Consider the following 54,928-nt stretch of genomic DNA (forward strand, 5'->3'; position numbering starts at 1 on the left):
GCGGCATCGGCGCAGCCGCACTCTGCGGCGGCGGCGGACAAGGCGACGCACTCATCGTCCGCGTCCCCAAGGCCTGATTACTTCCTGCTGACCAGACAGGTGGCCGAGCCCTCATCATGCTCGGCGACCTGTCTGTTTCGTGCCGGAGGTTATTGGTGATCGAGCGTCGTCGAGCGGTTACGCAGCAACGTCTCGATCTCCGATCGCCGGTACCTCCGATGCCCGCCAAGGGTTCTCAGAGTGCCGACTTTGCCCTCCCTCGCCCATCTGGACACCGTGGTCCTGTCGACGTGGAACAGTGCTGCAACCTGTTTGGTCGTCAGCCACTCGTCGACAGGTGCTGTGTGCTCTTCTTCTCGGCTCATTGGCAGTCATTCGTAGCTGCCGACTGAATGGATGGGTCCGACGATGAATTGGCAACCCCTGGCGTGCTGTGAAAGACTCGCTGCAAAACTTTACTATTCCTTGGGGAAATAATGTCGAAGTCGGTAACTCTGATCCGTTCCACGTCACTCTCTTCGGTGGCTGAATATGCCTATGCAGCAACGGCTCCCGCCGAGGCCCGACTGATCTTCCTGGCCGGATCTTGTCCTCTGAACGCGGACGGCTCTACTGCCGCCATCGGCGACTACGCAGGACAGGCAGCCAAGGCCGTCGACAACCTGAGAACAGCTCTCTCGGACGCGGGCGCGTCCATCACCGACGTGATCAACACCCGCGTTCTGGTGGCGTCGAGCAATCAAGCCGACCTGGTTGCGGCGTGGGAGGTAGTCCGCGACGCGTTCGGTGATCACGACGCCCCGAGCACTCTGATGGGTGTGACCGTTCTCGGTTACGACGATCAACTGGTCGAGATCGAGGCAATCGCGGCCGTCGTCGACTGAACTCGAACCGAACCGGGCGTTCCTACCGAGGATCTTCATGAGCAAGGGCCCGGTAGCCCTTTGCCCCCGCACGATCCACTGCGGCTCGCACAACAGCGAAGATGGCTCCCTGCAGGGCTGCGGCGATCAGGACTTCCTTGCTCGACCTGCTCAAGTCTTTGGGCTCGGGCGCATTCTTGTCGTCACCGATGCGCTTCCACACCTGCTGGAAGACAGCGCCGGCCAAGATGCCGCCCAGGACGCTGGTCGCCAGTGAGAGTGGCTTGTACATCGCTTTCGATACTGCGCTCATTGCGCGGATCCTCCGTGGTTCGATACGTACCGCCTGAGCGGCTGACCGACTCTCACTACCCAGCAGGCGAGGTATCGAAACATTGCACCGGCGAGGCACGAAGACGACTGTCGCACGTTGTGTTCCACGGGTTTGCCACTTCTCGAGCCGGGTAGGATCGTCTTAGCGAAAGAAGGTTGTGTAAGTCATGGAAAACTACAGAATCGAACTACCGGACGGTACAACGGTGATGGAAGATTTCGTCTCGGATCGCGCCGCAATCGCATACGCGGTCGATCTGAATCACGGTTGTAGCGAGAAAGTCTCGGTATTCCGTATCACCGCCGAGGGAGAAACCATCCCGACTCGGATGTGCCCCAAGCCGAATCCTGGTTCTCGGCGTCGCGCGCGAAGCGTCCGATAGAAGCCGGTCAAGAAGCGTCGAGGCGCGGGAAGAGCGTCTCCCTTGCAAGCAGCAGCAAGGCCGCAGCGACCGGAATCGCCAGCAACGCACCGACAATACCGAGCAACGCTCCGCCCAACAGGACCGCGACCACAGTCACCAACGCCGGGACCGCTACCGTCTTCCCGATGATCTTCGGAACGAGCAGGTAGTCCTCGAGCAGACGTAACGCGATGAAGAATGCAACTGTCGCCAATGCCGTTGGGACAGAGACTGTCAAGGAGACCAGGGCGACGACAACCCCTGCGATCGTGGAACCGACTATCGGGATCAGATCGAGCAGAGCGACCAGCAGCGCCAGGATCAACGGATACGGCACGTCGAAGATCAACAACCACGCGAAGGTGCACACTGCGGTGATCACGGAGATCAGAACATTGCCGAGGACGTATCCACCCACACCTGCCAGTATCTGATCACCGATGGCGATTGCTCGTGGCCGCCGCGAATGTGGCACCAGCCGATACAGATTCGTGCGGATTCGTGGGTAGTCGATCAAGAAGTACGTCGTCAGTACAGCAACGATTCCAGCGTCGGCGACTGCGCTGAACACCGCCCGCCCCGCTCCGAGCAAACCCGTCGCGAGCGCAGACCCCGAACCGTCCAGTTGGGTGGTGAGGTGCTCCTCGAGGTGATACTTCTCGTCGAGGTCGCTGACGATCGGATACCGGTCACGAATGTGTGTCAGAAGTTCGGGAGCGTGTGATGCGAACTGACGTCCCTGCTCGACCAGCGGAGTGATCGCAGCAACGAGAAACAGCGCGAGCATCACCGCAATTCCGAGGAGTACCACGGTGACCGCGATCCAGCGCCGGAAATGTCTCCGCTCCAGCCAGACGATCATCGGTTCGATGCCCACCGCGAGAAACAATGCGACCACGATCAGGATCAACATGCCCCGCGCCGCAAGCAGCACCTCGATCACCGCGTACGTCACGGCAACTCCGGCCGCGGCGCTCAGTCCGATGAAGAACGGTGAACGACGATCGAATCTCGGTCCGGGTTCGCCCAGCGGCCGGACGGGCGTCGCCAATGCTGCGGCTTCACGTTCGGCTTCCGCCATCGGATCTATCGGTTGAACTTCGCTTTCGGAATCCGGTGATGTGTCCGCGGAACTGGGATCCATCCAAGCCACCTCACGATCCGCGCGACTTCCCGGCTCGAGGGTGAGTACCCGTGCCGCAGTCGGATCAACCTCGAGGCTTCTCCGCTCCGCTCCGTGTCAGCGCGAGCCCGGTTCCCACAACACCGATGATCGACACGGCGATGGCGATGCTCGGCCAACCGTCGCTCTGCCAGTAGACGTCGTCGAGAGTGATCAGTAGTGCGGCTTCGTCGACAATGAGTCCGAGCGCAATACCCAAGGCGATGCCCATCCAGGTTCTTGCGCGAGGACTTCGGTCGACGAGTCCGAAGATCGCTACTCCCGCCAACAGGAGAATTCCCCACAGGTAGTGATGCAGATGAGTGCCACCGGCGCTGATGTCGCCGACATCCCTGGTATCGATCTGGATCAACCAGGTCACCAGACGTGCTCCGCCGAACGTCAACGTGAAGGCCACCCACGCCAACACCAAACCGCGGCGCGATTCGTCAACCTGATTCCATCTGCGAGGGAATCTGAATCGCTCGGCAGATTTCTCTTCGTCATGGTCTCGAGAAAGCATCCTTCATGTTTACCCGATGCCGCTCAGATCGATAATTTGGGGTAGAGAGACCGAAAACCAGTTGGAGCACAAAAAGCGGTACCCGATCTCCGAAGAGATCGGGTACCGCCTTCTCAGCTACTCGCGCAGTATTGATCAATACCAGACTTTTCGTCCGCCCACTGCGCGCCCGGTAGCACCGAGGATGGACAAAACTGCACCTACGACGACCAAGATGATGCCGACGGTGGTCAGAATGCTCAACCCCGTGAAAAAGCCGATCAACGCCAGAATAATGCCGAGAACAATCATGTGAGAACCTCATCCGGTATGCGTATCAAAATGATCTACTCAACTGACGCTACTACAGAAACTTCACAATCGATAAATCCGATAAATACATTCATAAATGCGAAACTCGTATTACTACCCAATAGTGTCACCGTTAAAACATCAGCCTTTCTCTTATCTCTACGTCATAGTTCCACGTCCTCGATCTTCGCCTCGACCGCCGGCGTGATGTGGCTCAACACGCAGCACCAACGACCGTCTCGCCGCGCGAACACGTCGGTGGTCCACTCGTCGGCGTCGTATTGTCTGCCGCCGTAGTGCGCGGTATTGACGATCCGCGTGGTGAACAGTGCGACGTCACCGAAGAAACGCACGCGAGCGCTCCCGACGCGGTCCATCGTCGAATGAGTCAGGTCGCCCGAGGCCACGAAACCCAGGAACTCCGCTTTGGTCGACACTCCGGATTCCGAGACGATCACCCAGTCGTCTGCCATGAAATCGCCGATCCGTTCGGCGTCGTTCGAGCACATCGCGACGTTCCACTCGTCTGCGACAGCGACCAATGCCGCACTCTCCTGATCCGACATGTCTTCTCCCTCTACCGTCGTCACCCTCGGCGGGTGATGCCCCGACGGCAGGGTTCCCGCAGGGTGGACTTCGAACCGACGTGCACGACGAGAGGGCAGAGATGACAGACACCAGTCGCACCGAGCTTGCAGCTCAGGCGTATATCTACGGATTTCCCCTCGTTTTCAATCTCGACCAGGTCCATCGGTATGTTCACAACGGTGTCGGAGCGAACCCCGCCGCACCTTTCAACACCTTCAGCCACGCCCGAACACTGGCCGGGCCGGCAGACACTTTCGTCACGATCAACAACGACACCGTGTATTCCATGGCGCAGATCGATCTCTCTGTCGGCCCCGTTGCGCTGCACGTCCCCGATACCGATGGCCGTTACTACGTCCTCCAGTTCGTGGACGCCTGGACAAACAATTTCGCTTACGTCGGGCATCGGGCCACCGGCACGAAGAGCGGAGACTTCCTTCTCGTCCCACCCACCTGGACGGGAACCCCGGCGGACCAGACCACGGTGATCAGATTTCCCACGAACATTGCGTCGATCGTGGGCCGGTGGGCATGCGGTGGCGACGACGACCTCCCTGCGGTGCACGCCTTGCAGGACGCCACCACGCTGACCGTCGTCGACTCCACCGGAAACTCGGCGGGTCTCCCAGTGCCCGAACCCGGGGTAAGCCAGGACCTCCTGTTCCTCGAGAAACTCCGCATCTGGTCACAGGCGTTTCCGCCGGCCCCGCGAGATCGAGAACTCCAGGATTCCTTCTCCCTGATCGGAATCACCGAGCACGGGGCCTCTCCCTACGTATCGCTGTCTGCCGACGAGGCAGCCGCGTTGGCTGACGGATTGACGATCGGTGAGAAGAACCTGCTCGAGGCCCTCACGAAAGGCTCCAGCCCCGAAGTCAACGGATGGAAGCTCACATTCCACGCCTTCGACTACAACCTCGACTACTTCGAGGTCGGCACAATCGACGATTCACAATTCAAGATCGCCGATCCCAAGTTGCGCATCGTCGAACGCGCCGCGGCTGCCAAGGGCGGGCTGTGGGGCAACCACCCTTACGAAGCGGCGTACATCATGACCTACGTCGACGATCAGGGCGAGCAGTTGAACGGAACCCACACCTACACAATAAGACTCGACCCCACTCCGCCGGTGAGCGCCTTCTGGTCGCTGACGATGTACTCGGTGCCGGACTTCTTCCTCGTGGCGAACCCCGTCGACCGATACTCGATCGGCGACCGCACTCCAGGAATCGTCCACGACGCCGACGGTGCGTTGACGATCACGATCAGCCACGAGGAGCCGAAAGATCCCACGGCGAAGGCAAACTGGCTGCCCGCACCGCGCGGGGATTTCCGACCGGTACTGAGAATGTACGAACCTTCGCCCGCCGTGCTCGATCAGTCCTACGTCGTCCCCGCCATCACTCGCTCGCAAGAATGACGGCTCGCGTCTGACGGCCTGCCTGTGCGGGCCGTCAGACGGACTCAGAATCAGGCGTGTGTGCCGCCGTCGACACGGATCTCCGTGCCCGTGATGAAGGCACCATCGTCGGATGCCAACATCGCGATAACTCCCGCAACACTTTCCGGCCCGGCCATGGGGGCACCACCGGACTCCAGATCAGTGCTCAGAATCGGTGACAACTTGCCGAAGAGCGACCAGTCGGTGTCTTCCGGCAAGTACGACGCCGTAGTGTCGGTGATCCCGCTCTTCACACTGCCCGGAGCCACCGCGACGGCACGCAGACCCTGCTTGCCGTATTCGAGAGCCAGTGCGTGAGTGAAGGACTGGATTCCTCCCTTACTTGCGGCGTACGCGGCCATGTACGGGTGCGCGAAGGCCGCGGAGGTGGAACTGAAATTCACCACGACTGCGTTGGCGGTGGCGAGGAGAGCCGGCAGTGCCTGGCGGGTGACGAGGAAAGTGCCCGTCAAATTCACGGAGAGCACCTGATTCCACAGGTCCAGCGAGGTCTCGTGGGTGTGCCCACCACGCAGTATCCCGGCGGCGTTGACCAGTACGTCCAATCCCCCGAGAGTCGAAATCGCCTGACCCACAACCTTGATGACGGAACTCTCGTCACCGATATCGACGACGACGGTGTCGAGGCGATCCTCCGTCGAAGCATGTTCTGCCGATTTCCGGGTGTTCGCCAAACCCTGCTCGGAGATGTCGGCAGCGACCACGCGGCCACCTTCGGCGAGCAACCGCAGCGCGGTGGCCTGCCCGATTCCAGATCCTGCGCCGGTGACGAGAATACGACGACCTTCGAAACGATTCATTGCTGTGTACCTTTCACGAAAACGAGTTGGCTGGCATTCCAGGCTCGGTGGCGCCGACACTCACAACTCACCCGCGAGAAACTTCAGGTACGGGAAATGCGCAGCACTGCAACAGGTGTGGCACTGCGAAATCTCGGCGAGGCAATGCTCGCCGAAGTGGCGAATGTCAGACGGATCCGGCCGGTGCGGCCAAGGCTCTTTCGATCCAGACAAGACCGGACGGGCGGCGGTCGATCGCCTTACGCCCACGTCGGAAAGTCGCTACGCCGAATCGGGCCGTGCGCAGTGCACGGCCGGAAGCGAGAGAACAGCGGCGTATGGACATCACAGGCACGGTAGCAGCGCCGGCACCACTCGCTCAACCGCGTCGTTTCGAGACCCGAATCATTCAGGTAATCAGATGTCACTTCTGGACAACTCGCTCGACTTAGGCAGCACTAACCTGGCGGCATCCCGAAAACCCGATCCAGGAGCACAGTCGATGACACATGCAGACGCCTCGCGCACAACAACTCCCCCGACGACCGTCCTAAGGACCGCTGACCACAATCGCGGACTCAACGACGTTCTCGCGATCGTCGAAGCGATGGAGCGACCGAGCGATCACCTGCTGCGGATCACGGCTCGTTTGACGGAGTCGACCGACGATCCGACCTGGTCACGCCCGAATGTGACCGTACGCATGAATCTCGGGCCGGCCTTCGACGACGCTTCGCGCGTGTACACGGTGCGTTCCTACGATTCAGCGAGCGGATCGATCGTCGTCGATGTGGTCCTGCACGGACAGACCAGTCCGATGATGAGGTGGGCAGCAACGTTGGCCGTCGGTGACACCTTCGGCCTCACCGGTCCGCGGCCACACTTCTTGATCCCTGATGTTCCTGGTCGACGTATCGCACTTTTTCTGGACGGCACCGCAATACCCGCATTGCACTCGATCATCGAGCAGTTACCTACCGACGTCGTCGGAATCGGCTGGGTCACAACAGATGACGAGGTCGCCTTCGCCGAACTGCCCGCCCTCCCCGGCCTGGAGCTTCACCGCGTGAGCGCAGATCCGGCCGAGCCCGACGGCCCACTGGCGGTACGAGCACGCGAGCTCGCCAATCCCGCGAGCTACGTCGTGTGGGGCGCCGGTGAACGCAACGAGATGCGCGCAATCCGGAAGCACTTTCGATCGACCGTCGGACTCGACAAAAACGACGTCGCGATATTCGGATATTGGAAGGAGGGCGTCAGCAACACCGAAATCGACCTCCGTCGACGCGAGAACTACGAGCGCATCCTCGCCGACGGCGGAACCCTCACCGACATCGACGACCTGGCCATCGAGATCTGATTGCCTCACACCAGCCGACCTGACCGGCGGTGCACTGCGGTGATAAGTTCCTCTGTGCCAGCGGACCTCCACACAGGGGGTCAGGGAATCCGGTGTGAATCCGGAACTGACGCGCAGCGGTGAGGGTGACCGCCCGGGCTTACGCCACTGGATGAGAATCTGGGAAGGCGCTCGGGTGGGGCGATCTCGAGTCCGAATACCGGCTGGCAGCAGGGGTCAACAGGCGCCTGTTCACACGGTAACGGGCTCCGCGAACGAGCCCCTGCGAGAACGAGATTCCATGCGTCTGTCCAGACTTCGCCTACCCGCCGCCGCCGTCGCTGCCCTGTTGAGCGCGTCGTTGGTTGCCTGCTCCTCCGACGACAGTGCTGCCCGACAATCCAACTCTTCCGAACAATCGCGCGTGACAGTCCAGAACTGTGGCCGAGACGTCACGGTGGAGCGACCGATCGAACGGGCAATCGCGGTAAATCAACCTGCAGCAGAGATGCTGTTCGCACTGGGAGTGCAGGACCGGATGGCCGGGTACGCCATGAGCGATGACGATGTCCTCCCAGAACTGCGCGAGGCGCGTGGTCAGGTCCAGGCGTTCGACACCGAGTTCCCGTCATTCGAAAGTGTCCTCGAACGCGAACCGGACATGGTCTACACGACGTTCAACTACACGTTCACCTCGGAGGGCATCGCCGACCGGATCAAGTTCACCGACCTCGGTGTCGCGACATATCAGTCACCCAGCGAGTGCACCGGTCAGGATGCCGAGCAGAGCAAGGCCCTCACGCTCGACGACTTGTACGACGAAATCGACGACGTGGCAACACTGTTCGATGTCAAGGACAAAGGTGTCGACCTCACCGAGAATTTGAAGGATCGCGCGGCCACCGCCACGGCGGCACTGGGAGCTGAGAACGTGACGCTGGCGTGGTGGTACGCAGCCACGAAGACTCCGTACTTCGCCGGGTGCTGCGGTGCACCGGGAATCATGACCGACGCGGTGGGTGCGAAGAACGCCTTCGACGACAACAAGCAGTACTGGCCCGAAATCGGTTGGGAGAGTGTCCTCGATCGAGACCCGACCGTGCTGGTGCTCGCAGATCTCGACCGCGGTGGAGACGGCGACAGTGCCGCAGACAAGATCGCGTTCCTCGAATCGGACCCGGTCGCCAGCAAGCTCACCGCAGTGAAGAACAAGCGTTACATCATCCTCGAAGGAACGACGATGGATCCCTCGATCCGCAATGTCGGTGGCATCGAACAGCTCTCCGACGGGCTGCGCCAGTTGGGTGTGGTCTAGATGTCCGCGGAGATCTGTGAACTGGTGCGTCGGTGGGACGACCAGCAGGCGGCATACATCGCCGACCGTGAGAAGCGCTTCGACGTGATTCTCGACGTCCTCGAATTGCAGCACGCGCACGCCCCGTTCACGGTTGTCGACCTGGCCTGCGGGCCGGGTTCACTGAGCGCCCGGATTCTCGAAAAGTTCGAGCATGCGAGCGTTGTGGGGATCGATTACGACCCGATGCTGCTGGAGCTCGCCCGCCAGTCGTCGACGCGTTTCGGTGACCGACTGCAGCTGATCGACGCAGACCTGGCGGGAGCCGATTGGCCGAATTCGGTGGCTGCGCCGGTTCAGGCGATAGTGTCGACAACCGCGCTGCACTGGTTGCAACCGCAGCAGCTCGTCGAGGTGTATCGGCAGTGCCGCGAACTGCTGAGCCCTGCCGGCGTTCTGCTCAATGGTGATCACTTTCGCTTCGACGGCCGATCCCCCGTCATAAGCCGATGGGCGAACGCTCACGACGAGCAGACGCAACGCTCCGCCTTTGCTGCGGGCGCTCCCGAGTGGGACAGCTGGTGGGACGAGCTGCGGGCCACTCACGGCATCGGACCAATGACCGACGAGCGAGAGCGCAGATTCGCCGGACGTGACGCCACCGCGCCCACAGCCGTCGACTTCCAGTTGGCGGCGCTCGCGCAAGCAGGTTTTCGGGAGTCGGGGACGGTCTGGCAACTGTTCGACGACTACGTGGTCTACGGCGTGAGATGACGACAAGAGTTCGGCTGCGTGACAACCCGACGACCGTCACCCTGCTGTGGGTGATCGGTGTTGTCACGCTGGCCGGATCAGCCGCCGTTGCCATCACGTTGGGGCCGGCCGGTCTGTCGGTCGGTGAGGTGGCTTCGATTGTCGTCGGCCATCTCGGCGGTACCGCGGCGGACGTCACCCCTATCCGTGACGGCATCGTGTGGGACCTCCGTCTGCCGCGCACCCTGCTCGCCGCGCTCTGCGGTGCCGGTCTCGGGCTGTGCGGTGCGATCATGCAATCGCTGCTTCGCAATCCGCTGGCCGATCCGTTTGTCCTCGGTATCTCGTCCGGCGCCTCGACCGGTGCCGTACTGATCGTGATCCTCGGAGTCGGGTCGGGACTGATCGGCCTGTCGAGCGGCGCCTTCATCGGCGCGGTGATCTCCTTCGCCCTTGTGCTGCTGCTCGCCCATGCGGCCGGCGGCACGCCGGACCGGGTGATCCTGGCCGGTGTCGCCGCGACCCAACTGTTCTCCGCGCTCACCTCGTTCATCGTCATCACCTCGGCCGATCCCGAGCAGACCCGCGGCGTGATGTTCTGGCTCCTGGGCTCACTCGGCGGCGCCGACTGGCTCGACGTCGCACTCTGCGCTGCGGTGGTCGCAGTCGGCCTCGTGGTCTGTCTGACTCACTCCCGCGCACTCGACGCCTTTGCCTTCGGCGAGGACGCGGCGTCGTCGCTGGGGGTGAACGTGTGGCGGGTGCGTGTGACCCTGTTGTTGGCAACAGCCTTGATGACCGCGGTGATCGTGAGCGTCGCAGGTGCCATCGGCTTCGTGGGCCTGGTCCTCCCGCACGCGGCGCGGGCTCTCGTCGGTTCGAACCACCGCCGACTCCTGCCCGCGTCCGCACTGATCGGCTCCATCTTCCTTGTCTGGGTCGACGCTGTGGCACGCACAGCCATTGCGCCGCAGGAACTCCCGGCCGGTGTGGTGACCGCGCTGGTCGGTGTGCCTGCGTTTGCCGTCATCCTCTGGAGACGGAAGGCCAGGCCATGACACTCGAAGCTACCGGCGTCAGTTGGCGGGTCGGCGGGGCGCTCATAGTCGACGACCTCGACGTCTCGCCTACAACCGGAAGTACGGTGGGGCTTCTCGGCCCCAACGGTTCGGGGAAATCGACGCTGCTGAAACTGCTTGCCGGGCACAATCGTCCGACATCCGGTGTCGTGACCCTGGACCGAACCCCGTTGTCCGACTGGAAACGCCGCGACATCGCGCGTCGGATCGCGACCGTTGATCAGCACAGCAACACCGAGATCGATCTGACGGTCGCGGAGGTAGTCGAACTCGGACGCACACCGCACCGCGGACTGTGGGGTGGGCAGTCGGATTCCGATCGCGACGCCGTCCGGGCAGCGATCGAACACACCGATCTCGCCGGCATGCTGGACCGGTCGTGGCACACCCTGTCCGGCGGGGAGCGCCAACGCGTCCAGATCGCGCGCGCCCTCGCTCAGGAACCTCACGAGTTGCTACTCGACGAGCCGACCAATCACCTGGACATCAACCATCAACTCGAATTGCTCGCGCTCGTGCGACGCCTCCCCACCACCACGATCATGGCATTGCACGATCTGAATCTGGCCGCCATGTTCTGCGATTCGATAGTGATGCTGAACCGGGGATCCATCGTTGCCCACGGAAGCCCGACCGAGGTCCTCACCGCTGACCTGATAGCCGAGGTCTACCAGGTCGACGCCGAGGTTCGCCTGGACGGTCCCGGCGGAGTACCTACCGTGCGATACCTTCCGCCCGGCTCGCACTAGACGCACTCGGAACTGTCATTCACGCGAGAGCATCGCCACTGCTTCGCGTTCGAGGTCGACGTACGGTTCACCACTGACGTCGATGGCCACCCGGTTGAGCGTTCCACCCGTGAACGCCCACGGTGACGTACCCGGGTAGTCGTCGGTTACGGGCTCCCCGCTGTCACGGCCTGCGTTGAGCCCTTCGCCGCCACCGATGCTGAACTTGCCTGGCTGAGTGCGGATTCTGCCCTCACCGACTTTCCGATCGCCGTAGTAGAGGCCGAGCACCCCGTGCGCAGTGCCCGGCGGATCCTCGCCTTCCTTCTCGAAAGTTGCTGCCAAGATTATATTTTCGCCGATCGGAAGGTCTTCGGTGGCATCGATCTTCTGCTGTTCACTGCCGAGGAAGTTGTACACGTAATGCAGGCGGTTGTCCTTGACGTACAGCGAATGACCACCGAACCTGCCGCCATGCGAGAAAAGCACACCGGTCGCACCTGGCTCGGCCAAATCGACAACTGCCCCGATCGAGAATGAACGATTACGAAGGTTGACAGCGACGGCTTCCGGTACCTCGGCTCCGCCCGGGCGGTAGACATACCGGTTTCGGGGCGGGGCCAACTGGGGGCGAGGCGTGGTGAGGAGTTCGACACCGGACCGATCGTCCAGTGGCAGAGCTTGATTGGCACCGGCCTCGTGGAACCACAACCCCACCAGCTCTGCCAGCCTGCCGGGTTCTTCATCCGCAAGGTTCCGGAGCTCGGCTCGGTCCAACTCTGTGTGGTAGAGCTCCCAGGTGTCTTCCGAGAAATGGCCCCACCCGCTCAGAGTCGGGTGCGTGGTGACGGCCTTCCAGCCGTCATGCCAAATTCCTCGTCCTCCGAGCATCGAATAGAACTGGGTGTGCTTGGCGGTGGGGATGTTGCCGGCATCGAAGCTGTACCGCATGCTCACGCCTTGAATCGGGTGCTGGGTGTACCCCTTCACCGTGTCAGGCAAGTCGACGCCGACGCAGTCGAGCAGAGTCGGGACGACGTCGATGGCGTGATGGTACTGATCTCGAATCTCGCCACGGGCATCGATGCCCTCCGGCCACGAGATGATGCATGGGTCGCAGGTTCCACCGTTGAACGAGTACCGCTTCCACATCTTGAAGGGCGTGTTGAACGCCATCGCCCACCCGTTGGGATAGTGGTTGTACGTCTCGGTGCTGCCCAGCTCGTCCAGCTTCGCCAGGTTCTCGGCTAGGTCGTCGGGTACGCCGTTCGCAATCTTGTTCTCGTTGACAGATCCGTCGGGTCCGCCCTCACCGCTGGCACCGTTGTCGGAGACCACCACGATGATCGTGTTGTCGAGCTGCTCGATTTCTTCGAGGTATCCGAGCAGGCGTCCGATCTGATCGTCACAGTGCGAGAGGAAGCCCGCGTACACCTCCGCCATCCGTGAGAACAGTCGCTGCTCGTCAGCGGAGAGAGTGTCCCAGGGGCGGGTGAAATCCAGCGGCGGGAACGGTTCGCCGTCGGGCCCGGTGCGGGTCTCAGGAGTGCCTATCGGGTTGAGTGAGGGCAGGGTCGTGTCTTTCGGGACAAGTCCCATTTCCTTCTGTCTGGCCAGAATCTCGTCCCGCATGGCTTCGTACCCTGCGTCGAACCTGCCTGCGTAGCGATCGGCCCATTCGCGGGGCGCGTGATGCGGAGCGTGTGCGCACCCGGGTGCGTAGTAGAGAAATACAGGCCGGTCCGGAGCTATCGACTTCACGTCACCGATGTATTCGAGCGCTCTATCGGTGATATCGACGCTGAAGTGATACCCCTCTTCGGGCGTCGACGGCTGTTCGACGGGGTGGTTGTCGTGGACGAGATCGGGATACCACTGATTGGTCTCGGCACCGAGAAAGCCGTAGAACCGCTCGAATCCGCGGCCGACCGGCCAATTCCGTTTCGTGGAAGCAAGATTCATCTCGTCTTCTGCGCACAGGTGCCATTTGCCGACCATCGCGGTGCTGAATCCCTGCTCGACCAGAACCTCGGCGAGCGTGGCACATTCGGGAGGGATGTGACCGTTTCCGCCGGGAAAACCGACCGCGCACTCGCTGATGCAGGCCATGCCGTTGGTCGTGTGGTTTCTCCCGGTGAGCAGACACGATCGCGTCGGGGAGCACAGCGCTGTGGTGTGCCACTGCCCGTACCGCAATCCGTTGCCCGCGATGCGGTCGATGTTGGGCGTCTCGATCGGTCCCCCGTAACAACCCAAGGCGCCGTATCCGACGTCGTCGAGAACGATGTAAAGAATATTCGGTGTGCCGGCGGCGGCCTTCGGCTGCTCGTACGGGCTCCAGTCGGGAATCGAATCGCGAATATCGAGGTTGACGACGCCTTTGAATGCGTTGGCCATGATCTGGCTCCTTGTAGGTCATCTGATTTCCAGCCTCTACGGCCGCATGGTGAATCGCATACCCCGATTGTGGTCACCGAACCGCTGTCGCCCGAAATGGGCGATGCCATTTTCGGCAGGAGATCCGAGTATGAGAGTGCCGGATTTGTCATCGACTCACTGGAAGCCAGGGACCACATGAGCAGTCAATTCGTTGAAGCCTCCACCTCCGACACCTCCGACCCGCTGCCGAGCTGGCAAGACGGCCCGCCGAAGCAGGCCGTCAGGCAATTCGTCGAACGCGCGACGACTGAGGGAAGTCCGGACGAAATCGCACCGGAAGACAGGATCGCAGCCTTCGACAACGACGGAACCCTGTGGTGTGAGAAGCCGATGCCGATCCAACTCGACTTCATCTTGCGCCGCCTCGTCGAGATGACCGCCCAGGATCCGTCTCTTCGCAACCGTCAACCGTGGCAGGCGGCGTTCGAAAAGGACTACGCCTGGTTGAACGAAGTGATCTCGAAGCACTATCGCGGCGACGACAGCGCACTGAAGGTGCTTGCGGCCGGCGTCCTGGCGGCATTCGCCGAAGTCACGGTCGAAGAATTCGAAACCCACGCCGATACCTACCTGCGCACTGCTTCGCATCCCACTCTCGGTCGAGAGTATCTGCACTGCAGCTATGCACCCATGGTGGAGTTGCTCGATTACCTTGCAGCCAAGGGATTCTCGAACTACATAGTCTCCGGCGGCGGACGTGACTTCATGCGTCCCATCAGCCAGGAGGTCTACGGCATCCCCCGAGATCGCGTCATCGGCAGCGGCGTGGCCTTGACGTGGAAGGACGGCGGGCACAGCGGCACAATTCTCCGTCAGCCCCAAACCGATGTCGTCGACGACGGGCCGGCCAAGCCCGTACAGATCTGGAACCGAATCGGCCGACGACCTGTCATCGCGGCCGGAAACAGCAACGGTGACCTACCTATGTTGAAGTTCGCCGAACACCCGAACGTTCCGGCACTTCGCCTTCTGGTGCTCCATGACGATCCGGAACGCGAGTTCGACTACGTGGACGGGGCCGAGCACGCACTCGACGTCTCGCGCGCAAACGGGTGGACGGTGGTGAGCATCAAGAACGACTGGAAGACAGTCTTCGAACGATTCGCCGAATGACAGTATTGATACGTGACCCTCGATGATGTCGCCGACGAACTCTACGGCCTCGACCCCGGCGAGTTCGTAGAGGCGCGTACAAAGCATGTGAAGGCTGCCCGGGACGACAACGACCGCGCACTGGCCGCAGAGATCGGAAAACTTCGGAAGCCGACCACCGTGGGGTGGTTGGTCAATCTCATCTCGCGCGATGCACCAGAGGATCTGGATGCACTTCTCGCGCTTGGCGAATCGCTACGCGACGCTCAACGCCATCTCTCGGGCCCGGACTTGCGACGGCTGACGACACAGAGGCAGCAGGTGGTGCGGAGTCTCGCCCACAAATCCGGTGAGATCGCCGCTTCGCGGGGAAAGAGCGTCGGCGAGGATTCGTTGCGCGATGTCGCGCAGACTCTCAATGCCGCCCTGGCCGATGAGGAGACTGCCGCGCAGGTTCGACTCGGACGGGTCGTGACCGCCGCGAGTTACAGCGGTTTCGGGCCGGCGGGACTTGCTGTAGTGGAGGAGGATTCTGCACAAGACGCCCCTGCGATCCCCACCGAAGAACACGCTCCGGCCAAGTCCACTGCTCCGGATCGCAAGGCCGAACAAGCCAAGGCGAAAGCAGAATTGAAGGAAGCCAGGGCAGGCGTCGAGAAGATCCGACGACGGGTCAAGGCCGAGACCGCCCAGTTCGAGGATGCCAGGTCAAAGCTGTCCGACCTCGACCGTCGCATCGAAGAACTCCGCGCCGATCTCGAACACGCAGAACAAGAACGACAGTTCGCCAAGAACACCGAGAAGGCTGCCCGCGTCGCAGTTCGAGAGTCTGAGGAGGAACTTCGCGAGGCCGAGTGGCGGGTCGACGAAGCAGAAGAGGCCCTCGACGAGATGGAATGAGTTGTACGTTCGGAGATCTTGACCTCTACAGCAGTTCAGGTTCTAGCGTGATTTCATGACATTCACCCGAATCGAACTCGACTACCTGGCCACACAGACTCTCGGTCGCCTCGCGACGGTTCAACGGAACGGAACGCTGCAAGTCAGTCCGGTCGGGTTCCACTACAACCCGGATACAGCCACGATCGACATCAGCGGTTACAACATGACGGGCAGCCGTAAGTTTCACAATGTCGCAGACAACGGTCGGGTCGCGTTCGTCGTGGACGACATCGCATCCGTAGATCCATGGCAGGTCAGGTGCGTCGAAATCCGTTGCCGGGCAGAGGCTTTGGATGCTACAGGTGCCGCTGCACATGGTCTCGACGCACCGATCATCCGTATCCACCCCGAACGCATCATCAGCTTCGGCCTCGACGACAAAGAACTGGACGTCCACCAGTTGGTCGTGAACGGACGTGACGTCGGAAGGCGCGAGTCGAATTGATCAGCCTGCGGCGGCTTCGAGCTCACTCAAGGATTCCTCGAGATGGCCGAGGAGCCGCTGCAAGTGCGGAACATTGCGGCGGCAGCCGACGAGCCCGAACTGCATGGTGTCCGCGTAGCCGATGACGGTGATGTTCATCGCCTGCCCGTCCAACGGAATCGATGCCGGGTAACAGCTCTCGAGTTTCGCGCCATTCCAATAGCGCGTCGTTGTCGGGCCGGGGACGTTGGAAATCACCAGATTGAAGACTGGACGCCCAGTGATCAGTCGGGATGAACCAGGGATCAGCGGCAGCCCGAGACCCGCGACGTTCAATGCACTGAGCGCCGTGATCTGCAGGGGCGTCAGGCCCGACATCAGGGACTTGGCGCTACTCATCGAGTCGTGAACTCTCTGAAGTCGGGCCGCCGGATCTGCCAATTCGGTTGCCAGATCACACAACACCGCACCCACGGCATTGCCGGAAGCCTCACCCTCTTCGCCTTTGCGAAGGGATACCGGCACCATCGCGATCAACGGTTTGTCCGGCAACTCGTCCAGTTCGATCAGGTATCGCCGTAGCGCACCCGCGCACATTGCCAACACCGCATCGTTGAGCGTCACGTCTGCAACGCAGCTGACCTTGCGCAGGCGCTCGATCGGCCACGACTGCGCGGCGACACGCCTCGCTCCGGTGATCGGGACGTTGAAGATCGATTTCGGGGCAGCAAACGGCAACGGTGCGACGTGGTCCTTCACTGCCGAGGCAGCGGCGTTCACTATCGCAGGGCCGACCCCGACCACATCTTGCACGGTCTCGATCACGGAGCCCACCCGCCTCTGCAGGTCCAGCCCGCGACGGGCACGAACCCGCCCCGAAGAAGGTCGTTGCGCCCATGGAGGCATCGAATGTCGATCGTGCGGATCCGACGAGAGGCTGCGGTACCACGCCTGAACAGCAGACACACCATCCATGAGCGCGTGGTGCGTCTTCATGTACACGGCAACTCGGCCGTCGGCGAGACCTTCGATCACGTACGCCTCCCACAGCGGCCGATGCCGATCGAGCAGCGTGCCGTGGAGCATGGAGGTCAGCTCGAGCAACTCGCGGACTCGACCCGGCTTGGGCAGCGCGAGCAACCGGACGTGATACTCGAGATCGACGTCTGCGTCCTCCGTCCAACGCACCGGCGCGAAGTTCGACAAGAACTGCACCGGCTTGCGACGGAAGAGGGGCCGAATCGAGTCGACGTCGGTGAGCGAACGGTAGAGCGATCTGGCGAATTCGCCGTCGTCCCCTTCCGGCGGAACGAAAAGCGACAGGCCACCGACGTGCATGGGATGCTCCCGTGACTCCATCAGAAGGAACATCGAGTCGAGCGGCAGCATCAGCGTCATGGCGATCCGTTCTCTCGGGCAGCTGCCCGGAGTACCGATCAGCCGCTGTTCGACAAAGTTACTCGCCCTGACTTCCCTCATTGGCGACTCCGACAAAACATTGCCCCCTCGATTTCGACAGGAGTCCGATATTCCCGTCGACGAACGCCTTTTCGGGTCGAAGCACCTCACAGCGATTCGTGAGTGAATGACGAGACACAGAGCACTGCAACAAATTTCAATCCTCACAGCCACAAGTAGTAGCGGAGGCGATCGCAGTAATACTTTTGTCGGAATTGTTTCAAATTGTCTGTACATCCAAGTCACACGTGACTACCGTCACTCATCATCACAATCCCGACTGGTCGGTTGTACCCAAAGGAGAAATACATGTCCCGACGTTCGACGTCGCGTGGGCTTTTCGGCGCACTCGCCACCGCAACTGTGTTCGCCACCGCCGCTGCGGTGGGAAGCTTGTCAGCAAGCATTGCCGGAGCCGCCCCGGCAGCGGAGATCCCCTTCGGCGGTTGGGATTCATGTCCGATCGACAATCCCGAGACCAGCACCTGTATGGACGTCACGGTCACCGGCGGAAACATGAAGATCGGCAAGCTTTCCGTCAGCATTCCCGCCGGGGCGATGCGCATCGCAGGCGGAGTTGCATACCGGGAGAATCCAGAGGCTGAATTCGGATTCGACCAAGTATTCATCCCGCCGAACGACAACAGTCGGGGGATCTACGCCAAACCCATCGACATCCCCGGGGGCGCACTCGGAATCGACCTGCCATTCAACAATCTCTTCGGACTGAACAAGGCTTCGGCCACCGTAGAGTCGACGTCTGCACTCCCCACCGTGGATGCATTTCAGCTTGGTGTGAAGCTACCCGTCAAATTGAAGATCGCGAACCCTCTCCTCGGCGGCAAATGCTACCTGGGCTCGGACAACAACCCCGTCCAACTCAACTTGGATGTGACCGAATACGGTGTCCTCGAAGAGGTTCCAGGTTTCCCGGATACTGCCGTCGTTCGAAACACCGGGCACACCGGACAGCCCTTCGCGGTCCCGACAGCTTCCGGGTGTGGCCCGTTCGGCGTTCTGAATCCAATCGTCAACTGGCGCGCCGGGCTTCCCTCGTCCACCACGTCCAACTCCCTCGCCACGACGAGTGACGTCTACAACATCGGTGCCGACAGCCTCAGGCCCCAGCCGGCCGGCTCACCCGAACCCGCTGCCGTCGTTGCCGAACGTAGTGCCAACTAGCAATCCAACCGACTGCCACAGAACCGTCATCGACGACAGATTGCCACCTCGAAACGGAGTTCACTTGTCCATGCGCACAATACGATTCAGAGCCGCGCTCGCCGTCGTCGCAGCGGGAGTCCTCACTCTCGGGGCGGTGTCAACCGCGACGGCGGCCCCGCTGCCCAATGCGCCGTTCGGGGGCTGGGGAAAATGCCCGATAGCCAATCCGGAGACAAGCACCTGTGTCGATGTCGTCGTCAAAGGCGGCGAAATGAACATCAACGGGCTCAAAGTACCGATTCCTTCCGGCTCGTTGAATATCGCCGGCGGTGTCGCCTATCGCGAGAACCCCGACGCTGAATTCGGGTTCGACCAGATCTTCATTCCTCCCACTGACGGCACCAAAGGCGTCTATTCCAGCCCCATCGAGGTACCAGGAGGAATCTTCGGGCTCGGTATACCGTTCCCCGGCGGCTTGACCACCATCAAGGCAACAGTCGAACCGGTCGCGTTGCCAACAGTCGACGCATTCCAACTCGGTGTCACACTTCCGGCAAGATTGAAGATCTCCAACCCCTTGCTGGGCGGCAACTGCTATCTGGGTTCTGCGAGCAACCCGATCATGTTCAAACTCGGAGTTTCCGAAAATGGTGTCCTGGAGGAAGTTCCAGGATTTCCGGATACCGCCGCCGTCAGAAACGTGACGCACGCCGACCAGACGTTCGCGGTACCGGGCGCATCTGGATGTGGACTGTTCGGCGCATTGAATTGGGCAGTCAATCTTCGCGCCAACGTTCCGTCTTCGAGTGGTCACAACTCGTTGACCACCACAAGCGATGTGTTCAACATCGGCGCCGACAGCCTGCGGACGCAGTAGAGCAAGCACCGGCGACTCACGAAGTATCACCGACAACAAGGAGATATCGATGTCCCATGCAGTTCGCCGCACCACCATCGTCACAGCTGCCGCCGCAGCCGCGATTGCGGTCGCAGCCGGCACCGCTCTGGCTTCGACCGTCGTCACTCCAGCGGGTCAAGCCGTGACTGCTTCGAGCAGCAATCTCAGTATCAAGACAGGAACGATCACACTTACCTGCTCCAGTACGACGGGCTCCGGGACCATCCCATCCGCGCCGGGTAATTCCAACACCGGCACCGGCGGAGTCAACGTCAATATCGGCACCCCCAGCCTGACCGGGTGCAAGGCTAACGGCCTACCCGCTGTGGTCACGACCTCCGGCTCCTGGCTATTGAACGTATCGGCAGACACCGGATCGGCTCAGGGATCCCTGGTCATTCCTGCAGGAGGCGCAGTCGTCACGATGCCCGGATCAACATGCACAGTCACCGTCGGGGCCAGCACTGTCGGACCGCTGCCATTCGATATTCCCAACCAGCGCGTCGTGGCAAGCAACACCGGCACCGTGAACTACACACGCACCGGCACCGGACCCGTCTGCCCCGCCGCAGCCACTGGGACGGCAACAATGTCGGGCACACTGCAGTTCGCATCGGCCACACCGATCAACGTGACACCGTGACGATCGACAGCTAGACAATAGGGCTCGTTGGGGGATCGACGCTTCCGTCGCTCCCCCAACGAACGTCCTGTGGACCGGGTCCGCACACGATCGCCTTCGGTTGCGCCACGAAGCGGACCGGCGCATTATCCATCTCCTGCTTCGGTGGCGTCGAGTAACGCGTCAAGGGCGCGGTGGAGCTCGGCGAGTTCCCGCCCTCCGGTTTTCGTCAGCACTTCCGTATTCTTTGCATCCAATTGGCGGACAATGTCTTTAGCGAGCTCTATGACTCGTTTGCCCTCGTCACTGAGATCGAGGCGAACGGCTCGCGCATCGCGTCTATCGCGTTCACTGACAACAAACCCGCTCTTCTCCAACGCTCGCACGAGCTTGGATATGTAGATTCGCTGCAATCCTGTGTGCGCTGAGAGTTCTCGCTGACTCGGCCTCTCCCCCGCACTCACCAGACCATGCAGAGACGCGAGCACTGAATACTGGGCGTGAGTCAACCCCAGGTGCGCGATCGCTCGGTCAACCCCCGCCCGCCAGCGCAAGCCGAGGTGCCACACCAGCGACCCTGTCGTCCATGTTTCTCGATCTTGCATACAAATAGAATACATGGCTACTATCTCAATTAGAGTATATGGAAACTATTTGAGGAGTCGCAATGCCCACAATTCCCGTGCTCGACTCGACCATGGCCTACCGCTCGCGCGGTGAAGGAACACCCTTCGTACTCATCCACGGAAACCCCACATCCTCGCACTTGTGGCGAAACATCCTGCCGCAGATAGGAAATCTGGGCCGCGCACTTGCCCCTGACCTCATCGGAATGGGGCGGTCAGGCAAACCGCCAATCAACTACGGCTTCCTCGACACCGCCCGCTACCTCGACGCCTGGTTCGACCAGATGGAACTCGACGACGTCGTACTCGTCGGACACGACTGGGGCGGGGCACTTGCACTGGACTGGGCTGCCCGCCACCCCGATCGCGTCCGAGGTGTGGCCTTCTTCGAAACGATCCTTCGTCCGATGACCTGGGACGAACACTTCCCGGGAGAGGCACGGGCACGGGTGGAAGCTCTGAGGGACTCCGACACAGGAGAGACAAAGGTACTCGACGAGAACTTCTTTCTCGAAATAGCGCTTCACAGAACGGTTCTCGGTGAAATGACCGAAACCGATGCCGAGGCCTATCGCTCCCCTTACCCGTCACGAGAGAGTCGCCGACCCCTTCTCGAGTGGCCACGATCCTTCCCCATCGAAGGAACTCCCGGTGACGTGAATGCACGTGTGGCGGCGTACAGCGATTGGCTCACAGAAAGCACTGACGTACCCAAACTTCTTCTCACCTTCAGCGGCCCCGCAGAACTTCTCATGATCGGACCTGACGAAGTCACGTGGAGCCGATCGAATATCGCAAATCTCGAGGTGGAACAGTGCGGTCCCGCAGGACATCTCGCCCCCGAGGATCAGCCTGCGGCCATCGCGGCGGCGATCATCGAATGGACACAGCGGCAACACTGTTTCAACCGCGAGTGACGTGGGACCGTCGCCAAGCACTCTGAGCGCCGGTTTCCCCGACCCATGCGGTAGCGATCCAGACGATGCTCCGAAATATGGGACGGACACCACCTCCGCCGGATTTGTCCGATATAACTAACTGGCGAGTACGCCGGTTGGGACGAGGTCGAGAACGAGGGGGCGTGTGTGGTGAACGAGGACGGGTTGGGGCGAACGTCAGGATCGGGGGCTCCACACCGGGTGGGCGGCTTTCTCTATCACCGCAACGGCGACCGGTGGGAGTGGTCGGACGAAGTTGCACGGATTCACGGATACGAACCCGACCAAGTAGCTCCGACGACAGAATTGATGCTCTCGCACAAGCATCCCGACGACCGAAGACACGTTGCTCAGACACTGCACGCCATCCGCACTTCAGGCGGACCGTTCAGCAGCCGCCACCGCATCATCGACACTGCAGGGGATACTCACTCGGTAATCGTCGTCGGCGACAGCGTCGTGGACGAGTCGGGTGCCGTGGTCGGCAGCTCAGGCTTCTACATCGACGTCACCGAAACCCTCGACAGCACGGTGAAAGCGTCTGTCGACGTGCTGGTCAACGAAATCACCGCTTCTCGCGGAGTAATCGAGCAAGCCAAAGGCATGCTCATGGTGATCTACGGCATTTCGGCCGATCGCGCCTTCGACATACTCGTGTGGCGTTCTCAAGAGACCAACGTGAAACTCCGGGATGTTGCCGAGCAGTTGATAGTTCGAACGCTTGACGACTTCCGGGTCCCGACACTACTGCGGACCCGATTCGATCACGTGCTGTTACAGGGTTGAATGACAACAGGGTTGAGGGATCTGCTCAAGGCGGTTCCCGTGGCTGGCTGCTCAACCTCGAGGAACCTCGCCCGCATTGATTCCGGGACGGTCCGATGCGGCCTATCCCCGTTGTTACCCAACGCGGAGTAAAAGGAAACTACTCGTCGTCAGACTTCTCGCCGGAGGTCTCCTCGACCAGTTCAGGCGCCTGTTCTCGCGTTGCCATTCCCCCGTCGCCGCCCTTGTCCACGGGTCCTGGGTGCCCACCCTTGGGCGACTGGTCGTTGTCGTCTTTGTCGGTCATGCGATCGTCCTCATCATCTCGTCGTCTCGGTCCTGGAGCCGGTGCAAAGAGACCGGGACCCAGCTCCATCTCAATCTAACGCGCTCAGGACTTCTCGCAACCCTCACCGATTTTGTTTGCATTTCAGTGCTTTCGGGCAGGTGACTGCGAACAGCATTTCCACGATGAGAGGTCGATCCCAGTGCGCGCAGTGACTTGGCAAGGCAAACGGAAAGTAAGCGTCGATACGGTTCCGGACCCGAAGATCGTCGAACCCACCGACGCAATCATCAAGGTCACCACGACGAATATCTGCGGATCCGATCTGCACCTGTACGAGACTCTGGGTGCGTTCATGAATGCCGGCGACATTCTCGGCCATGAACCGATGGGCATCGTCGAAGAAGTCGGTTCGGAAGTCACGAATCTCGAGATAGGTGACCGCGTCGTGATTCCGTTCCAGATCTCGTGTGGCAACTGTTTCATGTGCGATTCGAGCCTCTACACACAGTGCGAGACGACGCAAGTCCGCGATCAGGGAACGGGCGCAGCATTGTTCGGCTTCTCCGAGCTCTACGGCTCGGTGCCCGGCGGGCAGGCTGAGTACCTCCGAGTACCGCAAGCACATTTCACACACATCAAAGTTCCCGAAGGTCCCGCGGATTCGCGATTCGTCTACCTCTCCGACGTGCTCCCCACCGCTTGGCAGTCGGTCGAATACGCCGACATTCCGCCGGGTGGGTCCGTGACAATCCTCGGCCTCGGACCGATCGGTGACATGGCGGCTCGTATCGCCCACCACAAGGGGTTTCGAGTAATCGGTGTGGACCGTGTACCCGAACGCCTTGCGCGCCTTGCCGAACGCGGTATCGAGACCCTCAACCTGGACGACTACGGCAGCAAGATCGGCGATGCCATCAGAGACGCGACAAACGGCCGCGGAACCGATTCGGTGATCGACGCTGTCGGTATGGAAGCGCACGGGTCTCCGATCGGAAAGCTCGCGCAGCAGTTCGTCGGACTCCTTCCCGACGCTCTTGCCGCGCCTGCGATGCGTAACGCAGGAATCGATCGCCTTGGCGCTGTCTATTCGGCCATCGACATCGTTCGGCGCGGCGGAACCATTTCTTTGATCGGTGTCTACGGCGGAATGGTTGATCCGCTGCCGCTGATGACCATGTTCGACAAGCAGATTCAGCTCAGGATGGGCCAGGCGAACGTCAAGAAGTGGGTAGAGGACATCATGCCCCTGCTCACTGACGACGACCCACTCGGTGTCGACACCTTTTCCACCCATCAGCTGCCGCTCGATCAGGCGCCACACGCCTACGAGATCTTCCAGAAGAAGCAGGAAGGCGCGGTCAAGATCCAACTGAAACCGCACCTGTAGTTCAACGCCGATCAGGTCGACGGTTCATCCGCCACGTCCGCATCTTGTTCGCGAAACCACCGATCGTCATACTCACACCTCACACACGCTCGACAGAAAGAACCTGAAACCGAAATGGCTCGCGAACTTACCGTCTCCGACAGCATCGTCGTCAGCTCCGACGCGCTTTCCCTCTACGAGGTCATCAGCGATCCCACTCGTATGGGTGCCTGGAGTCCCGAAAACATAGGCGCAACCTTGCGGGGAGACCGCGAAAGCGCTTTCCTGGGCATGGAGTTCGACGGGCACAACAAGCGTGGGCGCGCGCAGTGGACCACGCGATGCACAGTCACCGCTGCCGAGGCCGGGAAGCTCTTCGAATTCCGTGTTCACAAGATCGGCCTCGGTACTCCCCGGATCCCCGCCTCTATCGCAACCTGGCAGTACCGATTCTCGCCGGTGCCCGACGGAACCCGAGTTACCGAAACGTGGACCGACGACAGGCGCGGCTGGCCGGACTTCGCCGCCGACATGTTCGACAAAATTGCCACCGGAGGAAAAACCTTCGCCGACTTTCAGCGCGGCAACATCCGCAAGACGCTCCTGAACCTCAAGAACGCAGTTGAGCAGGAGGTTTCCGGAATCGAAGGTAACGTCGGCTGACCGGCCGACACCATTTGTGGCAGTTTCTGCCACTTTTGGTACAGTGCGGATATGGCAACAGCCCGCCGCACTGCACTACTTCTCCGCGTCTCGCAGAGTTGTGCTGCCGCTTTCGTCGAACGCGGCGACACTTCGACGACCATCGCGGAGCTCGCCGAGCGGGCAGAAATCTCCGAGCGAACGTTCTACCGTTGCTTCGCCACCAAAGAGGAGAGCATCTGGCCGATGCTCGACGAGGGAAACCGCAGTCTGGCCACCGCACTCAGCGCGCAAGCCCGCGAATTCGGGCTCGCAGCGGCTGTGAAGAATGCCTTTATCGCATCGGTCGGCGAGTCCTTCGAGCCGATGACCCGATCACTGATGCCCATCATCTTCGGTGATGCGGCACTCCGGAGAGTTTGGGAATCAGCAACTTTCGAGACGATGGAACTGATTCGCCCAGAAGTCGCACGCCTGATCGACCGTCCGGAAACCTCGCTCGACACCACAGCGGCTTCGGGCCAGGTAACACTTGCGGTAGTCGCCGCACTGCGTGAGATGGCAGACCTCCGGACGCCCGCACCCGAGGCCATCACCCGCGCGCTCGGGGCGTTCTCGAAGCCATATCTCGCAACACCAACAGGTAAGGAACAATCATGACTCAGGATCTCTCCGGAAAAGTCGTTCTCGTCACTGGCGGCGCACGCGGCCTGGGCGAGGCGTTTGCCCGCGGCATCGTCGCGGGCAACGGCCGCGTCGTCATCGGCGACCTACTCGACGACGACGGTCGAGCAGTGGCCGAATCTCTCGGCGACGCAGCGCGTTACGTTCACCTCGACGTCACCGATCCAGCGTCTTGGAAGTCCGCCGCCGAGTACGCGGTATCCGAGTTCGGCGCGATCAACGGTTTGGTCAACAACGCCGGAATCTCGGCGTCCGGCCAGACAGTCGCCGAGGAACCACTCGAGACGTTCCAGCGCATCATCCAGATCAACCTGGTGTCCGTGCACACCGGTATCCACACGGTGGTGCCGTTCATGAAGGCAGCCGGCGGCGGATCCATCGTGAACATCTCCTCGGCCGCCGGCCTGATGGGCATGGCTCTGACCAGCGGTTACGGCGCAGCCAAGTGGGGCGTGCGTGGGCTGAGCAAGATCGCCGCCGTCGAACTCGGCCGCGACAAGATCCGGGTCAACTCGGTTCACCCCGGCATGGTCCTGACGCCCATGACTGCACCGACGGGTATCAGCCTCGAAGAGGGCGCATTCCCCAATAATCCGTATCGCCGTGTCGGTCGCCCGGAGGAGTTGGTCGGCGCGGTCACCTACCTGCTTTCCGACGATGCCTCGTACACAACGGGTTCCGAGATCGCCGTCGACGGCGGTTGGACTGCCGGCCCGTCGATCGAATACATCGCCGGCCAGTAAGGCAGGGATCCGTTCCCGCCCGAATCTGCGCATTCCGAACGCCCTCAGGTGAATACCAAACTCTCTCTGATTGCATTCGGAGAAGACAACTTTCGCAGTCGCTGCAGCGCCCGATGCAGGTCGAGCGACACCTCGTCTGTCGTACGGGCAAGCGACGTTGCGGTCGCCTTTGTATCGAGCCCGACGATCAGCCGCAACACCAGGACATCACGTTCGACAATCGGAAGCGTTGTCGGAGGCGGGAGTGATCCACCGCTGAACCCGTCGGATGCCGCCCGAGCAATCGCGATGCTTGTACTCGCGTACAGCACGCGTAGAAAAGGCTGATACGTCTCCGATCCGTCGCACACTGCCGTGAAAACGGCGACGCACGCGGCATCCGCGGCGGAATCGGAAACGGCCTGATCAAGCTCGGCGCGGCACCGCAGCACAACCATCGGACGAAACGCCGCATACAAACTGGCCATGGACTCACGGCTACCGCTCCGCGCCGCGGCGGCCAATACATCCAGCGAGCCTTCCTGCAACATGGGCTCACATCTCTCTTTCTCGACGGGACATTCGTTGTGCGGTCCGAGAGATCAACTGGAACCGAGCGGTCCCGCGAAGTGGTTCCGGCGGATGGTCATGCCACGATCAATCCCCTGCCCGAAGGATTCTCGAGGCTCTCTCTCAGCCCTGAGGCACACCCCAGTGAAGTCCTGCATCCTTGCCGCTCACTGGCACTGACCTGGCAAATTCCTGGCAGGATGCTGATTCAAACCGAACGCCTTGCACTGCAGAATTTTTCGATCCGGTCAGCGTGTATTTGCTGCTCCAAGTCCAACCGTTCCGTTCCAGGCGACGAGGGGTCACACGGGCGTAGGGTCGAGAGAGTTCGGCTCAGTCGTCAAGAGCGGAAGGACACCCAGACAATGCGGAGCGATGGAGATACGTGGGACATCGTCAGTAGCGTCGGACTTACTGCGCTGGCAGTGGCAACGTTCCGAGCACTGGAGAGCACCCGTCCGGACGCGATCATCGAAGACAAGTTCGCATCGTGGTTCGTAGAAGCTGCAGCCGAGCCGCATTTCACAGCTCTTCTGAAAGATCCCACGCTCCTCGAGGACACCCCCTTCGGCGGTTTCATGGGGTTGCGAACCAGGTTCTTCGACGAATTCTTCTCGTCGTCAACCGAATCCGGAGTAAGACAGGCGGTAATCGTTGCAGCAGGGTTGGATTCGCGTGCGTACCGGCTGGATTGGAGCTCAGGATCGACGGTATTCGAAGTGGATCAGCCAAAGGTGCTGGAGTTCAAAGCCGAAGTGCTCGCTGCGCACGACGCCCAGCCGAAGACCGATAGACGCACTGTGCCTACTGATCTGCGAAACGACTGGCCGGCCGCACTCGAGGAGGCTGGTTTCGACCCGAACGAACCCACAGCCTGGTCGGCGGAAGGCCTGCTCGCCTATCTCCCCGGCCCGGCCCACGACGCCCTGTTCGAGCGGATCGACGAACTCTCGGCCACCGGTAGTCGCTTGGCGGTGAACGACTTTCCGGCCGGAACCGACCCGAGCAAGCTTGCGGCCATCAGATCCAAGTACTTCGCCAAGGACCCGTTCGGAGACCTGGACATTTCGCAACTGTTCTACAGCGACAAGCGATCCGATCCGGGCCAGTGGTTGGCTGAACACAATTGGACTGTCCGACGCTTCAGCTCGGTCGAGTTGGCAGAACTGTACGATCGCCGGATCCCCGAACTCCCCGAAGAAATCGCAGCGCTGTCAACGCAACCGTCCTTTTTGGCCGCGACCAAGAACTAGCTCTCGCAGCCATCACGAAAGTTCTTCGAGTGCAGCCTTTCTCCCATTTGTCCAGCGGCAAGGTGCGTGTCACCACTACACGCAGTTGACGGTACTCGAGGATGAACCGATTCAGTACCTCAGGCTGAGTATGTCTACACCTCAGACGGACGCGCGCCGAAGAAGATGCTGATGAAATAAGTCCATGAAACTCGAACACACACGCAGGAAAGGCCGCCCGCTCGCGCTGGTAGCACTTGCCTCCGCAGCGGTATTCGCCCTCGCCGCATGTACTTCCGGGACTGATTCCGCACAAACCTCTGAAAACCGCACAAAGACCTCCCCCACCGCGGCACCCGCTACGGTCACGATCCCTGACAGCTCCGTCGGCAAGCAGATCACCTGGCTTCTCAGTGCGTTCAACACGAGCACGCCGTTGACCCAGGAAGAAATCGCCGAACACTTCGGGCCCACTGCACCCGTAATCCTGACACCTCCGGACTTCGACTCCATCCGAGCCGGACAGCCTTGGACAACAGTGAATTACAAGGGAGGCGACTCCGACGGCACAGTTTCCATCACCAGCACCACCGGCGGTGCGTTCGACGTCAACGTCGTCGTCGACGGCAACGGGCTGATCCTCGGAATGGCGATCACACCGACCAAGGACGTTCATGTGCCGGCCGCATCTTGGCAAGAACTCGAGGCAGCTGTCAAAGCGCTTTCCGCGCCGACCAATCTGACCGTCACCGAGGTCACCGAAGGAAAGAACGCCGAAGTCTTCAGTGTCGGCGACACCTCACCACAGCCCACAGGGTCAACGATCAAGCTGTACGTTCTCGGCGCGGTCGCGACGGCCGTCCAGAACGGGACACTCTCCTGGGATCAGAAGCTCACCATCACCGACGACCTCAAATCGATGCCCGGCGGGACCATGCAGGACCTGCCATCGGGAACTGAAGTCACGGTCCGAGATACCGCCGGCAAGATGATCTCGATCAGCGACAACACCGCCACCGACATGCTGATCGCCGCTGTCGGGCGCGAGCAGGTAGAAGCCGAATTCGCCCCGATGGGCATGGCAAATCCTTCGCTCAACATCCCGCTCAAGCCGACCCGCGCACTGTTCCAACTCGGCTGGGGTGACCAAGGCGCACAACGTATCGCTTGGCGCGACGGAACTCCGGACGAGCGTCGAGCGATACTCGCGGCACTACCTGACGGCCTGGTGGACATCCCGGCGTCTGCATTCACCACCCCCGCATGGCCTTTCGACATCGATTGGTTCGCCTCGCCCGCCGACCTGCGTGCCGCGTTGGTCACGTTGCAAGTGAGGGCGAAGACCGAGAGCGGCGCACCGGTTCGAGACATTCTCGCCGAGGATCCGGCGCTCAGTGACGAGTCCGCGAAATGGTTCACTTACGGCGGATTCAAGGGCGGCAGTTCCATCGGGGTCCTCGCGGGTGCCTATTACGTGGAACACGACGATCGTGCCTGGGTTGTCACCATGCAAACTCATGGTGACAACGCTGCACTGGTTGCCGACCCGGCTCTGTACTTCGATCCGGTCGACGACGCGATGCTCTTGATCCAGAAGGATGCGACCAGCTAAAGCGCACTCCCCAACTCGAGCGCACGTCCCAACTCGCGCAAGATTCACCGAAAGGCCTGTCCCGACAAAGGGATCTGTTGGGGCAGGCCTTTGTGATCGGTCAGGAAAGTACGACGCGCTCGAGCCTGTCGGCGATCGCTTTGCCGACGCCCCAGTCGAGTGCTGCACACCCGACCGACTTGAACACCGTGCGACCGTGACGCTCCACGCCGGATTCCATTACCGCGCCCAGTGATCGGAGGTCGGAGATGGGGAACTCTCGCTCGATTGCCGACCTGACTTCGCCCGATCCCTCCAGACATCCGGCTACGTCGTCGAGGACGGTGACCGTCGAAGCATCGATGAGCCCGGCAGGGAGTTCCGTCATCGACGGACGGAAGGATCCGACTGCATTGACGTGGACGTTTGCCGGCAATGCTTCCAGGTCGAACAACGGTGACGTGGCGCCGGTCGCGCAACACACCACGTCAGCATTTCCGACGCATTCGTTTGCCGATCCTGCTACCGAGAGCCGGAGTCCTGGATGCCTCACTTTTGCTTCGTCGACAAAGCGTTGTGCATGCGCGAGAGTCCGGCTGTATACCGAAATCTCCTCGAATTCCCTTACTGCGCAGCAGGAATCAAGTTGTGTCGCGGCCTGGGCGCCGGAGCCGAGGATCGCCAGACGCCGGACCTTTTCGGGCGCCAGCACGTCCGTTGCCACACCGGAGACCGCACCGGTTCGCAGCGCGGTGAACCGGTGGGCCTCCACGCTGAACCGCGGAAGTCCGGTGGCTCCGTCGTACCAGAGCACAGTTCCTTCGATGCGCCTGCTTCCGTCGATGTCGTAGATCGTCAGCGTCTTGACAACGGCGTCTCGGGTGGTCCGATGCAGTGCGGACATCACGAGCAGCTGGCCGTCCGCCACGACCGTTCGCGGTGGTTGTTCGAGCCGCCCCTCGTGAAGCTCGGTGATGGCACTGGCCACCGCTGCGACGGCGACCCCGACGGGAATCAACGAGTCGAGCCTGGCGAGGGCGATGTGTGGAGCCACTGCATGATCTTCGATTTCCATCGTTTTCCGATTCCGTTTCTCGGGGTGTACTTCAGGGCTAGTTCACTGAAATTCCTTGACATCCAATCGGTAAGGTATTACACCTAATGCATCCTCGCAAGGCTCCGTACGAACCCGCCGTTCCGAACGAACGGCCCGAAGGTGGATCTGATGGACAAGACAATGACGCGGTTCTTGAGGCGTACCGCTCTGGTGGGAACTGCAACTGCACTCGCACTGGTTCTCGGTGGTTGTTCAGGCGCAACTCAAGACGCCGGCGCCTCGTCCGAGCCCGCCGGCGAGCCGCAGCGGGGCGGTGAACTGCGAGTTTCGATCGGCGCAGAACCGATTGCACCTGCGTTCGACATGGGAACAATGGCCGTCACCTCGGTGGGCACAGCATCGATCGCTACCCTCGCGTACAACGGTCTGGTCGACTTCAAGGACGGTCAACCGGTACCCGAACTCGCTACGTCCTGGAAGCAGACCTCCCCCACGCAGTACGTCTTCACCCTCCGCGATGGTGTGAAGTTCACTGACGGAACGCCGTTCGATGCCGAAGCAGTCAAATTCAATCTCGATCGATTGCTCGACCCGAATGGAACCGGTGCGAACCTGCCGCCGTCTTTGGAATCGGTTGAGGTCAGCGCACCCCATGAAGTAACCATGAATCTCTCGACCCCCGCCGGTGGATTTGTCGCCTCGTTGCGCCGTGGACGGGTGATGATGATGTCCCCAACCGCCGTGACGCAGTACGCCAAGACCGACCCGTTCAAAGCTTCGGTGGGCACCGGTCCGTACAAGTTCGAGGAGTACAAGACCGGTCAGTACATCAGGCTCGTCCGCAACGACGATTACTGGGCTGACGACAACTACCTGGATTCGATCAAGATCTCGATCCTTCCCGACCCGACCACCTCGATGCAGGCATTCGTCAACGGGGAACTCGATGTTCTCGGTGTGACACCGGCCCAACTCGCACAAGTCAAAAGCCGAGGCAACTCGGTCATCAAGACGTCGATCAGCAACACGTTCAACTACGTCAGTTTCAACCAGGCGGTCAAGCCTTTCGACAACGTCGACGTACGCCGCGGGTTCTCTGCAGCGATCAACCGTGACGGTATCGCACAGGGCATTTACCAGGGATACGCCGATCCGGCGAGCGGGCCCCTCAGCCCGAAAATCGGCGATGCCTACTCGGACCTCTCCGGTCTTGCCTCACAGACGTTTTCAACAGACAAGGCAAAGGAATTCCTGAAGAACGGAAACTTCGACCTCGGTACGACGGTTCCGTTCAGCACCTTCACCCAGACTCCGTTCTCGACAGAAGCCGATGCGGTTGCCGAACAGCTCCAGAACGTCGGCATCAAGGTCGACCTGAGCAAAGAGGAGTTCGGATCGTGGGCTCAGAAGATCTACACAGCAAAGAATTTCACGGTCATGAACAGCGGTCAGACCACGGCCACCGTCGATCCCGACGAGATTCTCTACCCCTTGTTCCACAGTAAGGGCGATCTGAACGCCTCTTCGATCAACGATCCCGAACTCGACAAACTGCTCGACGCTGCTCGCGCCGAACAGGATCCGCAGCAACGGGCACAGATGTACCAGCAGGCATCCAAGCTGATCGCGGACAATGCCTACGCAGCGTTCACCGTGTACCCGCAGAAGATCGCCGCAACCAGCCCATCGGTCGGCGGATACGAATTCACGGAGGGTGGCACCAATCCACTCTCGAGGGTTTGGCTCGCCAAGTGAGCGTGATCGAAGCGGTACCTGATTCCGACATGCCGCCGAAGGAGCGAGAGCCCGCGCCCTCGTCCGGCCGGCTGCGTCGAATCGCGCGCACCCTGTTGGTCAATGCCGCACAACTGGGAATCGTCGGACTCGCCGCAACATTCCTGATGTTCGTACTCCTTCGGACGATCCCCGGGGACCCCGCTCGCACAGTGAGCGGGCCGGGCGGGTCTGTCAGTCCTGAGCAGATCGCACGTATTCGTTCCGAACTCGGTCTCGACAAGCCGGTGGTGGTCCAGTATTTCGACTGGCTGTCCGCCGCCGCTCGCGGCGACCTCGGAAAGTCGTTGGTGCTCAACGACTCGGTGACGACCTTACTGTCCGACCGCATCGTCGTAACACTTCAACTGGGCATGTATGCGCTTGGCTTCGCATTGTTGGTCGCGGTACCACTGAGCGTCCTCGCTTCAAGGTTCACCAGCGATCGCGCGAACCGGAGTGTCCGACTGGTCGGAACGCTGGGTATCGCAGTACCCAGCTTCTGGTTGGCTCTCCTGTTGATCATCGCGTTCCAGAACGTCTTGCCGACGTTTGGATACTCGTCGATCAGTGACGGTATCGGTGCGCATTTCCAACACATGATTCTTCCGACCATCGCGCTGGGTGTCGGTATGTCGACTCTGCTCTTCGAGACCACGCGTGCATCCTTGATCGGCACACTCAACTCCGATTACGTCCGGACGGCAAGGTCATTCGGGATCCCCGAGCGTCGCGTTTACTCTCGATACGCACTACGGAACGCACTACTTCCCACTGTGACGATCGCCGGACTGGAGATGGGCGCGCTGATGGGCGGAGCACTCCTCGTCGAAAATGCTTTTGCCGTTCCCGGTATGGGCCGACTCCTCGTTCAATCCGTCTTGGCTCGCGACTACACAGTGGTGCAGGGTTGCATCCTCGTGCTGGTCATCGTTGTCGTATCTGTCAATCTTCTGATGGATGTCGTCTATTCCCTCATCGATCCCAGAGTCAGGACCGACAATGACTGAGTCATTCGGAGCTGCGCTTTCCCCGTCTTCCCCAATCGCGCCGAGCACACGTCAGCGGCGTCGATTCACGGCCCGCATTCTCTCCTTGCCTGGTCAGAAGGTGGCATGGAGCATTCTGTTCGTACTAGTGTCGGCGGCCGTGCTCGCGCCTCTTCTCGCGCCGCACTCCCCCAACGTCCAAGATCTCACGTCGACTCTCGCCCCACCCAACGGTGAGCATCTCCTCGGCACCGATGATCTGGGTCGAGATCAGTTGAGCCGTCTACTGTTCGGACTCCGCACCTCACTCGCCATCAGTGCTGCAGTGACATTGGGCGTCATGATCATCGGGCTACCACTCGGAATGCTGGCAGGCTTCACCCGTGGAATTGCGAATACCGTCATTGCCCGGGTCATCGACGTCGGGCTGGCTTTGCCTTCATTGCTGCTCGCACTGGCGCTCATCGCCGCAATGGGAGCGGGGGTCACCAGTACGGTCATCGCTCTCGTTGCGGGCTACACGCCGTATCTCGCACGGGTTACACGCAGTGTCGTACTCAAGATTCGTGAAGAGGAATACATCGACAGCGCAGCCGTGAGCGGAGTTCCGACCTGGCGCATCATCGTTCGGCACGTCACGCCGAACATGATCGAATCAGTGTCGGTTCAGCTGACCCTGATCTTCGCCTTCACCGTTATCGCCGAAGCCGGGCTCAGCTTCGTCGGCCTCGGTATCCAGCCACCGACCTCGTCTCTGGGCAACATGCTCGCCCTCGGGTCGACCCACAGCATCGACCTGCCTTTGATGTCGATAGTCCCCGGATGCACCATCGCCCTCGTCGTCATCACTCTGCTGGTCTGTGGAGACGGCCTTCGCCACGCGCTCGACCCGAGGAGCAACCGATGACGATACCGCTGCTGTCGATCACGGATCTCCGTGTAGCACTGGCAGACAATCCCGCACTGCGACCAGTGGACGGAGTCAGCTTCCACATAAATTCGGGTGAGAGCGTCGCACTGGTCGGTGAGAGCGGCTGCGGCAAATCAGTGACGTCGTACTCCGTACTCGGCCTCCTCGAAGGCTCCCTAGCGGCACATGGAGAGATGGTCTTCGACGGCCGGCAATTCGACATGTCCGACCGTGGTGCGCTGGCCCCGCTTCGAGGCACCGACATTGCGATGATCCCCCAGGACCCCGGAACCTCGCTGAACCCAGTGGTGAGCATCGAACGACAACTCGGCGATCTCGTACGTATACATCACAAGGTCACCAAACGCATTGCAGCCAAACGAGTACGCGAACTGCTTGCCCGAGTCGGGATTCCGGCCCCGGATCGGGTCGCCGGTGCCTTTCCTTTCGAATTGTCCGGTGGGATGCGCCAACGTGTACTCATCGCAATGGCTCTGGCCTGCGAACCGACGATGCTCATCGCCGACGAGCCGACCACCGCATTGGACACAACAGTGCAAGCGCAGATCATGGATCTGTTGCACAGTCTCATCGAAGACGAGGGGATGTCCATGATGTTCATTTCGCACGATCTCGGGCTGGTTGCACAACACTGCAACCGGGCGTACGTGATGTACGCGGGCAAGATCGTCGAATCCGGATCCGTCGACAACGTACTGCGTGAACCGGAGCATCCGTACACGCACGCACTGGTCGACTGTTTGGAAAGCATGAACTCGGGTGCTCGGCGTTTGAAGACGGTACGAGGGATCGTGCCGCCGTTGTCTGACCGAAACCACGGTTGCCACTTCGCCCCACGCTGCGACCGTGCGGGCAACGAATGCCTTTCAGGCTCGCCCGAACTCGAAAGAAGTGGACACAATCTCGCGGCCTGTCTGCACCCGATGACCGGCTCACATCAGCGCGTCTTGGCAAGTGAGGTGGCTCGATGACCAAACACCAGTTAGTTTCCACACACGAAGTGGCCCGCTTGGAAGGGATCACCCATTCCTTCCGGACACGTCTGGGCGGCCGCGCCGTGCAGGCGCTTCGGGGCGTCGACCTGTCGATCCCGGCAGGGCGGTCTCTCGGACTGGTCGGTGAAAGCGGAAGCGGCAAGTCCACTCTCGGTCGAGTTGTGACCGGCCTGCTCGAGCCGTCCGGTGGCAACCTGGAAATACTGGGGCAGCGTGTCACCGGCAAGTCCTCTCGCAAGCGAACCCCGGGATCGGTGCAGATGATCTTCCAGAACCCGCGCGCATCGATAGATCCGAAGCTGCCGATCTGGCGTGCCGTCGCCGAACCACTACGCATAGGCGGGCATTCGGCGCGTCGCCAGGACGTCGACGATTTGCTCGACCGTGCCGGACTGAGCGCTTCGTACGGAGACATGTACGCACACCAACTTTCGGGTGGGCAGTGCCAGCGAGTGGCGATCGCACGCGCCGTCGCAGCGAAACCGAAACTCATCGTCGCCGACGAACCTGTCTCCGCCCTGGACGTTTCGGTGCAGGCGCAGATTCTCAACCTCCTCAAGGACATTCAAGAGGACTCCGGAACATCCTTCCTTTTCATCAGTCATGATCTTGGAGTCGTTCGATTCTTCTGCGACGAGGTTGCCGTCCTGTATCTGGGTCAGGTGCAGGAGTACGGTTCGACCGAGAGCATTCTGACCGACCCCGCACACCCGTACACACGCGCATTGGCCTCGGCATCGCCGACACTGTTCTCCGAAGCTGCGCGAGAGCGAATCATCCTCACCGGCGAGCCCCCGAAGCCTGACAACCCGCCGGGCGGCTGTGTCTTTCACGAGAGATGTCACCTACGCATCGGCGCGATCTGCGACACGGTTTCGCCCCCGACCTATTCCACGCCGTCAGGTGAGGCGCGTTGTCATCTTTACGCCCCGCCTAATTCCGCGAGTTCATGAACACGTCACTGCCTTGACCGAAACATTCTCCTTCACGCCAACCCACGGAACGGAATACCATGAGCACCAATCCCCTCAGGATCCTCGCCTCCATCGCCGACGTGTGTGACGACGCAAACGCCACCGTTGCGTTTCACGTCCGCAGCCTCGACGGAAACCTCGAAATCGGTTCCGGCGCCGATGCACGTTCGGTGACCGCCTCGACCTACAAAGTCCCCGTCATGCTCGAGGTCGCCGCCCAGGCATCTGAAGGACGCATACAACTGGCCGACCGAATCAAGGTCCCTGCAGACAGGCGCACCATCGGGCCCTCCGGGATTTCAGCGATGACGGACGACGTGGAAGTATCCATCCGGGACTTGGCCCTGCTCATGATGCAGGTCAGCGACAACACCGCCACTGACATTCTGCAAGAGATGGTAGGTACCGAGAACATCATGAGCCGACTCCGCGCGCTCGGATTGAACTCGACCTCCATCACCACCGATTGCGAAGGCATCATTTCGCTTGCTCTCCAGGAACTCTCGACCGATGAATACGCAACTTTGCAGAACACCTCCACCGGCAACCCGTTCGGGCTTCCCGAGGACGAGTTCGTCGCGGCCATCGCAGCAGGCGAGTCGTTGAACGCGCGCGGCGGTAACACCAGTACCCCTCGTGAGATGACCGAACTGCTCAGCCTCATCTGGACGGACAAGGCTGCAGACGCCGAAGCCTGCGCAGAAGTACGCCGAGTGATGGGCCTGCAGTTCGCGCCTCACCGCCTCTCCTCCGCGTACGTCGACGGACCGACGATCTCCGGCAAAACCGGCACGTTCCTTGCCGGGGTTCGCAACGAGGTGGGCGTCGTCGACTTCGGCGACGAGGATCTCTACGTTGTAGCGATCTTCCTGAGGGACAAGAACAACTACATGCGTAACAGCAAGGTGGACGCGGCAATCGGGAAGATCGCCGCACTTGCGATCGACAGCCTTCGGAACGCAAGCCGCGACGCCGCTGCGACGGCGGTAACAGCCTGATGAGCCCTACGCTCGGCGCACCCCCCTCGATGGCGGAGATGACGTGGACCCAGATGCAGGAGGCGATGAACGACGGGATCCGCAACGTCATCTTCGCGGTGGGAGCGACCGAACAACACGGCCCGCACCTGCCTCTGTCCACGGACACCCTGATCGGCACTGCCACTTCGCTTGCCGTCGCCACACGGATCGGGGCGACAATGGTGGCGCCCACCATCGCGTTCGGAGTTTCCCCGCACCACATGTCGTTTCCCGGAACGGTCTCTCTGCGCGAGGCGACGTTTCTCGACGTAGTCGAAGATTACGTTCGCAGTCTCGCCGCTCATGGGTTCGACAATATCCTCGTCATCTCGAGCCACGGCGGCAACTTCGAACCCCTCGCGCATCTGATCGAGAGAGTCGGACCCCGGATCGGCGAGACACGGATTCATGCGCACACCGATCTTCTCCAGTTGCTCGCAGCTTTCGAAGCAGTGGCTGAGGAGGATTCGATCTCTCCCGAGGCCTGCGGTTCTCATGCCGGCGATTTCGAAACATCGATAGTCCTCGCACTGCGACCCGACCTCGTCGACATGAACGCCGCCGAGCCCGGATTCCTCGGACGCTTCGACAAGGACACTGCCACCGCGTTGTTCGACGGCGGGACAAAAGCATTGTCGGTGAACGGTATCTTGGGCGACCCCGTCGCCGCACTGGAGTCACGCGGCGAACGGTACCTCGAATCACTGACCACCGTTGTCTCGGAGTACTTTCGTACCGAGATCGCCCAGCACGAGGGACGCAAAAGATGACTGTCGACGTACAGCGGGTGGTTCAGGCCGAACTCGACGCAATGGTCGCCGCAGACACCCAACTCGGCATCCAGGTTGCGGTGTACCAGCACGGTCAGTTGATCGTAGATGCCTGGTCCGGGCACACCGAACCCACTCGAAGTGCGCCCGTCCGAAGTGACACCTTATTCCCGATCTTCTCGTGCAGCAAAGGTCTCATGTATACGACGGTGCATCTGCTTGCCGAACGCGGCGAACTCGACTACGACGCACGGGTCAGCGACTATTGGCCGGAGTTTGGACAGAACGGCAAGGGAGAGGCGACTATTCGACAGGTCCTCGTCCACACGTCCGGAGTCCAGGACATAACACACGACTTTCACCTCGACAACTGGGACGGCACCTGCGCTCGCCTGGCCGAGTCCGAGGCGATGTGGACTCCGGGTAGCGAGACCGCGTACCGCGGACTGTCTTCCGGATTCGTTCTCGGCGAGGTAGCAAGTCGCGTGTACGGGAAGCCCTTCGGCCAGATCGTCGCCGAACTGATCTGCGAGCCTTTGGGTATCACGGATCTGTTCTTCGGCGTCCCTCCTTCGGTTAGGGACCGCATCGCGGTTCTCGCGAACGACGAATCAGTTCTGACCGGTCCCGCGTCGAGCCCTGATACTCGGATCATGGCGGAGCTCTTCAACACTCCGTCGATTCAGGCATCAGCTGTCCCTGCCGGAGGTGCCATCACCTCCGCTCGATCCTTGGCCAAACACTATGCGTCGTTGATCGGCGATGGTGTGGACGGAGTGCGTCTACTCCCGCCAGCGCGGACCACTCTGGCAACGACGCTGGAAACCGATGCGTACGATCAAACGCACAAGGCGCCGGTCCGCAAGGGTTTGGGTTATCTACTGGGCGACAAAGGGATTGCAATGGGCGGACGGTCGAATTCATTCGGCCACAGCGGGTTCGGCGGTTCGTACGGGTTTGCCGATCCGGACTACGGTTTGAGTTTCGCGCTCACGAAGAATCGACTGGTTGCCACGACGCCTCTCGAGGTGCCGGCCTCGGCCGTCCTGGCGAATACGGTACGAGAAGCTTTGTCCATCCCGAACGGTTGACCGCCCCGGACCGAGTCGTCACGAAGACAATCGACAAACGGAGAGTCTCACTATGCACGTTTACATTTCGGTGGACATGGAAGGCATCGCAGGAATTGCGACGCTCGACCAGATAGTTCGTGGAGGTCACGGATACCAACGTGCGCAAGCACTGATGACGGCCGAGGCCAACGCGGCAATCGCCGGAGCATTCGACGCGGGCGCGCAATCGGTGCTCGTCAACGACAGTCATGGAACGATGGACAATCTGCTGCACGCCGAACTGGATCCGCGGGCGCGGGTTCTGTTCGGATCGCCGAAACTGCAGTGCATGGCAGAGGGTCTCACCGCTGAACACGACGTGGCCCTTTTCGTCGGCTACCACGCTCCTGCGGGTGGTCCGGGTGTGCTGGCACATACGTTCTCGGCTCTGTTCACGGATGTTCGTCTCGACGGCAGGACCGTGTCGGAAAGCGATGTGAACTCGCTCTACGCGGCTACTCACGGCGTGCCGGTCGGCTTGGTCACTGGAGATGACGTGATCTGCGGGTTGGTCAGCGCTACGTCTCCTTCGGCCGAAACCGTCGTGGTGAAGCAGGCGCACGGGTGGTCTGCTACCAACTCGCTTCCGCCGAGTCTGGCGTGCGCAGCCATTCGCGATGCATCCAGACGAGTTGTGCAACAGTGCGACTCGCTGAAGCCGACGGAGTTACGCGACGAGTGGGTCCTCGAAATCGTTCACCCGACAACAACTGCTGCGGAGATGGCGGAGGGTGTCCCCGGTTCTCGGCGAACGTCAGATCGAACCATCGAGCATCGCTTGAACACCGTCGACGACATCATCGGACTGATCACCGTCAACTATCAATTGGCATCTGCCGGCCTCCGCGGACAGATGACGATCGCCAACCGTCAGTAGAGGGCAAATTTCCATGAGAGTGACCGTTATCGGTGCCGGTTCGATCGGGTTGTGTTCGGCGCTGGCTTTGGCTGCCGAGGGAGCCGACGTGTGTGTAGTCGACGCGAGGGATGCGGGAACCGGCGCGTCGAGCCATAACGCCGGGTGGGTCGTCCCGAGCATGTCGGCCCCCGTCCCTGCCCCCGGAGTACTGACCCAATCGTTGAAGTGGATGCTGCGTCCTGACAGCCCGCTGTACATCAGTCCCAGCCGCGACCCTCGCCTTGCCTCCTTCTTGATTGCGATGCTTCGCAACTGCACCACAACGAGATTCGAATCCGGTCTGCGAAATCTGATGGCACTCAATCATCGGACTTTCGAGCTTTTCGACGAACTCGAGCGCACTGGGCTTCAGTTCGAAAACCACCGATCCGGATTGGTGCAGCTGTTTCGCACACAGAAGTCGCTCGACTCCCACGCCGAAGAAATGACGCTGGTGCGAGCACTCGGCGGTGACGAATTCGACGTACACACCAGTGCCCGAACGGCTCAGCTGATGCCGGGACTCTCGAGCTCGGTCGTCGGTGGGATCGTCTGTCCCCACGAGAGATTCCTCGACCCCGCAGCCTTCGTCGAAAGCTTGATCACACAGTGCGAGAGTCTCGGGGTCGAGATCGTGGAAGGCACCGAACTGACGCTGTCGGAAGACTCCATCGGTAACGTGACGGCATCTGGAGCAGAACGGCCGATGACGTCCGATCATTTGTGGTCGCCGCAGGCGCTTGGAGTGCGGACGTGGTGCGAGGACTCGGGTACACACTCCCCGTCCAATCCGGGAAAGGCTACGGTTTCGACGTTCCACCGATTTTCCCCGTCGGAACTCGGGCGTCGTATCTGTCGGAAGCCAAGGTTGCCGTCACCCCGTTGTCCGATGCGACCCGAATGGCCGGCACCATGGGATTCGGAGGCCGAAGTGAACACATCGACAAGCGAAGGGCCGAAGGCATACTGACCTCGGCAGCCGACTATTTCGACACCTGGGAACCTCCGCAGAATGCAGTCCCGTGGACAGGGCTACGCCCGATGACACCCGACGGGATGCCCATCATCGGTCGCTTACCTCACCATCCGAATGTCACTGTCGCCACCGGCCACGCGATGCTCGGTATAACCCTCGGCCCCGTCACCGGAGAGTTGGTCGCTCGCAGCGTGTTCGGCCGAAGCCTCCCGGCCTATGCCGGCGTGTTCGGGCCAGACCGCTTCAGTCGGACTTTTCGGAGCGTCCGGCCCACAACCCGCTGACGTGGTGGAGGTGTGCAGTCATGACAGCTTCGGCCGCAACCGGATCTCGTGATTCCAACGCCTGCAGGAGTTGATCGTGCTCCCGAGCCGACCCGACCAAGTCCTTGCTGCCTGCAATGCCTTTCAGCCCGGACAGGCGAGTCTGATCGCGCAACTGCTCCACCACCTTGACCAGCCGTGCGTTACCCAGTGCAGCCAAAAGTTCCAGGTGGAAGTCCTTGTCCAGGGTCAGGAATGAGACCAGATCCCCCTCGGCCGCGGCGTTCTCGACGCGCTTGCTCAGCTTCCAGAGATCGGTGAGATCCAGCGGGGGTTCGAGCACGGCAACCTTCGCCATTGCAGGTGGCTCGAGCATCAGCCGGACTTCGACGATGTCCGCGAGTTCGTCATCCGTCAGTTCGACGATGCGAAAGCCGCGGTTCCTCACCATCTCGATGAGCCCTTGGCTCTTCAGATCGAGTAGAGCCTCACGCACCGGGGTGGGCGAGACCTCGAGTTGCGCTGCGATGTCGCCAATCGCGTAGAGCCGGCCGGACTCCAGTTCACCGCTCGAGATCCGGGCCCGAAGCAGTCTCGTGGCATCGCTGCGCAAGCTGGTCCGTGCCAGTGGTTGGAATACGGCACTCTGCTTTTCGTCGCGGATACTACGATCTGCGCTTGAACCGGCCGGCTGCTTCGTCCCCATACCTGCACCCTAATACTCATCGATGTCCAATATGTAATACCTAACATTTTATGTGACAAAGATCGTTCCAGCTCGCACCGATGTGCAAGCTGAGTCCGCCCCGGCCGAGATACCGAGCTCAGTTCCCGGCTGGGTTGACAGATCCGGCTGGGCTGACAGATGGGGTCCTGATACAAAGAAGCCGCTGCGCATCCAGTGTCATCCGGATGCACAGCGGCTTCGCTAAGTCTTAGCCCGTGGGGGTCTCGGTCTCGTCCGACGAGAATCCGTCGAAGAATGCGATGACCTTCTGAAGAAGTGCCGCGATGTCGAAATCTTCCAAGCTACCCATTGCGTTCGTCCTTTCGTTTAACACTGAGGATGAAACGTGCATCTTGCAATTTCCAATGTAAAGCATGAAAAGCATTATTTCTCGACCGCGCGACACTTCGGTTGCAAATACGTCACTCAGCAAGATATGGGCAAATCACCGGAAATAACAGCTCCCACCCGCAATATTTCGGTCTTCCGCAACCCGCTTATTTCCCCAATTCGCAAGTGGGTAAATCTTGAGAAAAATTTCCCGGCGCGTCGATCACGAAAGATATTCCTGGTGAAACTCTCAATCCAAGAACACAAAGACAGAGGAAGCTCCGACACAGCTGACACGCAGTTTTGCCCGCCTTCAAGAGTCGTCATCCACGCACATAGTGGACATTCGTCTGCGATAACGAACCGGTAGCAACACAATCCCAGGCACTTTCTCCCATCTTCTGACTTTTACCCATGACCACTGAAGATTTGCGCTGGTGAAACGCAATACCAGTTCGAAAGTTCCACAACTTCTCCGGATGCTGTGCACGCGATTAACTGATCAAATATCTGTTGACTCACCGAACCCACACACTCCGCCAGAACGCCACATCCGAATGCTGGACGTTAGTTTAGATGGGTTCGCATTCTCGGAATCTGCTCGATAACGGCGGCCCCACGGATAAAGCCGAGACTGCACCACCGCAGGCCGCCAGGTCATGATCCGCGACTCGGCGAAGGGTGTGCGGACAAGTCCACACGAGGGTGAAATAGGGGGTGAGACATGCCTTGGGGTCTCGTTTTACCGAGTCCGACACAGTACGTTTTCCCAGGCACGCCAGTCCCCAGATTCATACGGTGTGCAAGGACTCGTTGACGCTTCCGAGATGTTGGCAAGGCCGACCACAGGCCCCGTTCTCCCGACGAGAACGGGGCTTCCTCGGGTCGGTTTCCGCCTTCGACCGACCGGGTAGACGCGAGCATGGGCGCCACCTGCTCGACCGAATCCACCGCTGGCCGCCACGAATCGACGACCCCGACCGTCGGCGTCGAAGAAGAATTCATCCTCGTCGACCCGACCTCCTGGTTGCCGTCCACCGACAATGCTGCGGTTGCGGAAACCGCGTCGACACTGGGATTGGATCTTCAGCTCGAGTTGTCCCGCTGCCAAGTCGAGACCAACTCTCCCGTGTGCCATGGCATCGACGAACTCCGAACCCACTTGACCGACATGCGTCGGCTCGCGGCAAAAGCTGCCGAGTTGAACGGCTGCAGGCTGTTGGCCGTCGGCGCACCGCTTTCGGGGCCTTCGCGTTTCGAGATCAGCGACTCGCCTCGTTACCGCCGGATGGGCGAACGCTTCGGCGCCCTCGCTGCCGAACAAAGCATCTGCGGTTGCCACATACATGTGGGCGTCGCTGATCAAGTACAGGCCGTGCAGGTCTGCAATCACGTGCGCATCTGGTTGCCCGCCTTGTTGGCACTGAGCGCCAATTCCCGTGTCCACCAAGGAGTCGACACCGACTTCGCGAGTTGGCGGGCGATCCAATGGTCCAGGTGGCCAGTCGCCGGGCCGCCGCCGTACTTCGAGACCACCGGGGACTTCGACACCGCGGTTGCGAAGATGGTGGATTGCGGCGTGATGCTCGACAAGCGGATGGCCTACTGGGATATCCGACCTTCCTGCCACCTACCGACCGTCGAGATCCGAGTCTGCGACGTTCAGCCGACAGCAGAGGATGCAGCGCTACTTGCAACCCTTGGACGGGCTCTGGTGGCAACTGCGTTACGCGCGATAGACCGGGGCATCGAGGCTCCGAACATTTCCCTCGAGAGCCTCCGCCTCGCAACCTGGGTGTCCGCGAAGGAAGGCGTCCTGGGAGCGTCGATCGATCCGATTACCTCACAAAGAATTTCAGCCACGGAACTGTTGCACCGGCTCCTGATCCATGTCCGTGACTCCCTCGACGAGGGAGGCGAGTACTCGAGCGTGGAGCCGGCGCTGCAGCTCAAGTCAGTCACAGGCAACGGCAGCGACTGGCAACAGCGAACGCTGCGCCAGGTCTGCCTTCGGGAACTGATTGCGCGTGCCGTTCAGCGCACCGTACCGACCGCGCCGACTGGCACGGATACGCACGACGAGCCGACAACGGATCAGTAGTAATGCCGCCGACCACCGATGGCGTGCCCGGCCGCGCCCAGCGCGTACAGGATGATTCCGATCACCAGCAAGACGACACCAATCGTCCACAGGATCGGAATGTTCACCACGAAACCGATTATCAGCAGGATCACGCCGAGGATGATCATCACAAGCTCCTTCAGTGCGTTCACTCGGGCGGATACGCCCGCCTCGAGCCGCATACACCGCGGATACCCGTCGGCAGAGCGTTTCATACCCACTCTGACCGGGTATTTCGCTGGGCACCATAATATTTGAAGAATCGAGCCCGCCATGATGAGAATTGTGACTCTGATCGTTCTGATCTGGCTGATAGTCGGGGCCGTCGCGGCCGGCCAACGCGGCTACTACAGCAGTTCGCCGACCAACTGCGCCGGCGTCGGGACCATCGCGCTCACGGTCATCGCGGGTCCGCTGAACTACTTCGGCGTCAACCCCAAAGTCACCGATTGCACGCTCCCCCAGCCCACCGAGTGAGCTGCCGGAAATCCACGCTAAACCGACTAGTCGTTACCCTGGAGGTGAGTCGACACACATCGAAGTGAGGGGCCACCATGACCACTGCACCAGATCGCACCCGAATCGAGTTCCCGGACATCAGCTCGCGTGCGTGGGAACACCCAGCCGATCGGGCTGCATTGGTGACGCTCCGGACGCTTCGGGGGTTCGACACTGTCCTGCGGACGCTGTCCGGACTGCTCCAAGAACGTCAGCACCGCCTCATGTACCTCGCCACGTCGGTGCGAGTCGACGAACGCCAGTTCAGCGACCTGAACGACCTGCGCCGTGACTGCGTCGACATCCTGCAGGCCGACGAGACACCCGAGCTGTTCGTACTCCAGACCCCGATGGTCAACGCCTTCACCATCGGCATGGACAAGCCGTTCATGGTGGTCACTACCGGCCTATTGGACGTGATGAACTACGAGGAACAGCGGTTCATCATCGGCCACGAACTTGGCCACGCGCTGTCCGGTCATGCTGTGTATCGGACCATCCTGATGCATTTGATGCGACTGGCCGGAACCATCGGATGGCTGCCCGTCGGCGGGTGGGCATTGCGCGCGATCATCGCCGCCCTCATGGAATGGCAGCGCAAGTCAGAACTGTCCGGTGATCGTGCCGGACTGTTGTGCGGGCAGGACGTACACACCGCGATTCGCGTCCAGATGAAATTGGCGGGCGGATCCCGAGTCAGTGAAATCGACATCGACGCGTTTCTTGCCCAGGCCGCCGAGTACGACGCCAGCGGCGACCTCCGCGACGGTGTACTCAAGCTCCTCAACATCGAACTGCTCTCTCACCCGTTCTCGGTGCTTCGCGCCGCCGAGCTCAAGAAGTGGGTGGACAGCGGAGACTACGCCGCGATTCTGCGCGGAAACTACCCCCGTCGCGGCGATGACGACGGAGCGAAGATCAGCGACGAGTTCAAGAATGCAGCCAAGACCTACAAGCAGAACTTCGACGAGTCGGAGGACCCTTTGATCCGCATGGTGCGCGACATCGGTAGCGGATTGGGCGGTGCGGTGGGCGCCGTGGGGAATGGCGTCGGCGATGTAGCGTCGGACATCAAGGAACGATTCACCCACTGGCGCAAGAGTTCCGACAGGTCGAAGGGCACTGACGACGCCGAGTAAGCAGAATCGGGACCTGCCACCGAAGGCAGTCGGCGGCAGGTCCCGGGCTCTTGGCGTGAAGGTGATGCAGGCTTCCCTCTGCACCACCCTCACGTTCACAGACAGTACCAGCAGTCGAACAAACGTGCGAACTGAAAGCGGTCGTGTCGAATCACCGGTTGTCGGGTACGCGGCATAGGACCACTACAGAAGGGAGCCGACATGCATGCTGGGCGACTGAAGAAGGTCGGTTCGAGTGACGGCCCGTTTGCCTCCGTGTACTTCGAAGACGTCCGTAACCGGGAAGATGCGCGCGAGCGCTTCGAACTCGAATGGCGCTCGATGCGCAATCAACTCACGAAACAGGGAGCATCGGAATCGCTGATCGCACGACTGGACGAGGTGAAGGACAACCATCACGGCATCTCAGGTCGCGCCGGGCGCGCGATCGTCGCCACTTCCGAGGCAGTGCTGATCGACGATATTCTGCTCGAACCTGCCGGCTCCACTATCGCGACCTTGGGCGAACTGCCCTACCTGATTCCACTGATCGCACACGGATACGACACCGAACCGTTCCTCATCGCCAAGGTCGACCACACTGGCGCGGACCTGTGCGTGCGCGATGCTCGCGGGCGTGACGTGTACGGCGAAACGGTAGACGGAGACGGCTTCCCGGTCCACAAGGCACACGTGGGCGGTCAGGAGCGATACACCGACAGCCAAAGCCTCGTGGAGGAGAATATCCGGAAGAACCTGACTCAGGCTGTGGAGCGCGCGGCGGCGCTCGCCCGTGAACACAAGGTCGCGCTGGTAGTTGTCATCGGAGAAGTACAATCCCGCAAAGCTTTTGCACAGCTTTTGCCGTCGACGCTACGGGTGGTGGACGTCGAAAAGGGTTCGCGTTCAGTCGGTTCGACACCCGCCGAGGTGTCCAAGTCGATTCGTGAACTGATCGACACGCAGCGACTGCGCAGAATGGATGTGGAAACCGAACGCTACGTCGCCGAGCAGGGCCGGGACTCCGGCCTCTCCATCGACGGGACCGCACGCGTCCTCGACGCCCTCGAACAGGGCAAGGTCGAGACGCTGCTGCTCACCGATCCTGACGACAAGGAAGTCACCAGTGGAGAGTTGATCGGGCCCGCCGATCGCGTACTCCCCTACATCGCAATCGGGACCGGCACCGAGTTGGTACAGATCGACGAACGCCTCGTTCTCGCCGACGGATACGGCGCGATACTTCGACACCCTTGAACGCCGGAGCCTGCTGATCAGATTCGGTGGCGAGCACGTTCTATCGAGAAGCGTGCTTGCCCACCGAGTCCGGGAAACCATCGGCAATTGCTGCGACGAGTTCCAGATATGCCCGTGCCGTGCGCTTGTTCAACAACTTCAAGTCGATCGGACCGCCTTCGCCCAGGTGATCGTCGTAGGGCAACGTCTTGACCGCTCGCACTCCACGCTGAGCGAAAACGTCCTCGAGTTGATCGAGGTCGAGCGAAGACGAACCCGGCCGCGTCGAATTGATCGCCACGACCGACCTGCTCACCAGATCTGCGTATCCGTGCTTGGTCAGCCAACTGAGCGTTGCTGCAGCACTACGGGCACCATCCTGAGCCGTCGGGCTGACGACAACCAAAGCATCTGCTTCGTCGAGAATTCCGTACATGGCCGAGTGCATGATTCCGGTGCCACAGTCGGTGATGACGATGTTGTAATGCACCTCGAGAATTCGGAGAGTATCGAGGTAGTCCTGCTCGTTGAACGACTCCGAAGTTTCCGGATCTGCCTCACTCGCAAGGATTTCGAGTCGGCTGTCGCCTTGCGAGGTGTAGTAGCGAACATCGCTGTACGTACGAATGTCACCGTCGGCCAACAGATCACGAACGGTCAGGTGATGTTCACGTCGTTCGCGATCAGCCAGGGTCCCCAGGTCGGGATTGGCGTCGATGGCTACGATTCGATCCCCACGGATCGATGCGAACGTCGAACCGACAGTTTTGGCCGCCGTGGTTTTCCCCACTCCACCCTTGAGTGAGATGAAAGCAATCTTGTACACGCCGCGCACCGTTCGGTTGGCACGGCGCACGAGAGCCTGGTGTTCGAGTTCAGCAGCCGACTGCCCGGTGTTGATCCGGCCCCCGGTGAGTTTGAACAACACACTGCCCAAACCGCGTTCGGGTGGACGCTTCGCCCGCTTGATGATGTCCAGGTCGTCGACGGAGGTCATAGGCCTGGGCGTCGAGGTCCGGAAATCGGTCGGCTCTTCACGACGTTGCTGGCGCATCCGCTGACTGGGCAACGGTTTTGCTGCAGGCTCGTCGAATTGTGGTGTGAAGGTGACGGTTCGAATCGACGTTGCATAGCCGTCGTCGGACGCGTCGAAATGGCCGTCGCCCTGAGTCGTTCCGGAGTTGTTCCCCAGGACTCCGTTATTCGAACCGTTGTTATCGCTGCGCACCGTTTTCCTAGGTCGAGTTCGGAATCATTTCGGACATAGCCTCTCGGACGCTATCACTCTGGCGGGCTTGCCGTTCTCTGCTCAATACCGTCGTGGCACAACAGACCGTTACACCCGCACTTCGATGACTTTGGTCCCCAAGCTTGTGCCGATCTCAGCAAATACGAACGTCGTAACGATATGCGGCACAGATATCTTCATCTGCCGCTAGAAACAGCCTTCCGCAATGTCAGGGCAAATCCCTTGGTAACAAACGAGAAAAGGGAGGGGGATCGCCTCGGCGATCGCCCTCCCTTCATGGACAAGTGTTCAGCTGCTGCAGAATTCCGCGCTCACGAACGAGGCGCTCCTGCAAGTCCTACCGGATCACTCGCACCATTCGACCTTCATCACGGGCAAAGCACGCTCTTCACGTATGCAGCACTCGGCTTGACGGTGCCGTCCGACCTCACTGCACCGAAATACGACTCGCGATCCGTCGTCGCTCCGTAAGGAGCGTAGTCGTTGAGACGGTAGAAGATGAGCGGACCCAACCACGGCTTGGTTTGCTTGTCTGCCATCGCCGCCTGATAGATCTCGAGTTGACGTGCTTCGCTGACGCTGTCCGGAGCCCCACTTGTAGGCGCCCCGAACTCAGTTATCCAAATCTTTTTTGCAGAATCTCCGTTGGCAGTCATAATTCCGCGAAGGCTCGGCCGAACGATCCCGCCGCCCGCGAATGACTCGACACTCATCTGAGACCACGAGTTCCAGTCATGTTCGTCTGTAGGCAGCGCCGGATACGAGTACGGATGATGACCGACAGCGTTGAACGATGACCGTGCACCATTCGCATACAGGGATTGTAAGAATGTGAGTGGCGCGACCTGACTGCCGTCAGCAGCATCCGCGGCAGGTGACATACCGCCGCTGATTAAGGTGATCGAGGGATTCGCCGAGCGGGCCGAGGTAGCAGCCGCTTTCAGCAATTGCGCATATCGCACGGGATTAGGCTTCGGATTGGCAACCGAGTCCTTCCAGAACATACTGATATTCGGCTCGTTCCAGATCTCGTACGACATGATGCCTTTAGGCGCATACCGTGCAACAAGCTTGTTCACGAACGTCGCATATTTGGAAATGTCGGCCGGTGCATACTTGTCGTCCGCAGGAGCTCCTGCAGGTCGAGCCCACGTGGGCGTTGTATGCGGCAGGAGAATGATCTTCTTTCCATGAGCGAGAGCCTCGTTCACGACCGTGTCCAGCGGACCCCAGCTATAGGAATTAACACCCCCAGATTGAATCTGCGACCAAAACGCATCGATACGAACCCAACTCACGCCTGCGCTGTCAATCAGGTTCAGCGCAGCTTCACGCACAGCTGGAGCGGACGATTGATTCGCGTAGACAATGCCGTAGTCACTGACTGGACAAGCCGTTGGCACGGCACTCACAGACGGTGGATTGATCAAAAATGACATCAATCCAAGGACCGCTGACACGGCAAATAATCTCATTCTGGACATTTCACTCCCCCATTGAAACCTGAATGTCTGGCGAACTTAACGGCGCCCGTCGACGGCGTCAATTCGACGCGGCCGGGCTCGACTACTAGTCCTCGTAGTAGCTGCCTGTATCCTTTCGCGTATGACGCCGGGTCCGAAAGATGTCGCGCAGCTGCGCGGCGCTTTTGTGGGCGGTACCTCCGGCGCGGTTTCCGTCGCAGCCCACGCGCTCGGTGGTGGCGGCATGGCCCCGTCCGAAAGCGCTGTCGTGTTGCTGATCCTCGCCTGCGCGAGCGTCGGCGCGGTGGTCACGTCCATCGACACCCGTCGCTCCCCCGCGCTCTTGCTCGCCCTCATGCTCGCTGCGGGTCAGGCCATCGGTCACGCGACGTTGACCATCGCTTCGGATCATCAACACGGCCTGCTCCTGTCCCTTCCGATGCTCGCAGCACACATCGCTGCCGTCGGAGTGTGCGCAGTGCTGATCCGCGGCGCAGAACGCGGATACGTCGTGGCCGCATCGACGGTAGCGGCAATCGTCGCCGTTCTATTGCGCCCGTGGGCAGCTGAACCGTCACCGTTCGCTGCACGTACTCGATACCGCGCCAAAGTTGTTCTACGTCAACTTCTCACCTCAGGCCTGGGCACTCGCGGCCCACCGGCATTCGTGTAACTCACCTCCCCTTTCCTTTCACGCACGTGATTACGTGCGCCACTTTGCTGTGCGCCTTTATTAACCGCCCGCGGTTAATAAAGGCGCACGGCGGGATCGAGTACACGCATGTCCGCACCCGAATTGGAGCGCGCACAGACGCGCGCGTCCAACGACAGTTCTCCCCCGAAGAAGCAGGTCGGCGGCGCCAGACCACTGATCCTGCGTCTGCACTTCTACGCCGGCGTCCTGATCGGACCGTTCATCCTCATCGCCGCTTTGAGCGGTGGCCTCTACGCGATGGCACCCACCATCGAGAAGTTCGTTTACAGCGACTACCTCCAGACCGACACCACCGGACAGATCGCGTCACTGAACGACCAGATCCGTTCCGCTCAGCAGTACCGCCCCGACTTGACCGTCTCGGCAGTACGTCCGTCCCCTGCTGCCGGCGAAACCACCCGAGTCCTGTTCACCGATCCGTCACTGGGCGAATCGGAGAGGCTCGCCGTCTTCGTCGATCCGGTGCTCGCACAGCCGGTCGGCGAGTTGGCGGTCTACGGAAGCAGTGGTTCGCTGCCACTGCGAACCTGGATCTCCCAACTGCATCGCCACCTTCATCTGGGCGAACCCGGCCGCCTCTACAGCGAATTGGCCGCGTCGTGGATGTGGGTGGTCGCACTCGGCGGTGTCTACCTCTGGTTCCGTCGTTACCGCACCGCCCGGAACGCTCGACTGCTCACGATCGACCGAGCATCCACCGGACGAAGCCGGACCCTGAACTGGCACGGTGTCGTCGGCATCTGGATAGCAGTTGCATTGGTCTTCCTCTCGGCGACCGGCCTCACGTGGTCGACCTACGCCGGAGAGAACGTCAGCAATCTGAGAACCGCGTTGAGTTGGACGACGCCCTCAGTTGTGAAAACTCTCGGCGACGCTCCCCCTCCGGCGACAGGCGGGCACGAGGGTCACGACATGGCCCCCGCCGCCACCGGCACGCTGACGGACACCAACGTCGGACGCGTCGACACCGTCCTCGGTATCGCCAGGTACAACGGGATCACCGGTCCCGTCGAAGTATCGATACCCGCGAACGCCGAGACGGCGTTCACCGTCGCCCAGACACGTCAGCCCTGGGTGTACAGCAACAACACCATCGCAATCGACGGAGCGACGCAAAAGGTCACCGACGAGTTGTGGTTCTCGGATTGGCCACTCGCAGCCAAACTTTCGGCCTGGGGAATCCAACTCCACATGGGCCTGCTGTTCGGTCTTGCCAACCAGATCGCACTCGCCGCACTGGCACTCGCACTGGTCAGCGTGGTCATTCGGGGCTACATCATGTGGTGGCGCCGACGCCCCACTCGTGGCTCCGACTGGGCAGCCGGCCGGGTTCCTGCCCGCGGCGGAATCCGCAACCTCTCCCCGGTCGGCCTCGTTGCGCTCGTCGCGATCACGGCGTTGGTCGGCTGGTTCGTTCCGCTACTCGGCATCAGCCTTCTCGCATTCCTGCTGATCGACCTGTGCCTTGCGGCGTTCAAACGCCGTGCCACCACCTGACACTTCACGAATTACGGAGACACACATGACTGTTCGCACAAAGATATTCGCAGCTGTTGCACTGTCCGCAGCTCTCGCCCTGACCGGCTGTTCTTCCAACTCCGACAAGGAAACCGAAGCTGCACAATCCATCACAGTTCAGGATCAATGGGTCAAGGCCGCGCCGGAAGGAATGAGCGCGGCGTTCGCCGAACTCGTCAACTCCAGTGACAAGGACGTACGCGTGGTCTCGGCCACCAGCCCCGCGTCGTCTCGACTCGAACTGCACGAAGTCGTGACCGGCGACGGCGGAACGATGACGATGCGTCCCAAGGACGGCGGTTTCCTGGTCCCTGCCAACGGATCCGCCTCCCTCACCCCGGGCGGTGACCACCTCATGTTCATGGACCTGTCCGCGCCGCTGCTCCCAGGCGCAGAAACCGACCTCACCTTGATCTACGACGACGGTTCCAGCACCACGTTCACAGCCCAGATTCGCGACTTCTCCGGTAATCAGGAGAACTACGACCCGAATCACGGTGGCTGAGAACACGAACCCGCCCAGCCGAGCACTCAGCCGGCGGCGCCTTCTCGGAGGAGGCGCCGCCGCGCTCGGCGTCGCGGGAATAACTTGGGGCGCAACCACAGTGGTCGAGCGCAGCGAACACGAGCAGCAAGCAGGCAAGCTGGTGGAACCGTTCTACGGCGTCCACCAAGCCGGCATCGACACCACGCCGCAAGCGCACGGCACCTTCATCGGGTTCGACCTCTTGCCTGGAACCGATCGAGCAGTCGTCGTCGGAATCATGAAGATGTGGTCCGAGGATGCGTCACGGCTCACCGCGGGCAACCCGGCGTTGGCGGACACCGAACGGGAACTGGCTGTGGATCCGGCACGCTTGACAGTGACCGTCGGCTACGGCCCTGGCCTGTTCACCAAGCTGGGATTGCAAGCACGTCAACCGGACTGGTTCGAGCCGTTGCCGAGCTACGCGATCGACCGACTTGACGATCGATGGGGCGGATCGGACCTGTTGCTGCAGATTTGTGGCGACGATCCGGTGACCATTGCTCATGCTGTGCGAGTTCTGACCAAGAACGTCCGATCACTGACAACCATCCGGTGGACGCAAAAGGGATTCCGCAACGCTCGCGGCACCACGCCTGAGGGAACCACGATGCGCAATCTCATGGGCCAAGTGGACGGGACCGTCAATCCTGCTCCGGGAACAGTGGATTTCGATTCACTGATCTGGCACGACGGCGCGGGTCAGTCGTGGCTGGCGGGCGGAACCTCGTTGGTACTGCGACGCATTCGCATGGAAATGGATACCTGGGACGAACTCGACCGTTCGGGGCGCGAACTCACGATGGGGCGCACGTTGTCCAATGGCGCTCCGCTCAACGGAACCAACGAATTCGACGAAGCGGATTTCACACTCACGGACAAGTTCGGGATTCCGGTGATCCCGCCAGGATCACACATCGCGCGAGCCCACCAGACGCATGAGAAGGAGCAGTTCTTCCGTCGGGCATACAACTACGACGACGCACCCGAGAGCGGGCAGACCTCGAATTCGGGATTGATCTTCGCAGCATTCCAACGGGACATCGCCGAGCAATATCTACCGGTCCAACAGCGATTGAGTGACTTCGACGCACTCAACGAGTGGACGACGCCGATCGGTTCTGCGGTGTATCTCATTCCGCCGGGATGCACCGAGAACGACTATCTGGGAAGCGGATTGCTCGGCTGACAACCCCCGGGCAACGATATTGTGGGGGCTGGATCCGAACGGATCCCGCCCCCACAATTCCTTCTACCTGAAGTTGTTGCGTTACTTGGACTTACGAGGTCCCGGCATGACCGCACCTGGACGGGCGGTAGTCAACCTCGTGACCCAACCACTGACGGGCCACTTCTTCAGTCCGACGTTGTGTGGGGTGACCTCGGTTCCGACGTACTTGGCAGCAAGCTCGTCGTCGACGGTTCCGTTGAACCGCCACAGTTGGCTTCCGTCGGCATTGCGGGTGGACACCTCCCATGACTGAGCACGGAAGGCACCACGAATGATGCTGTCGGCAAACACCAGAACGGGAATTCCGATCTCGGCACGAACAGCCGCACCGGCAGACCACTCGGCGCGCGCGAGTTCGTAGATCTCTTCCGGCGTT

At 60.9% G+C, this 54,928-nt stretch carries 59 protein-coding genes, 1 pseudogene and 1 riboswitch (1 of these 61 cut by a window edge); of the genes and pseudogenes, 41 read left to right on the forward strand and 19 right to left on the reverse strand.

All coding sequences use genetic code 11. The annotated features are described in order from the left end of the window. Positions 1–149: 149 nt before the first annotated feature. Positions 150–365 (reverse strand): BldC family transcriptional regulator, encoded by a 216-nt coding sequence (locus tag AC1Q61_RS28795; protein WP_003945782.1) that lies wholly within the window; start codon positions 363–365, stop codon positions 150–152. Positions 366–476: 111 nt separating this feature from the next. Here AC1Q61_RS28795 and AC1Q61_RS28800 point away from each other — a divergent pair, with 111 nt between their 5' ends. Then, positions 477–884, forward strand: a complete 408-nt coding sequence (locus tag AC1Q61_RS28800) for a RidA family protein (protein WP_003945735.1) — start codon at positions 477–479, stop codon at positions 882–884. Between the two features lie 22 nt (positions 885–906). On the opposite strand, the gene AC1Q61_RS28805 is transcribed toward AC1Q61_RS28800, so the two are convergent. After that, positions 907–1,176 carry a DUF4235 domain-containing protein gene (locus AC1Q61_RS28805; protein ID WP_003945929.1) on the reverse strand — a complete coding sequence of 90 codons (270 nt, stop codon included), beginning with the start codon at positions 1,174–1,176 and terminating at the stop codon, positions 907–909. A 187-nt stretch (positions 1,177–1,363) separates the two neighbouring features. On the opposite strand from AC1Q61_RS28805, the gene AC1Q61_RS28810 reads away from it, so the two are divergent. After that, the gene (locus AC1Q61_RS28810) at positions 1,364–1,579 is read left to right on the forward strand and encodes a hypothetical protein (protein WP_003945874.1); all 216 of its coding nucleotides are present in this window, start codon (positions 1,364–1,366) and stop codon (positions 1,577–1,579) included. A 7-nt stretch (positions 1,580–1,586) separates the two neighbouring features. On the opposite strand, the gene AC1Q61_RS28815 is transcribed toward AC1Q61_RS28810, so the two are convergent. The 4 genes from AC1Q61_RS28815 to AC1Q61_RS28830 all read right to left on the reverse strand — a co-directional run bounded on the left by AC1Q61_RS28815 (position 1,587) and on the right by AC1Q61_RS28830 (position 4,142). Continuing rightward, positions 1,587–2,744, reverse strand: coding sequence for an AI-2E family transporter (locus tag AC1Q61_RS28815; RefSeq protein WP_054827302.1), 1,158 nt, complete (start codon positions 2,742–2,744; stop codon positions 1,587–1,589). 64 nt (positions 2,745–2,808) lie between these two features. Next, positions 2,809–3,285, reverse strand: coding sequence for a hypothetical protein (locus AC1Q61_RS28820; protein WP_003945539.1), 477 nt, complete (start codon positions 3,283–3,285; stop codon positions 2,809–2,811). A gap of 135 nt (positions 3,286–3,420) precedes the next feature. Beyond that, positions 3,421–3,576 carry a DUF6131 family protein gene (locus tag AC1Q61_RS28825; RefSeq protein WP_003945564.1) on the reverse strand — a complete coding sequence of 52 codons (156 nt, stop codon included), beginning with the start codon at positions 3,574–3,576 and terminating at the stop codon, positions 3,421–3,423. Between the two features lie 164 nt (positions 3,577–3,740). Then, positions 3,741–4,142 carry a nuclear transport factor 2 family protein gene (locus AC1Q61_RS28830; RefSeq protein ID WP_054827323.1) on the reverse strand — a complete coding sequence of 134 codons (402 nt, stop codon included), beginning with the start codon at positions 4,140–4,142 and terminating at the stop codon, positions 3,741–3,743. A 101-nt stretch (positions 4,143–4,243) separates the two neighbouring features. Here AC1Q61_RS28830 and AC1Q61_RS28835 point away from each other — a divergent pair, with 101 nt between their 5' ends. Then, positions 4,244–5,584, forward strand: coding sequence for a DUF1254 domain-containing protein (locus AC1Q61_RS28835; protein WP_054827303.1), 1,341 nt, complete (start codon positions 4,244–4,246; stop codon positions 5,582–5,584). 50 nt (positions 5,585–5,634) lie between these two features. Here AC1Q61_RS28835 and AC1Q61_RS28840 read toward each other — a convergent pair whose 3' ends face one another. Both AC1Q61_RS28840 and AC1Q61_RS28845 read right to left on the reverse strand, forming a co-directional pair. Continuing rightward, positions 5,635–6,426, reverse strand: coding sequence for an SDR family NAD(P)-dependent oxidoreductase (locus AC1Q61_RS28840; protein WP_054187942.1), 792 nt, complete (start codon positions 6,424–6,426; stop codon positions 5,635–5,637). 166 nt (positions 6,427–6,592) lie between these two features. Next, positions 6,593–6,751 (reverse strand): hypothetical protein, encoded by a 159-nt coding sequence (locus AC1Q61_RS28845; protein WP_155419158.1) that lies wholly within the window; start codon positions 6,749–6,751, stop codon positions 6,593–6,595. Between the two features lie 156 nt (positions 6,752–6,907). Here AC1Q61_RS28845 and AC1Q61_RS28850 point away from each other — a divergent pair, with 156 nt between their 5' ends. From AC1Q61_RS28850 to AC1Q61_RS28870, 5 genes are all read left to right on the forward strand, one after another. Continuing rightward, a complete protein-coding gene (locus tag AC1Q61_RS28850; RefSeq protein WP_054827324.1) occupies positions 6,908–7,765 on the forward strand; it encodes a siderophore-interacting protein in 858 nt (285 codons plus the stop codon). A gap of 41 nt (positions 7,766–7,806) precedes the next feature. Next, a riboswitch (cobalamin riboswitch) is annotated at positions 7,807–7,987 on the forward strand. Positions 7,988–8,045: 58 nt separating this feature from the next. After that, positions 8,046–9,059: an ABC transporter substrate-binding protein gene (locus tag AC1Q61_RS28855; protein WP_054827305.1), complete on the forward strand. Its 1,014-nt coding sequence runs from the start codon at positions 8,046–8,048 to the stop codon at positions 9,057–9,059. Further along, the gene (locus tag AC1Q61_RS28860; RefSeq protein ID WP_492651309.1) at positions 9,060–9,812 is read left to right on the forward strand and encodes a class I SAM-dependent methyltransferase; all 753 of its coding nucleotides are present in this window, start codon (positions 9,060–9,062) and stop codon (positions 9,810–9,812) included. It begins immediately after the preceding gene. Further along, positions 9,809–10,849 carry a FecCD family ABC transporter permease gene (locus tag AC1Q61_RS28865; protein WP_315872887.1) on the forward strand — a complete coding sequence of 347 codons (1,041 nt, stop codon included), beginning with the start codon at positions 9,809–9,811 and terminating at the stop codon, positions 10,847–10,849. Before AC1Q61_RS28860 ends, AC1Q61_RS28865 begins: the two co-directional genes overlap by 4 nt. Next, entirely contained in the window at positions 10,846–11,619 is a 774-nt protein-coding gene (locus AC1Q61_RS28870) for an ABC transporter ATP-binding protein (protein WP_042452439.1), read from the forward strand. The genes AC1Q61_RS28865 and AC1Q61_RS28870 overlap by 4 nt, the downstream gene beginning before the upstream one ends. A gap of 15 nt (positions 11,620–11,634) precedes the next feature. On the opposite strand, the gene AC1Q61_RS28875 is transcribed toward AC1Q61_RS28870, so the two are convergent. Continuing rightward, on the reverse strand, positions 11,635–13,995 hold the full coding sequence (locus tag AC1Q61_RS28875; protein WP_007734692.1) for an arylsulfatase: 2,361 nt from the start codon (positions 13,993–13,995) through the stop codon (positions 11,635–11,637). A gap of 177 nt (positions 13,996–14,172) precedes the next feature. Between AC1Q61_RS28875 and AC1Q61_RS28880 the strand changes: the two genes are divergently transcribed. The 3 genes from AC1Q61_RS28880 to AC1Q61_RS28890 are packed head-to-tail and all read left to right on the forward strand — an operon-like array spanning position 14,173 to position 16,516. Next, positions 14,173–15,150: an HAD family hydrolase gene (locus AC1Q61_RS28880; protein WP_492651310.1), complete on the forward strand. Its 978-nt coding sequence runs from the start codon at positions 14,173–14,175 to the stop codon at positions 15,148–15,150. A 12-nt stretch (positions 15,151–15,162) separates the two neighbouring features. After that, positions 15,163–16,029 (forward strand): hypothetical protein, encoded by an 867-nt coding sequence (locus AC1Q61_RS28885; RefSeq protein WP_231783003.1) that lies wholly within the window; start codon positions 15,163–15,165, stop codon positions 16,027–16,029. Positions 16,030–16,084: 55 nt separating this feature from the next. Beyond that, entirely contained in the window at positions 16,085–16,516 is a 432-nt protein-coding gene (locus AC1Q61_RS28890; protein WP_070160775.1) for a PPOX class F420-dependent oxidoreductase, read from the forward strand. Here the strand turns inward: AC1Q61_RS28890 and AC1Q61_RS28895 are convergent, their stop codons facing one another. Further along, entirely contained in the window at positions 16,517–17,893 is a 1,377-nt protein-coding gene (locus tag AC1Q61_RS28895) for a WS/DGAT/MGAT family O-acyltransferase (RefSeq protein WP_065456059.1), read from the reverse strand. Between the two features lie 369 nt (positions 17,894–18,262). Here AC1Q61_RS28895 and AC1Q61_RS28900 point away from each other — a divergent pair, with 369 nt between their 5' ends. From AC1Q61_RS28900 to AC1Q61_RS28910, 3 genes are all read left to right on the forward strand, one after another. Continuing rightward, entirely contained in the window at positions 18,263–19,135 is an 873-nt protein-coding gene (locus AC1Q61_RS28900) for a hypothetical protein (RefSeq protein WP_007734676.1), read from the forward strand. A gap of 70 nt (positions 19,136–19,205) precedes the next feature. Continuing rightward, positions 19,206–19,994 (forward strand): hypothetical protein, encoded by a 789-nt coding sequence (locus tag AC1Q61_RS28905; RefSeq protein ID WP_021333197.1) that lies wholly within the window; start codon positions 19,206–19,208, stop codon positions 19,992–19,994. Between the two features lie 49 nt (positions 19,995–20,043). Further along, on the forward strand, positions 20,044–20,658 hold the full coding sequence (locus AC1Q61_RS28910) for a hypothetical protein (protein ID WP_003945583.1): 615 nt from the start codon (positions 20,044–20,046) through the stop codon (positions 20,656–20,658). A 125-nt stretch (positions 20,659–20,783) separates the two neighbouring features. On the opposite strand, the gene AC1Q61_RS28915 is transcribed toward AC1Q61_RS28910, so the two are convergent. Next, a complete protein-coding gene (locus AC1Q61_RS28915) occupies positions 20,784–21,242 on the reverse strand; it encodes a MarR family winged helix-turn-helix transcriptional regulator (protein WP_192712017.1) in 459 nt (152 codons plus the stop codon). 62 nt (positions 21,243–21,304) lie between these two features. Here AC1Q61_RS28915 and AC1Q61_RS28920 point away from each other — a divergent pair, with 62 nt between their 5' ends. After that, entirely contained in the window at positions 21,305–22,180 is an 876-nt protein-coding gene (locus AC1Q61_RS28920; RefSeq protein ID WP_058228149.1) for a haloalkane dehalogenase, read from the forward strand. Between the two features lie 168 nt (positions 22,181–22,348). Next, positions 22,349–22,987 carry a PAS and ANTAR domain-containing protein gene (locus AC1Q61_RS28925; protein WP_037132380.1) on the forward strand — a complete coding sequence of 213 codons (639 nt, stop codon included), beginning with the start codon at positions 22,349–22,351 and terminating at the stop codon, positions 22,985–22,987. A gap of 139 nt (positions 22,988–23,126) precedes the next feature. Here the strand turns inward: AC1Q61_RS28925 and AC1Q61_RS28930 are convergent, their stop codons facing one another. Beyond that, positions 23,127–23,273 (reverse strand): hypothetical protein, encoded by a 147-nt coding sequence (locus AC1Q61_RS28930; RefSeq protein WP_164490549.1) that lies wholly within the window; start codon positions 23,271–23,273, stop codon positions 23,127–23,129. Between the two features lie 181 nt (positions 23,274–23,454). On the opposite strand from AC1Q61_RS28930, the gene AC1Q61_RS28935 reads away from it, so the two are divergent. From AC1Q61_RS28935 to AC1Q61_RS28950, 4 genes are all read left to right on the forward strand, one after another. After that, complete coding sequence (locus tag AC1Q61_RS28935) at positions 23,455–24,642, forward strand: zinc-dependent alcohol dehydrogenase (RefSeq protein ID WP_042452468.1); 1,188 nt, start codon at positions 23,455–23,457, stop codon at positions 24,640–24,642. Positions 24,643–24,756: 114 nt separating this feature from the next. Next, positions 24,757–25,284: an SRPBCC family protein gene (locus tag AC1Q61_RS28940; protein ID WP_007734657.1), complete on the forward strand. Its 528-nt coding sequence runs from the start codon at positions 24,757–24,759 to the stop codon at positions 25,282–25,284. Positions 25,285–25,335: 51 nt separating this feature from the next. Then, positions 25,336–25,923 (forward strand): TetR/AcrR family transcriptional regulator, encoded by a 588-nt coding sequence (locus tag AC1Q61_RS28945; protein WP_492651311.1) that lies wholly within the window; start codon positions 25,336–25,338, stop codon positions 25,921–25,923. Beyond that, positions 25,920–26,690 carry a glucose 1-dehydrogenase gene (locus AC1Q61_RS28950; protein WP_007734653.1) on the forward strand — a complete coding sequence of 257 codons (771 nt, stop codon included), beginning with the start codon at positions 25,920–25,922 and terminating at the stop codon, positions 26,688–26,690. Before AC1Q61_RS28945 ends, AC1Q61_RS28950 begins: the two co-directional genes overlap by 4 nt. Positions 26,691–26,734: 44 nt before the next feature. Here the strand turns inward: AC1Q61_RS28950 and AC1Q61_RS28955 are convergent, their stop codons facing one another. Further along, the gene (locus AC1Q61_RS28955; RefSeq protein WP_492651312.1) at positions 26,735–27,220 is read right to left on the reverse strand and encodes an RNA polymerase subunit sigma; all 486 of its coding nucleotides are present in this window, start codon (positions 27,218–27,220) and stop codon (positions 26,735–26,737) included. A gap of 384 nt (positions 27,221–27,604) precedes the next feature. Between AC1Q61_RS28955 and AC1Q61_RS28960 the strand changes: the two genes are divergently transcribed. Next, the gene (locus tag AC1Q61_RS28960) at positions 27,605–28,492 is read left to right on the forward strand and encodes a class I SAM-dependent methyltransferase (protein WP_047269285.1); all 888 of its coding nucleotides are present in this window, start codon (positions 27,605–27,607) and stop codon (positions 28,490–28,492) included. Positions 28,493–28,676: 184 nt separating this feature from the next. Beyond that, on the forward strand, positions 28,677–30,083 hold the full coding sequence (locus tag AC1Q61_RS28965) for a serine hydrolase (RefSeq protein WP_492651313.1): 1,407 nt from the start codon (positions 28,677–28,679) through the stop codon (positions 30,081–30,083). Between the two features lie 100 nt (positions 30,084–30,183). Here the strand turns inward: AC1Q61_RS28965 and AC1Q61_RS28970 are convergent, their stop codons facing one another. Then, complete coding sequence (locus tag AC1Q61_RS28970) at positions 30,184–31,137, reverse strand: ornithine cyclodeaminase family protein (RefSeq protein ID WP_492651314.1); 954 nt, start codon at positions 31,135–31,137, stop codon at positions 30,184–30,186. 150 nt (positions 31,138–31,287) lie between these two features. Here AC1Q61_RS28970 and AC1Q61_RS28975 point away from each other — a divergent pair, with 150 nt between their 5' ends. From AC1Q61_RS28975 to AC1Q61_RS29025, 11 genes and pseudogenes are all read left to right on the forward strand, one after another. After that, on the forward strand, positions 31,288–32,874 hold the full coding sequence (locus AC1Q61_RS28975) for an ABC transporter substrate-binding protein (RefSeq protein ID WP_492651315.1): 1,587 nt from the start codon (positions 31,288–31,290) through the stop codon (positions 32,872–32,874). After that, positions 32,871–33,902 (forward strand): ABC transporter permease, encoded by a 1,032-nt coding sequence (locus AC1Q61_RS28980; protein WP_003945487.1) that lies wholly within the window; start codon positions 32,871–32,873, stop codon positions 33,900–33,902. The genes AC1Q61_RS28975 and AC1Q61_RS28980 overlap by 4 nt, the downstream gene beginning before the upstream one ends. After that, a complete protein-coding gene (locus AC1Q61_RS28985) occupies positions 33,895–34,788 on the forward strand; it encodes an ABC transporter permease (protein WP_064112944.1) in 894 nt (297 codons plus the stop codon). Before AC1Q61_RS28980 ends, AC1Q61_RS28985 begins: the two co-directional genes overlap by 8 nt. Beyond that, positions 34,785–35,783: an ABC transporter ATP-binding protein gene (locus AC1Q61_RS28990; RefSeq protein WP_051649482.1), complete on the forward strand. Its 999-nt coding sequence runs from the start codon at positions 34,785–34,787 to the stop codon at positions 35,781–35,783. Before AC1Q61_RS28985 ends, AC1Q61_RS28990 begins: the two co-directional genes overlap by 4 nt. Further along, positions 35,780–36,760 (forward strand): oligopeptide/dipeptide ABC transporter ATP-binding protein, encoded by a 981-nt coding sequence (locus AC1Q61_RS28995; RefSeq protein WP_037132368.1) that lies wholly within the window; start codon positions 35,780–35,782, stop codon positions 36,758–36,760. The genes AC1Q61_RS28990 and AC1Q61_RS28995 overlap by 4 nt, the downstream gene beginning before the upstream one ends. Positions 36,761–36,819: 59 nt before the next feature. Further along, positions 36,820–37,779, forward strand: a complete 960-nt coding sequence (locus AC1Q61_RS29000) for a serine hydrolase (protein ID WP_003945892.1) — start codon at positions 36,820–36,822, stop codon at positions 37,777–37,779. After that, complete coding sequence (locus tag AC1Q61_RS29005; RefSeq protein WP_231915788.1) at positions 37,779–38,570, forward strand: creatininase family protein; 792 nt, start codon at positions 37,779–37,781, stop codon at positions 38,568–38,570. The genes AC1Q61_RS29000 and AC1Q61_RS29005 overlap by 1 nt, the downstream gene beginning before the upstream one ends. Next, entirely contained in the window at positions 38,567–39,661 is a 1,095-nt protein-coding gene (locus AC1Q61_RS29010; protein WP_492651316.1) for a serine hydrolase domain-containing protein, read from the forward strand. The genes AC1Q61_RS29005 and AC1Q61_RS29010 overlap by 4 nt, the downstream gene beginning before the upstream one ends. Positions 39,662–39,713: 52 nt before the next feature. Beyond that, positions 39,714–40,559 (forward strand): M55 family metallopeptidase, encoded by an 846-nt coding sequence (locus AC1Q61_RS29015; RefSeq protein ID WP_492651317.1) that lies wholly within the window; start codon positions 39,714–39,716, stop codon positions 40,557–40,559. A gap of 13 nt (positions 40,560–40,572) precedes the next feature. Next, a pseudogene (locus AC1Q61_RS29020) lies at positions 40,573–41,253 on the forward strand (FAD-dependent oxidoreductase); the annotation flags it as partial. Between the two features lie 83 nt (positions 41,254–41,336). Then, the gene (locus tag AC1Q61_RS29025) at positions 41,337–41,840 is read left to right on the forward strand and encodes an NAD(P)/FAD-dependent oxidoreductase (protein WP_492651320.1); all 504 of its coding nucleotides are present in this window, start codon (positions 41,337–41,339) and stop codon (positions 41,838–41,840) included. Here the strand turns inward: AC1Q61_RS29025 and AC1Q61_RS29030 are convergent. Next, positions 41,800–42,525: a GntR family transcriptional regulator gene (locus tag AC1Q61_RS29030; RefSeq protein ID WP_081305440.1), complete on the reverse strand. Its 726-nt coding sequence runs from the start codon at positions 42,523–42,525 to the stop codon at positions 41,800–41,802. The genes AC1Q61_RS29025 and AC1Q61_RS29030 overlap by 41 nt on opposite strands. 1,273 nt (positions 42,526–43,798) lie before the next feature. On the opposite strand from AC1Q61_RS29030, the gene AC1Q61_RS29035 reads away from it, so the two are divergent. Next, positions 43,799–44,977 (forward strand): carboxylate-amine ligase, encoded by a 1,179-nt coding sequence (locus AC1Q61_RS29035; RefSeq protein ID WP_492651318.1) that lies wholly within the window; start codon positions 43,799–43,801, stop codon positions 44,975–44,977. Here the strand turns inward: AC1Q61_RS29035 and AC1Q61_RS29040 are convergent. Next, entirely contained in the window at positions 44,971–45,126 is a 156-nt protein-coding gene (locus AC1Q61_RS29040; RefSeq protein ID WP_003945912.1) for a DUF6131 family protein, read from the reverse strand. The genes AC1Q61_RS29035 and AC1Q61_RS29040 overlap by 7 nt on opposite strands. Before the next feature lie 145 nt (positions 45,127–45,271). Here AC1Q61_RS29040 and AC1Q61_RS29045 point away from each other — a divergent pair, with 145 nt between their 5' ends. The 3 genes from AC1Q61_RS29045 (at position 45,272) to AC1Q61_RS29055 (ending at position 47,871) form a co-directional block, all read left to right on the forward strand. Beyond that, a complete protein-coding gene (locus AC1Q61_RS29045; RefSeq protein WP_003945456.1) occupies positions 45,272–45,475 on the forward strand; it encodes a hypothetical protein in 204 nt (67 codons plus the stop codon). A 77-nt stretch (positions 45,476–45,552) separates the two neighbouring features. Next, positions 45,553–46,635, forward strand: a complete 1,083-nt coding sequence (locus AC1Q61_RS29050; protein ID WP_042452503.1) for a M48 family metallopeptidase — start codon at positions 45,553–45,555, stop codon at positions 46,633–46,635. A 201-nt stretch (positions 46,636–46,836) separates the two neighbouring features. Further along, on the forward strand, positions 46,837–47,871 hold the full coding sequence (locus AC1Q61_RS29055; RefSeq protein ID WP_007734628.1) for a baeRF2 domain-containing protein: 1,035 nt from the start codon (positions 46,837–46,839) through the stop codon (positions 47,869–47,871). A gap of 40 nt (positions 47,872–47,911) precedes the next feature. On the opposite strand, the gene AC1Q61_RS29060 is transcribed toward AC1Q61_RS29055, so the two are convergent. Both AC1Q61_RS29060 and AC1Q61_RS29065 read right to left on the reverse strand, forming a co-directional pair. Then, on the reverse strand, positions 47,912–49,078 hold the full coding sequence (locus AC1Q61_RS29060) for a MinD/ParA family ATP-binding protein (RefSeq protein ID WP_003945525.1): 1,167 nt from the start codon (positions 49,076–49,078) through the stop codon (positions 47,912–47,914). Between the two features lie 389 nt (positions 49,079–49,467). Next, positions 49,468–50,538: a cellulase family glycosylhydrolase gene (locus AC1Q61_RS29065; RefSeq protein ID WP_252194298.1), complete on the reverse strand. Its 1,071-nt coding sequence runs from the start codon at positions 50,536–50,538 to the stop codon at positions 49,468–49,470. Between the two features lie 166 nt (positions 50,539–50,704). On the opposite strand from AC1Q61_RS29065, the gene AC1Q61_RS29070 reads away from it, so the two are divergent. The 4 genes from AC1Q61_RS29070 to AC1Q61_RS29085 all read left to right on the forward strand — a co-directional run bounded on the left by AC1Q61_RS29070 (position 50,705) and on the right by AC1Q61_RS29085 (position 54,510). Continuing rightward, on the forward strand, positions 50,705–51,235 hold the full coding sequence (locus AC1Q61_RS29070; RefSeq protein ID WP_007734626.1) for a hypothetical protein: 531 nt from the start codon (positions 50,705–50,707) through the stop codon (positions 51,233–51,235). A gap of 108 nt (positions 51,236–51,343) precedes the next feature. Next, positions 51,344–52,774, forward strand: a complete 1,431-nt coding sequence (locus tag AC1Q61_RS29075; protein ID WP_042920206.1) for a PepSY-associated TM helix domain-containing protein — start codon at positions 51,344–51,346, stop codon at positions 52,772–52,774. Between the two features lie 25 nt (positions 52,775–52,799). Further along, complete coding sequence (locus AC1Q61_RS29080) at positions 52,800–53,300, forward strand: copper chaperone PCu(A)C (protein ID WP_003945769.1); 501 nt, start codon at positions 52,800–52,802, stop codon at positions 53,298–53,300. Continuing rightward, positions 53,293–54,510 carry a Dyp-type peroxidase gene (locus tag AC1Q61_RS29085; protein ID WP_042920208.1) on the forward strand — a complete coding sequence of 406 codons (1,218 nt, stop codon included), beginning with the start codon at positions 53,293–53,295 and terminating at the stop codon, positions 54,508–54,510. The genes AC1Q61_RS29080 and AC1Q61_RS29085 overlap by 8 nt, the downstream gene beginning before the upstream one ends. A gap of 81 nt (positions 54,511–54,591) precedes the next feature. Here the strand turns inward: AC1Q61_RS29085 and AC1Q61_RS29090 are convergent, their stop codons facing one another. Further along, positions 54,592–54,928: the final stretch of a GIY-YIG nuclease family protein gene (locus tag AC1Q61_RS29090; protein WP_042920209.1), read on the reverse strand. It continues 800 nt past the right edge of the window; only the last 337 of its 1,137 coding nucleotides appear in the window; its start codon lies beyond the right edge, outside the window — the gene reads right to left on this strand; it ends in the stop codon at positions 54,592–54,594.

Source organism: Rhodococcus sp. MPR-R1B, from assembly GCF_058793255.1.

What these genes read in the sequence shown, in the direction of transcription:
- AC1Q61_RS28920 (WP_058228149.1), top strand. Translation starts at nt 21,305, where the DNA reads ATGCCCACAATTCCCGTGCTCGACTCGACCATGGCCTACCGCTCGCGC.
- AC1Q61_RS29045 (WP_003945456.1), top strand. Translation starts at nt 45,272, where the DNA reads ATGATGAGAATTGTGACTCTGATCGTTCTGATCTGGCTGATAGTCGGG.
- AC1Q61_RS28890 (WP_070160775.1), top strand. Translation starts at nt 16,085, where the DNA reads ATGACATTCACCCGAATCGAACTCGACTACCTGGCCACACAGACTCTC.
- AC1Q61_RS28850 (WP_054827324.1), top strand. Translation starts at nt 6,908, where the DNA reads ATGACACATGCAGACGCCTCGCGCACAACAACTCCCCCGACGACCGTC.
- AC1Q61_RS28905 (WP_021333197.1), top strand. Translation starts at nt 19,206, where the DNA reads ATGCGCACAATACGATTCAGAGCCGCGCTCGCCGTCGTCGCAGCGGGA.
- AC1Q61_RS29080 (WP_003945769.1), top strand. Translation starts at nt 52,800, where the DNA reads ATGACTGTTCGCACAAAGATATTCGCAGCTGTTGCACTGTCCGCAGCT.
- AC1Q61_RS28975 (WP_492651315.1), top strand. Translation starts at nt 31,288, where the DNA reads ATGGACAAGACAATGACGCGGTTCTTGAGGCGTACCGCTCTGGTGGGA.
- AC1Q61_RS28835 (WP_054827303.1), top strand. Translation starts at nt 4,244, where the DNA reads ATGACAGACACCAGTCGCACCGAGCTTGCAGCTCAGGCGTATATCTAC.
- AC1Q61_RS28840 (WP_054187942.1), bottom strand. Translation starts at nt 6,426, where the DNA reads ATGAATCGTTTCGAAGGTCGTCGTATTCTCGTCACCGGCGCAGGATCT.
- AC1Q61_RS29010 (WP_492651316.1), top strand. Translation starts at nt 38,567, where the DNA reads ATGACTGTCGACGTACAGCGGGTGGTTCAGGCCGAACTCGACGCAATG.
- AC1Q61_RS28855 (WP_054827305.1), top strand. Translation starts at nt 8,046, where the DNA reads ATGCGTCTGTCCAGACTTCGCCTACCCGCCGCCGCCGTCGCTGCCCTG.
- AC1Q61_RS28995 (WP_037132368.1), top strand. Translation starts at nt 35,780, where the DNA reads ATGACCAAACACCAGTTAGTTTCCACACACGAAGTGGCCCGCTTGGAA.
- AC1Q61_RS29050 (WP_042452503.1), top strand. Translation starts at nt 45,553, where the DNA reads ATGACCACTGCACCAGATCGCACCCGAATCGAGTTCCCGGACATCAGC.
- AC1Q61_RS29075 (WP_042920206.1), top strand. Translation starts at nt 51,344, where the DNA reads ATGTCCGCACCCGAATTGGAGCGCGCACAGACGCGCGCGTCCAACGAC.
- AC1Q61_RS28820 (WP_003945539.1), bottom strand. Translation starts at nt 3,285, where the DNA reads ATGCTTTCTCGAGACCATGACGAAGAGAAATCTGCCGAGCGATTCAGA.
- AC1Q61_RS28875 (WP_007734692.1), bottom strand. Translation starts at nt 13,995, where the DNA reads ATGGCCAACGCATTCAAAGGCGTCGTCAACCTCGATATTCGCGATTCG.
- AC1Q61_RS29065 (WP_252194298.1), bottom strand. Translation starts at nt 50,538, where the DNA reads ATGTCATTTTTGATCAATCCACCGTCTGTGAGTGCCGTGCCAACGGCT.
- AC1Q61_RS28945 (WP_492651311.1), top strand. Translation starts at nt 25,336, where the DNA reads ATGGCAACAGCCCGCCGCACTGCACTACTTCTCCGCGTCTCGCAGAGT.
- AC1Q61_RS29030 (WP_081305440.1), bottom strand. Translation starts at nt 42,525, where the DNA reads ATGGGGACGAAGCAGCCGGCCGGTTCAAGCGCAGATCGTAGTATCCGC.
- AC1Q61_RS29005 (WP_231915788.1), top strand. Translation starts at nt 37,779, where the DNA reads ATGAGCCCTACGCTCGGCGCACCCCCCTCGATGGCGGAGATGACGTGG.
- AC1Q61_RS28960 (WP_047269285.1), top strand. Translation starts at nt 27,605, where the DNA reads ATGCGGAGCGATGGAGATACGTGGGACATCGTCAGTAGCGTCGGACTT.
- AC1Q61_RS28950 (WP_007734653.1), top strand. Translation starts at nt 25,920, where the DNA reads ATGACTCAGGATCTCTCCGGAAAAGTCGTTCTCGTCACTGGCGGCGCA.
- AC1Q61_RS29070 (WP_007734626.1), top strand. Translation starts at nt 50,705, where the DNA reads ATGACGCCGGGTCCGAAAGATGTCGCGCAGCTGCGCGGCGCTTTTGTG.
- AC1Q61_RS28830 (WP_054827323.1), bottom strand. Translation starts at nt 4,142, where the DNA reads ATGTCGGATCAGGAGAGTGCGGCATTGGTCGCTGTCGCAGACGAGTGG.
- AC1Q61_RS29015 (WP_492651317.1), top strand. Translation starts at nt 39,714, where the DNA reads ATGCACGTTTACATTTCGGTGGACATGGAAGGCATCGCAGGAATTGCG.
- AC1Q61_RS28880 (WP_492651310.1), top strand. Translation starts at nt 14,173, where the DNA reads ATGAGCAGTCAATTCGTTGAAGCCTCCACCTCCGACACCTCCGACCCG.
- AC1Q61_RS28900 (WP_007734676.1), top strand. Translation starts at nt 18,263, where the DNA reads ATGTCCCGACGTTCGACGTCGCGTGGGCTTTTCGGCGCACTCGCCACC.
- AC1Q61_RS28910 (WP_003945583.1), top strand. Translation starts at nt 20,044, where the DNA reads ATGTCCCATGCAGTTCGCCGCACCACCATCGTCACAGCTGCCGCCGCA.
- AC1Q61_RS28930 (WP_164490549.1), bottom strand. Translation starts at nt 23,273, where the DNA reads ATGACCGACAAAGACGACAACGACCAGTCGCCCAAGGGTGGGCACCCA.
- AC1Q61_RS28860 (WP_492651309.1), top strand. Translation starts at nt 9,060, where the DNA reads ATGTCCGCGGAGATCTGTGAACTGGTGCGTCGGTGGGACGACCAGCAG.
- AC1Q61_RS28795 (WP_003945782.1), bottom strand. Translation starts at nt 365, where the DNA reads ATGAGCCGAGAAGAAGAGCACACAGCACCTGTCGACGAGTGGCTGACG.
- AC1Q61_RS28845 (WP_155419158.1), bottom strand. Translation starts at nt 6,751, where the DNA reads ATGTCCATACGCCGCTGTTCTCTCGCTTCCGGCCGTGCACTGCGCACG.
- AC1Q61_RS28870 (WP_042452439.1), top strand. Translation starts at nt 10,846, where the DNA reads ATGACACTCGAAGCTACCGGCGTCAGTTGGCGGGTCGGCGGGGCGCTC.
- AC1Q61_RS29035 (WP_492651318.1), top strand. Translation starts at nt 43,799, where the DNA reads ATGGGCGCCACCTGCTCGACCGAATCCACCGCTGGCCGCCACGAATCG.
- AC1Q61_RS29055 (WP_007734628.1), top strand. Translation starts at nt 46,837, where the DNA reads ATGCATGCTGGGCGACTGAAGAAGGTCGGTTCGAGTGACGGCCCGTTT.
- AC1Q61_RS28955 (WP_492651312.1), bottom strand. Translation starts at nt 27,220, where the DNA reads ATGTTGCAGGAAGGCTCGCTGGATGTATTGGCCGCCGCGGCGCGGAGC.
- AC1Q61_RS28915 (WP_192712017.1), bottom strand. Translation starts at nt 21,242, where the DNA reads ATGCAAGATCGAGAAACATGGACGACAGGGTCGCTGGTGTGGCACCTC.
- AC1Q61_RS29000 (WP_003945892.1), top strand. Translation starts at nt 36,820, where the DNA reads ATGAGCACCAATCCCCTCAGGATCCTCGCCTCCATCGCCGACGTGTGT.
- AC1Q61_RS28895 (WP_065456059.1), bottom strand. Translation starts at nt 17,893, where the DNA reads ATGACGCTGATGCTGCCGCTCGACTCGATGTTCCTTCTGATGGAGTCA.
- AC1Q61_RS28940 (WP_007734657.1), top strand. Translation starts at nt 24,757, where the DNA reads ATGGCTCGCGAACTTACCGTCTCCGACAGCATCGTCGTCAGCTCCGAC.
- AC1Q61_RS28865 (WP_315872887.1), top strand. Translation starts at nt 9,809, where the DNA reads ATGACGACAAGAGTTCGGCTGCGTGACAACCCGACGACCGTCACCCTG.
- AC1Q61_RS28810 (WP_003945874.1), top strand. Translation starts at nt 1,364, where the DNA reads ATGGAAAACTACAGAATCGAACTACCGGACGGTACAACGGTGATGGAA.
- AC1Q61_RS28800 (WP_003945735.1), top strand. Translation starts at nt 477, where the DNA reads ATGTCGAAGTCGGTAACTCTGATCCGTTCCACGTCACTCTCTTCGGTG.
- AC1Q61_RS28815 (WP_054827302.1), bottom strand. Translation starts at nt 2,744, where the DNA reads ATGGATCCCAGTTCCGCGGACACATCACCGGATTCCGAAAGCGAAGTT.
- AC1Q61_RS28970 (WP_492651314.1), bottom strand. Translation starts at nt 31,137, where the DNA reads ATGGAAATCGAAGATCATGCAGTGGCTCCACACATCGCCCTCGCCAGG.
- AC1Q61_RS28985 (WP_064112944.1), top strand. Translation starts at nt 33,895, where the DNA reads ATGACTGAGTCATTCGGAGCTGCGCTTTCCCCGTCTTCCCCAATCGCG.
- AC1Q61_RS28805 (WP_003945929.1), bottom strand. Translation starts at nt 1,176, where the DNA reads ATGAGCGCAGTATCGAAAGCGATGTACAAGCCACTCTCACTGGCGACC.
- AC1Q61_RS28965 (WP_492651313.1), top strand. Translation starts at nt 28,677, where the DNA reads ATGAAACTCGAACACACACGCAGGAAAGGCCGCCCGCTCGCGCTGGTA.
- AC1Q61_RS28990 (WP_051649482.1), top strand. Translation starts at nt 34,785, where the DNA reads ATGACGATACCGCTGCTGTCGATCACGGATCTCCGTGTAGCACTGGCA.
- AC1Q61_RS29040 (WP_003945912.1), bottom strand. Translation starts at nt 45,126, where the DNA reads ATGATCATCCTCGGCGTGATCCTGCTGATAATCGGTTTCGTGGTGAAC.
- AC1Q61_RS28825 (WP_003945564.1), bottom strand. Translation starts at nt 3,576, where the DNA reads ATGATTGTTCTCGGCATTATTCTGGCGTTGATCGGCTTTTTCACGGGG.